The following is a 57,671-nucleotide window of genomic DNA, read 5'->3' as shown; positions in this document are numbered from 1 at the left end:
AGGCCGTGAGCCGTTGCCGCGCCAATAATGATGAAAGGGAGCTTGACCTGCTCTAGATCTTCGAAGCTGTCAGCGCCGACAATCCGAAGATAATCGAATTTAAACCGTCGGAACTTTATGTGAGATGCAGCCGACGCTACAAGGTCCTTGACGCTCGACGCTCCTCGGACGATCTCTTCCCTTAAATGGTTGAGTGCCGTGAAGAGGCACGACAGCTCATCAAGCTCAGACCGGCTAAATCGCCTTAAGCGCGACGAAATCGGCACTCCATTCTTGTATCTCACGGTCGGCACAAACCTTATCTCGCAATCCAGAAGGAGGTCTGCAACGGCGCGCTTCACCAGGATCGCCTGACCGATATCTTTCAGGCCGAAGTAGCTGCGAGTTGGCCGCGCATAGCAGATCCAGCGGACCGCACCGGTTACAGCTTCCTTCAAGCACGCCTCAGGCCCATCTAAACGCAAATGATAGTCACCTTGCGATACGAACGTTCGATAGCCAGGCGGAAACATTTCGGTGTCGCTCGAGGAAATCACGGCAGTCGCTCCCGAACGTAGGGCAAGTCCAATATCATCGTCCAAATTGAAATCGTAGCTCCCGCCTGGTCTAAGCTGGATCTTGTTCGGGTACACTGTGACAATCGCGACGTCATTCTCCAAGGCCGCTCTTCTGATCAGTTCTGCATGTCCAAGATGCAGGGCGCCCAGAGTGTGTACCGTGCCAATGGTCTGACCTGTTCTTGCGACCTCCCGGATGAACGCCTTGCCTGCGGAAAGACCTGCCAGATGCATGTTCTTACTCCAGTTTCCTTGAACGCAAAAAGAGTGGAGCGCTTGGATCTCGGAAGATGCGCGGCCTGGGCATCCTGTGTGGGCCGCGCACGCAGACGAGCTCCAAAGAGCTTCAACGCCCGCTTACAGTCGAATGACCGCATCAAACTGATCTAAGCTCATGGGCACTGTAGCTCCCTCTGCTCTTGCGGTTTTCAAAGGAGTCAGGTTGACCCTTCTCGACCACGTCGCATCAACGATGAGAGTTCAGCCAGATAGTTCGATGACTCGCTCAGCTGATCCCCCTCAAGAGCGACCTGCAGTCCCCGACAACGGTCGGCAAAAAACGGCGGCTCGAAAGTGGTTATCTTAGCGCCTGAAAAGTCGACCTTCACGAAGCTGGCCTGGAATGGCGATATCCCACTCAGGTTCGCATCGCGCAGGGACGATTGGTTCATGCGAACGTATGCGGCTCGCGTTGCCTCCAGGTTGCTATCGGTCATACCCGCGGCGAGATATGCCTGAACGAGATTGGAGCCTTCGAGATTTGCGTGGCCCAATGCCATTGATTGCGGCGGATCACCGGTGATCATCGACCTGTAGAGGTAAGCCTGTGATAGGTCCGCATGTTCGAGATCGCAGTCGCGCACAAAGGCGCAGCGGCCGCGAAGACCGGTGAGTTTGGCGGCTCGCATTGTGCTCTCTGTTATCGAAATGCTCTCACCTGATGCCTGAGATAGGTCCGCTCCGTCCAGCTGACAGGAATGAATAGATGCACTGTTGAGCACAGCACCGACGAGGTTCGCGTCGGACAGGCCTACGGACAGAAGCCGCGCCTCGGTGAGGTCTGCCTGTTCCAGCTCAGCGCTCGCGAGATTTGACAGGTGAAGATCAGCGAATGGGGCGCTCAGGGCTCTCGCCCGAATCCGCCCGCTCACCTTTGAGAGTCTCAGATACGGAAGATGAGCACCTTCCAAGACAAGACCATCGATGGAGGTGGGACGCACGATCGATAAACAGTCTCCCTTTGACTGGAAGAACGAGCAATCCGCCAGATGCGTCTTCGTGATCGTGACTTGGCTCAGCTTAGCAAAGCGGAAGGAAGCGGAAGGAAGGAAGCATTCATTGATAGTTGACCCCTGCAGTTCCGCGCCATCGAATACAGCATTACTCGCGTCGCACTGATAAAGGAGGAGCCCGCTGAGCATCGCGTTGTCAAAGCGTGTTCTTTTCATACTGCAACCATGAAACAGGCTGCCGGTTGCATCAATTACATTGCGCAGACTGGCGTCATCGAAGTTGCAGACCTGCGCTGCCATGGCGTGCATATAGGCAAAATCAAGCTTGGCCCCGAGGAAACTTGCCCGCTCTAGCCCCGGACAGATAAGGTTCGCCTCAGAAAGATCTGCACGATCCAACTTTGCTCCGTAAAGCTGCGCACGATTAAGGGTACAGCGTCGCATCGGGAAATCTGAGAGGTCGTGACCGCTAAAGTTCTCGCAAGATAGCTGCAAACCAATCCCGGTCCTTTTGATCGCCTCCTCGGTTCGCCTGCCGACAGCAGCCACTGCGCGCAGCCGATCGGCAGCTCGGCTCCAGTACCGAACGAACTCGCCGTCTGATGAAAGCTCGTTCTTCGGATCTGAGCAATGCCCCGCCCCTTCATTCACGGTGCATTCGCTATCAGCGACGATCCTATGCGACATGTCGGGGGTTCCGTATTGCCCGGATTTCGGAAGGCCTGTTATTGACCTCTTTGTGCTGGGCCTGCGCCCACGCTATGCGCTTTGTGATTAGCTCGTCTGCGAATTGGCGACACGATGCGTCGATGAGGCTCCTGTTGCGTCGGTGTTCTTCGCAGCGGACGCTTAAACACTTCAGCCGAATCCTAGTCATGCGTCCCCACTGCTACTCGGTGCGATTGTTCACCAAGCCCGCCAACCTCGAGAACGATCTGTCCGTTGACAGTGCCGATATATCTGACAAAGCGATTTGTTTCGTCAGCTCTGGGAAACTCCACATCACTCTCCATCAAACCGAATGCGCAAAATTCTAGGTCTTCTTTTTCAGAATGGACCCGCGGCTTGCCGGTGGAAAAGTGATCGTTCATCGAGGGCTGCACTCAGCTCGGCTTAACTCATCGGTAGCAACGAGCGTGCCAGCCGCGTCAGTCGAAATTAGCGAGCTGAATACGGCGTCATGAATTCGAAATTGGCGCCGAATGTTTCGAATCTGACAAACAAGGCTTTGTCGGGAGCCGCACCATGGCTAGGCTATCGTTAAAGCGAAGATTCCGAGCTCGTTTGCAGGAGAGCAAGAGCCGCACTCCTTGCGGGCAGGCAATTGATGGCTTGCAATTCCACACGTGCAGATCGCCGGTCTCGCGGTTAGCCTGTGTTCGAACTCGGCCAGGCCTGCTTCGCGCGCCGGCCGGTCCCCTGTTTTAACCCGTGATCCACAGATTGTCCTTTCCGAGCGATGAGCGAGGGCGCAATCGCGACCAAATCGCGGGCCAGCGCGGCTGCCCCGCCATCGGCGACAGACGATTTTTGAGAATGGAAATCGAATTCGAAGGCATTCACGCGATGCCTTCTTCGAGGATCGTAGCTGAATGACCACTCCGTTGAACACGCACAAGGCGCGGCATGGCCGCGATAAGGCTCCTGGTATAATCAGACTGTGGATTACGAAAAATCTCTTCAGTGGTGCCGCTATCGACGATTCTCCCCCGGCGCATAACTATGACGCGGTCGCTGATATGACGAACAACACTGAGATCATGCGAGATGAAGAGATAACTTACGCCGAGGCGGTCCTTCAGATCGCCGAGCAGGTCCAAGACCTGCGCCTGGATTGAGACATCGAGCGCCGAAACGGGTTCATCGCAGACGATAACGGCAGGATTTGGTGCAATCGCGCGGGCTATCGCAACGCGCTGGCGCTGGCCGCCCGAGAGATCGAGCGGCCGTCGGTCCAGCAAGGCCTCGGATAGTCCGACCATATCGAGCAGCTCAATAACGCGCTCCTGCCGCTGCCGTTTCTCGACGTCGCCCGAAAGACTATCGGATATGATGCGTCCGACCGTCCATCGTGGATCAAACGAGCCAAGAGGATCTTGGTAGATGATCGATATCGCCCGCCGCCGAGCCCGCCGTTCGCGTTCCGCGAGCGTGGTCCAAGGCCGGCCTGCAAACTGAACGACTCCATCGTCAGGCTTGTCGAGCGCCATGACCATGCGCGCCATCGTCGATTTTCCTGATCCGGACTCACCGACGATGCCCAAAGTCTCTCCGGATCGCAGTTCGAAGGAGACGCCGTCCACAGCCGCCCGTGAAGTGCCATCCGGGCCCTCAAAGCGCTTCACCAGACCTGTCGCTTCGAGCAGGATGGAACGAGCTTGCGGCAACGATTGCACGGGCGGCTGTGTTTGCCGGCCGGGCAAACTCAGAATAGTCGATGGTGAGAGACGTGAGCCGCGCGGCCGGCCTGATGGCACAGCGTCCAGCAGCTGACGAGTATAGGGGTGTCGCGGATCTTTGAATATCTGGACGGCGGGGCCGCGTTCGACGACCTCGCCTCCTCGCATGACGAGGATTTCGTCGGCCACGCGGGAGACCACTGCCAGATCGTGACTGATCAGGATCAGCGCCTTGCCCCTGGCTTTGGTTTCCTGGAGGAGTGCCAGCACATGAGCTTGCGCCGTCACGTCGAGAGCGGTAGTCGGCTCGTCAGCGATAAGGATGCGTGGATCGAGTGCAAGTGCCGCCGCGATGAGAGCTCGTTGACGCTGACCGCCGGATAATTGATGGGGCAGCTGCTCGGCCTTCGTCTCCGGCTCAGGGACACCGACGAGTTTAAGGAGAGCAATGACCCGCTGCGCGAGCTCCTCGCGGGATGATACCGCACCGTGGAGGAGTAAGCCTTCACCAACCTCTTTGCCGATCGGGCGAAGCGGATCAAGCGAGACGAGTGCATCCTGTAATACAAAGCCAATCTTGTTGCCGCGGATGCGCCGCCAGGCACGATCGTTAAGGCCGATCAGGTCCGTCCCCTCGAAGCTAAGCTGGCGTGCATGAACATTGGCGTGGCGACCAGCGAGGCCTATGAGAGCCCGCGCACTTACGCTCTTGCCCGAGCCGGATTCACCGACAATTGCAAGACATTGTCCCGGCCGCAGGGAGAAGGATATACTGCGCACAGCCGCTTTCTGGGCGATGCCGCGCCCGAAAGAAACACGCAGCGAATCGGCTGTGAGGAGGTCTGCCTCCTGCAAGAGAGGCTGGGGGCCGCCCTGGGACATTCACGTTCTTCCTTCCAGACGGTCCTGTAGATGGCGCCCGACGATGGTGACGCTGAGAGCAAACGCCGTCACCGCCAAACCGGGTATGATCTCCAGCCACCAGGCGTAGATCACATAGTTGCGCCCGGCATTGAGCAGCGCGCCCCATTCAGGGGCCGGGGGAGCGACGCCCAGGCCTAGAAAAGCAAGACCCGAGGCCCATATAATCGCTTGGCCTACGCCGATCGTCATCATTGCCGTCAGCGGGCTCATGGCGTTCGGAAGAATATGCCTCCAGACAATACCGGGAAATGGATGACCCAGCACCTTGGCGGCCTCCACATACCCTGTCCCTTTGATGGCAAGCATCTGGCCCCTGATCATGCGCGCATAGCCTGGCGCTGTGCCGATTCCGACAGCTATGACCTCAGTCAATACCGACGGGCCAAAAACGGTCACGAACACAAGGGCGAGCAAGAGCGTGGGAATCGCGAAGAGCACGTCGACAATCCGGCTAAGGATGCTGTCGACTACGCCACCAGAAAGCGCTGCGGCGATGCCGAAAACGATCGCAATGGACATGCTCAGCGCCGTTGCACCAAGTCCGATGGCGAGGGATTGGCCCGTTCCCTCGACTATTCGAGAGTAAAGATCTCGCCCCAATTGATCAGTTCCCAACCAATGAATGATCGACGGAGACTGCAATGACGATCTCAAATCAATAGCGAGCGGATCGTGCGTCTGCAGTACCTTTGGGGCCATAGCCGCGAAGGCAAAGAGGCCAATTATGATAAGAGAGACGGTAACCCGGAAGGGAACATGGCGCGTGATTGCCAGGACTTCTTTGAGCGAACGAGATATGGTGACTTCGGCGAACATGCTCATGTCAACTTGATCCTCGGATCAACCAGCCGGTAAGTCAGATCGACGATCAAATTGGCAAGAACGAATACGCCCGCAGAGATCAAAACAGCTCCCGAGACAATCGGAACGTCTCTCGAGGACGTTGCAGCGACGAGGACTCCACCTAGTCCTTGACGGGCGAAAACCACCTCGATCAAGATCGCGCCCGAAAGAAGTTTGCCGAGCGCCCAGCCTGACAAGGTAATCCCGGGCAATGCGGCGTGGCGGAGGACATGGCGAAGCCTGACGCCAAAATCACTCATACCTCGGGCCCGTGCGCACGTGACGAAGGGCTGCTCGAGCACGCGCGTGAACTCGTTCTGAACGACTTGTCCGAAAAAGCCCGACAGTTCAAGAGCCAACGCAAGTGTCGGCAGAATGAGCCCGACCGGAGAATTTCCACCGATAACCGGAAGAATGCCCAGCTTTACCGCAAAAACAACCAGCAAAATTGTGGCCAGCCAGTAAGGCGGCACTGTTGCCAAAAAGACTTGCGTGTCATTGAGCAGCTTCGACCATATGTTGTCTCTGCCGGCGATGAACAAGGTTGTCAGGATGGCGATAATCCATGCGAACAGCAACGCGGCGATCGCCAGAATAATCGTAGGCCCAATCTGCTCCGCGATGATCCCTACGACAGGCCGATGCTGCTGGTAGGATTCACCAAGATCTCCATGCAGGATTCCCAGCATGTATTTTCCGTATTGAACCATGAGCGGTTGATCAAAGCCGTATTTCGCATTGATCGCCGCGAGTTCTGCCGCGGACGCCGGCCCGACGTTGCCACTTGTCACATTAATGATGATCTGGGCGCGATCGCCAGGCAGCACACACTGAATTAAGAACGCAAACGTTGCGGCAGCCCACACCACCACTACGCCGGACAATATCCGGCGCGTGAACCAAACAATGGGATGATGGGTTGCTATCTTCATGGCATCATTTCTTGTCGTTAAAATGGGCATCATAGAAGACAGGTTCGCCAACTGACCCACGGTCCAGCCAGACGTCTTTCAGGGTCGGCTTGGTCGCCAAAGTTACGTCCAGCACAGTAAGGCCAATAACGGGTGCCTCATCCACGATCTTCCGTTCCGCCTGCTGATAAAGGGCGGTACGTTCAGCTCCATTGAAATTCTGTTCCGCCTTTTGAATGATGTCCCAAAGCATCAGATCCTGGTAGCGTGAGGGATTGAAGCGATTGGGCTCGCCATTCTGATCGGGCTTCCACGAGATCCGGAATATCTCAGCGCCGGGGGCAACCCAATAGAGGAGAACGACCTCATAATCATCGGGGCCGAGGTTTTTCCCGGCGAAGAAGTCAGCCGGATTGGTGGGTTGAAGACGTACGTCAAAACCGGCCGCCCTCGCCTGCTGCTGGACAACTTGCAAGGCTTGCTCGCCATCGGGCTTCAGAAAAGCGTACGAATAGGAAATGCGCACGATGAGCGGACGACCGTTCTTGACACGAACGCCCGTAGGATTGCGCTCAGTCCAACCCGCCTGATCAAGCAGCTGATTGGCCTTGCGAATATCGTACCCATAGGACTGCCCGAGTTCAGGCAGGTATTCCGGCGAGCTCTGACTTAGCGCACCGTTGCCTTCGAACGGTAAAGAGCCGAGGAAGGATGTGTCGACCGCGGCCTTTCGGTCAGTAGAATAGGCAAAGGCCTTGCGGACGAGCACGTCGTCAAATGGGGGCCGGGCCGTATACAATGCGAGGCGCAGGGGGGTGCCCCCCGTCAGGTGCCGCAATACTGGAAAGCGGAAGTTGGCGTCCTTCCATGCGACAGCCGGAATATCGTATATGGCATCGGTCTCCCCCGCGATCAGCGAGCCGTATCGGACAGTCTGATCGGGCAGAAACTTCCAACTGATCCCGTCAACGTAAGCCGGCCCCTGATGTCTGGCGGTGGCCGGCGCCGAATTGTAGTCGGGATTGCGGCGGAAGATGACTTCTCGCCCATGGTGCCACTTGTCGACAATGAATGGACCTGAACCGACGGGATTCTCGCAATTGACCGCAAGTCCACGTTTGAGTGCCGATGGCGAGAGAATGCCTTGTGAGGATTGGGCGAAGACGTTCAGCAAGGGCTGGAACGGCACCTTCAATTTTACCTGCAACCTCAGAGGAGCAATTGCTCTTGCCGATTCGAAGCTATCGCCGAGATAAGGAGCGGCAGTCGGATTGCGAAGATCGGGGTCATTGCTGAGCCAACCATTGATATTGTCAGCGATGGCCTGCGCATCGAGGGCAGTCCCGTCGGTAAACTTTACATTCGGTTTTATCTCGAATGTGTACACCTTTTTGTCGTCGGAGATGGTCCAAGACTCGGCCAGCCATGGCAAAATCTTGCCGTCCTCGTTGCGCGCAACCAGATTATCGCTGTACTGGCGTTGCAGATACCATTGTTGGACCCATCCTCCGAACAGGCAGGCAGGCTCTTGAAAATGCCCATAGCGAATAACGCCTCCTCGCTTTACGCTGCCGGCTAAGCCTTCCTGCGCATGAACGCTGGGCGCCAATTGGGACAGGCCCAAGAGCATGACAAGGGTAGCCGCCAGTGTTCTTGCTCGAGGGTTGAACTTGCCAGTGAAGCGCCTCGCTGACCGCGCATTCGATAAGTGCATATCCGAGCTCCAGAGATTTGGTGTTGAGGAAGCGTCAGAGCGGTGAGCTAGCTGTGGCTCGTGCCGGCTCGAACGGAGTAGAAATGCCGAAATGCTCTCGCAATGTCTGTCCCAGATATTCTTTGCGAAACAGCCCGCGCTTCCGCAGGATGGGAACCACATTGTCGACAAACGCTGAAGTGCCATCGGTGAGAACATCCGGAATAATGTTGAAACCATCGACCGCGCCGGCGCGGAACCATGCCTCAATCGAGTCCGCGATCTGCTCGGGTGTACCCACAAGCAAGCGGTGGCCAAAAGCTTGAACGCTGCTGATGATCTCGCGAACCGTCCGACCTTGACGCGCCAGAGCTTCAATCGTGCGATGGTGACCGACAGAAAACGGAACATGATCTGCATCAGGCAGAATCTCCTCCGGGATTGGCCTTTCGAGGCTGAGCTTCTCGACCGCCACACCCATGCTTCTTGCAAGGGCGCCAATGGCGCGCTCCAGATCGAGCAGCCCATCAAGCTTTTCTTTGCGACGAGCCGCTTCTTCCTCGGTGCCCCCGATACAGGTGACAAGGCCCGGCAGGATGAGCGGAGCCGCAGGGCGGCCGAATTGCCGAGAGAGCGCACGCAGGCGCTCTGCCTCCCGCAGAGCCGTCGTCAAGTCCCCGGCGGCCGCAAACACGACATCTGCACTGCGGGCACCAAGCCGTAGTCCGGGCTCCGAACCGCCCGCCTGAACGATGACTGGGTGACCTTGGGGCGAAGCGGGATGCGTCAGTGGGCCTCGGATGCCGAAACTATTGGTATCGGGATCGAGCAGGCGGAATTGACTCTGATCTGCGTAAACTCCCGCAGCCTGATCGGCGATGACCACCTCGCCGCTCCAGCTCAGCCAGAGAGCACGGACCGTTTCAACGAAGTCCTCGGCCCGTCTGTAGCGATCCGCTCGCCCGACTTCTCGACCGCCAAAGTTCGCTACCGTCGCCGGGCTCGACGTCGTGACTGCGTTCCAGGCAACGCGGCCACGGCTGATGACATCGAGCGATTGGAAACGCCGAGCGAGATTGTATGGTTCATTGTAGGTCGTCGACGCTGTCGCGATCAGGCCAATCCGCTGCGTTTCGCGTGCAATCACCGCAAGAACTAGGGTGGGTTCGAGCCCATTCAGCGGTGGCTGGTGCGTAATGTCGAAACTTATCGCAGGAGTATCGGCGAGGAATACAGCATCCAGCAGACCACGCTCCGCAACCTTCGCAGCCCGGACGTAGTGCTCGATATCGAAAAAGGCGCTTGGATTTGTGCCCGGCCAGCGCCACGCGGCGGAATGGCCACCAGCGCCATGAAGATTTAGGCCAAGATGAAGCATGGAGTTAACCGAAGACATCACAGCCCCGAATGCGGCCTCGGAGCCACTTGGTGGGCCCTTGAGGACAAGTCAATCTCGGCGACCGCCCCGCCCTTTCGCGCAAGCTCACGCTGGATGTGCGCCGGGCAACAGATTTGAGGCATGGATACAAACCGTCGGCTGATGCTAGAGGACTCTCACCGAAGAAGATTCGGCTACGTGCTGTGATGTTCTGCGCGCGGGCGCAGCTCAAAAGAGCTTCGACCACGGTAGTTGCCGATTGACGCCGTCCTGACAGCCAGTTTCCAGCGGCTAGATGATCCCACACGAGTACACTCACATCGGAGCTCCAGAATTCATCAGCAAGCCAGCTGCTCCTCAGTAAGGTGTTCTGATGCCCATTCGCGATCGGACGTTTTGGACTCGCGATCGGGCGAGCAAGGATCGACTAGAGGATCTTTAGAGGTCGAGACCACGCAAACGCAATAGTTGAGTATTTCAATCTACTATCGTCTGTTGGCATCCCCTTCTATTGCGACGTCTATCTGTCCATCGCTTAGCCCAAATGGTCTCTGATCACGCTTCCCGAACATGCGCTACGTGATTGCAGCGACTTTAATTGGCAGCGCCCGGCTCAAAGCGAAGGACACGAATTGATGCGCTCGAGAACACACGACAGATTTGGCGAGACATTGTTGATCGCATGCTGCCCCGTTGCAAAGCGACATCCGATCAATAAGGCCCCGCCAAGCAACCATCTAATATTGCGATGAAACATTCTAGATTATAGATGCCTCGGTAAGGCAATGCTTTGGGTGCTGAGCTTTGTTCTGCACCACCGTGGCGCCCGCTGCATTCGAAGATCCTGCGGATCTTCGCTTGATTGTCTTGCAGGCGCCGCATGTTCTCGCTTTTTCTATCGGTATGATGACCGACCGCGACTTTGCAAGAATGCCCGTCCTCGAGGCCCCCTTCGTGAGCGCGCTCGCTATGTGCACCGGACTCAGTCACTTTTGACGACAGGCTGCCGTGGAGCGTCAAACATCGGGAGCATCAACGTTCACGAAATCACTCAGTTGGGGTATCGCAGTGCGTCTCTTACCGGTAGGTGAGGTGGGGCGCGCCTGTCGTGATGACTCGCGCGCGATCAGCTTCATCAATGCCAGTTCGATCCGTGCTAGCCTCGAGGTCTGCGGCCATCTCCGGCGAGAAAGATCAGGGACGACACGCTCCGCGCCAGCATGGAGGACGACCGCAGCCCCGGCGTTCCGACCTAAGTCATCACCGTCCTGCCGTTAGCAACAGGAGTGCAGCCCGCGAGCGCCAAGAGCTGCTTCCTTCGGCCATCCCGGCTGGTCGTTTTGGATCGACCCAGGAAGACTGATGCTATCAATTTTCATGCGTCGGTGCCTGGGATCTATCGCTACTTTGACCGGAAACGCGCCGGGGCTCGGAGATGGGAAGGAGGGGCCGATACGACGGAGCGCGGAAATTGCCCTGCGCCTACAGGTCACACCAAAGGCTTGTGCGGCGATATGTTCGTAAGGCGCGACCAACGTTGTCGTGCATTGTGTGGCGCATCGGCTGCAAACGTCAACGCCCCGTTTTTCTTTTCCGAACTGAGGCGCCCGTGCGCCATTCTTTGCCGCCGCGGGTTCTATGCGCCCGAATCGTTTGTGGCCCAGCCAAGTCTGGTTGGCAGTTCAACGTTTCGCGGCCGTACAGCCTTCTAATGTTGAGTTTGGCCACTACCCGTGTGTTGCGGATGCCTGGATCGGAGTCGCACGCCCGGCTCTTTTTTTTTGCGACCAGCGCCCGGCGCACCCACGCGACGCCTCGCATCAGCAGTCCTAACAGAGGACAATGAGCTTCACGCCACCCCGGCCCGGACACAAGCCTGACGGCTGCGGCCAGACTCAGCTGTTCGGATCCAGCTAGCATCTTGACGAGCATTTCAAGGAGATCCACTCGGAGCCGATGCAAGCTGGCCCAGGCATACTTCTCCACGCCGCTCAAGCTCACCGATAGCAGCGCTTCCGCCGCGCTGCTTCTCCCCGGACCTTCACACGGCCCTGCCGTGGAGCGGATAGTGACGATGGCCGTATCTCACAAACTCTGCTCCGCAATGAACAACAGCTCGCGGGGGTAGTCGGAAAGGAACCCGCGTTTTCTTCAAGCAATGAGTCTGGTCAGCTGTTCGACAGCTAAGCCTTCTAGCATGGCAGCATCTTTATCCGGACAGCAGGCCGACTTGATGGCCCAAACTCTGGAACAGAAGAATGACTTGGATCGGCAGTCAGTCCGACCCGTACGCCCTCAACACACCGATCGGTTCGAGAACCGGAGCCGGTGCGCTTTTATCGACATTGCGGGCGTCTCGGTTCTGATCCTTATCGGATCAACTTCGTACGAATGATAGTGACAAGGCTACCAAAGGGAGACCGACATGGACCCATTTGAGGACGTCAACCGATCCGAGGCTCGGATGAATTACCTCGAGCCGCAACAAGAAGAGACAGCGCAAGGAGACTTTGAGCAGCGGCTTAGAGAGTCTCAGCCAATCCTCGCAGCATTGGCTTCACCCGGGGCTGGATCGAGCCGGACGGTAACGGACGGTAACAAGAAAGCGCGAGCTATCCCGGAGAATGAAAGGTGCACGGCTGCATCCTTTGTCAGAACACGCGCTCAACTTGCCGCAACGCTGGCGTGCGCTAACATTGCGGAACTCAGAAGAGAAATCGAACTCGCTGCGCAAAGATCAGCAAGATGGTCACGAGCGAGTGGATCAGTCGACCGCGTCGATAGTGGCCGCGTTTACGACGACGTGGTGGGATCGTCATACGTGGAGCTGGAGCGCTTTCAAAACCACGCCAGCCATTGCAAGCCACATGCGTTGGACCGCCAAAGCGCGATGGCCCATTTGCGTTCCATGGCCGCTTTGCGTTACGAGGCCGCCCCCTGGAATATCTGGGGAGGCCAACGACTTGATCTGGGTCGCGCAGCGGCAGAGCACATGAGGGGAGATACCAGTTCTTCGCCTTTTGTGTCGTTGTCCGAGGAGGCCTCACAACTGCTCCTTTCGCCGGACGATGACAACGAGTATGGCGCCAAAGCAATTGCGGAAAACGCGAATGAGTTGCACACCTACACGGTGCCGAGGGTCACAACTTGGACGGCGGAAGACATCGTCAGTATTCTCGAGGACGGGACTGAGAATGATGAACCCGCTCTGGCATGGGTGAGTGATACCCCAACTGAGGAGCGTGAGGTACTATTTCTGGGCGGGAACCTAGATGACTATCGAACCGCTAGCGCATCTAATCCATACAAAAAGTCAGGAACAAACGACTGAGTGGTACAGGCGTCGGAAAGGGTGATTTGCATTTTCCGACGCTCGGAAAACTCAAAGGTAGCGTTTCACGCTACGAATGATACTCCGGTCCAACTGCGCCGCGGACTGGCCGCGTACCGCGCTTGGAAACATGAGAGTTTCAGCCCGAACCTGTATCGTCTCTAAAAGTTCGCCGCACTTATCCTCTGGTTGTAACGGCCCTTGCCGATCATTGCTCATTCTAGCTTTCCGCCTGGCCAGGTCAGGTTTTGCGAAGCTAAGATGAGTAGCAATAGAACGCGGTAGCCATGCCCGCCGACCACAGCATGGATCGATACAACGCGATCAGCCCAACCGATGGCCGCGCTCCCCTCTTCCGTTGGGTGCAATCTGGCTGAAAGAGGTGCTTGTCGGCACCGCGGGCAACTGCTCAAGCTGCCGAAACCACAGATCGTTTGCTCAGAGAGCTTAGATCTGCGCCCGAACGCAGTTTACGAGCGGTGAGCAAACCCATAGCGGCGAGCCCAGATGATCTTAAGCGGATGGCTCAATCACCTTGTGGCTGCATTCGGCAGCACTGAGATTTCAGGTAAAAGGATCCCAAAAGAGGCGGATGAAAGATACGAGCGCATCCTCGGGGTCCAGGCTCGCGTGTCATCATCGCGAGCCCGCGGCTGCATCGACTTGGAAATAATTCTTACGATGATCGTAGACAGCGTGAGGACGTCCTTGGCGAGCTCATCTGAAGCGCTCAACTGAGAGCCTTGGCTCCACCCCACACGACGACTGCCTGAACCGCCGATCTTCCAATCCCTGAGATTTGAATGGAGATCGGCGGCCATCATGAGTTACCTGAGCATCAAGTCCGTGCAACTTGATCCTCGTCCGTCGAAACGACCGTCAGAAACACTCTGATCGTTCCTGACGATCGAAAGGCTCCGCATCCGTGCGAAGGTGCCCGCACGATTAAAGGATCAAGTCTTTGAAGGGCCCTCTGCTCTGTGCTCTTCGTTACCAGATGAACTTTGCGCCATCCGGCAGTTCGCAGATGAATTCGCCCTGGTTCACCAGTTCGGTGGTCCCGACAACAAGTTTCGAGGCTCGCACCGTCAGCTTGCCTTCGCGGCTAAGGCTGTGGCGGATGTACTCGGTCACCGCGTGTCCGGAGCTGTCAACGGTTTGATGAGCATTGGCGAAGCTGATGCCGTTCTGGACGGTCACCCTGAAGGCATTGATGACCAGACCGGCCTGCGTCGCCGACGCAGGCTTGCCACCCTCCGCGGTGGTACAGCGGCTCATGTCCAGTATCAGCTTTACATTCTTCCCCGCCTGGAGGGCACTGAGCACCTCGGTGTATTTCGGCGAGGGCTCATCGGCGCTCGCCGGCGCGCTCACGCTCGCGGCCAAAAGCAAGGACAACAGGATCATTAGTGCTCGGCCAGTAAACTTCATATGCTCTTCTCCCTCGATAAGTACCGCAGATTGCGCATTTAAAGACGTCGTGCTCGCAAGCTGTTTGTCTGATTCCAGACACAACGCGCGCTCGCGTCTGTACAAAAGCAGCCTGTCGCAACGAGGCGCAAGTCGCTGTGATAGCTATTCCGACATCACAACCTCGTAGGTCAGGTTTGCTGAAGTGGCTTAGCTTCGCGCGCGTCGACTACAACGATCTGCACAGGGTCGCCCTCCGCTTGGAAACAACAAAACGGAAGCCGGTTGCGCTTCTCCGTCGCAGTCCGCACGGGCGAGATAATGCAGTTCTCACATCTGCATAAGGAGACGATCTCCGAAAGAAATTCGACCAGCCGCAAGCGCCAGTTCGTCCGTCTTGCTGTGCAAGGGCCGTCTCCCCAGATGAAGCGTCCGCAATGAGGTGGTGGAGCGAACCCGACGCGGGGTCCGAAAAAGCTCACTCAGGGGACCCGATCTCGGCCTGATCGAACAGCAATGCCGGAAGGCACAAGGCAGCACCGTGTATGATCCCTCGCTTCGCGCGGCTTCCGTCCATCTGACCATTCGCCTCGCTGACTGAATCTATTCGACTCATTCCAAAGCTAAATCACCTCCTTCCTGGTCCGTCAGCTTCTCGAAAGCTGCACCTGCAACAATCTACGCCGACCGCCTGCACTTCGAAGGGAGAGAGAGATGAATGTTGATCCAGCAAATGCCGCAGACACTCCCTTTGAGGTTTACAACCCGCTAGAGGAGCCGCGCCGGGTCCACGGGCCACAGGACGAGCTTAACACCCAGATCGGCGCACCGGCGCCCAATTCAGACGATCAAGCAAGCTTCGAGCAGCAGCTGAATGACTTGAATCCAGACGACGTCGATTCGGTCTACCCAACCTCGGCTTCAGTCCCCATAGCGGCAAATTCCGCCGCCGCCAGCTCCTCGTCTGCGCCAGGCGCGGCGGCCTCGGAAAGCAGTCGCTATCCAGCCCCATCATTTGTCAGCGCGCGCGCCCAGCTTGCGGCAACGCTAATGGGCGCCACGCTTCAAGAGCTCAAGAACGAGATCGCCCTCGCCGAAAAGCAATCAGCGCGATGGGCGCTAGCGAGGGACAACGGTGTCGACCGGGATCGCATTTTCGACAATATAGCGGCATCGACATATCTCAAGCTGCATCGTTTCCAGAACCAGGACAGCGATTGCAAACCGCGCACGGAAGACACCACATCTGCAATATCACACGTCCGTAACACGGCGCGAGATCATTCTTCCATTGGAGATCCTCTGGAGCGATATCCCCTGGACCTGGCACGCCAGGCTGGATGGCATATGCGCGGTAAGACCGCTTCTCCATTCGTGTCGTTGGTCGAAGACCCTTCGAAACTCAGCGTCTCCCGAGACCACTGGGCGAGAGCGATTGCAAACAATGCCGACAAGCTGCATACCTACGTCGTGCCGAAGTCTGCGGTCTGGACGCCCGACGACGTACTGAGCAGTATTGGCCTTGCAATGAATGTGGAGGATAGCGACAACATCGATGCGGATGTGGATTTGATGTGTTCGCTTGGCAGAACGCCAACTAGTGAGACAGAGCGCTTGTTCCTGGGCGGCAATTTGGAAAGCTATCGAGTCGCCAGTAAAGACAATCCCTTCAAGCGGAAGACTGGAGAGTAACGATCAGTCAACTGGCGACTGCGCCATGCTCGTAGGTCCCTTAATGCTGACTAGATGACCACCGGAAGGAAGGGTCGTCCCAGCGAGCCCGCTTCAGGAACAACGATAATGGCTTGGCCACAGGCTCTGATACCTATCCCTTGACCCGCGCGAGGGACGGAGGGGCGCCCACATCCCAAAGAGGTACCCGATAGTGTGGCGGAGGACGCACTCGTGCCATTGTTTGTTCTTGCCCGGCCTCGTTCGGGTGCTGCGGCCTCCTCGCATCGACCCAGCCGCCGCCGACACATTTGGAAGAAAGTTCAGATGAGGTGAGCCACTAAAGCCGCGCATCGATCGTTTCCGCAGCTCGACCTGCCATTGATGGTGCGATCAATCGCAAGAGCTCGAACGCGATCGCATCAAAGACCAACTCAATAGAGTCTCGCTCACGCGGCAAGCCGTGCCGTCGCACAATTGTCTATTCGCTACCTGGATGCGTTCCATCAAAAGAATCGATTTTGCCGATCTTGCCTAAAAGCTCCATAGTCGATCGTGATGTATGGAGGCAGCATTCAAGAATGTCGTTTCGCAATTCTTCCAGTCCCTTGCCGATCAAATCAGCTTGCGAGCTCCGGCGCCTGCATCCCATAGGTTAGCTCCTGCGCCTCGCATAGAAGCATCACGGGGCGCCACTGTCTCCCTGCTGAATTCGCACGCACAAGGTCGACCGCTCGACAGCGACGTCACACTTAAAGGGCCAGCAAAGACGACCGCCTTCACACACTGCCATCGCCTTTGGCTCAAGCTACGCTTTGATTGGACCGACGAAATGCTCACGACATTAAGGAGAGGGACGCGCGCTACGCGCAACTCGATAGTTTGGTTAGGACGTGTCGTCGTGGCTAAAGACTCCTTGCGAGTTCGAGAGCACCGCTACGGACCAGCGGTCAAAAGCACTTGAACCTCACCTAGCGTCAGATTGTAGGATTTCTGACAGTCGCGACACCGACCCCGCTCGCGTGAACTCTTCCTGACAGGTAGCAAGAATTGCGAACGTCTCAAAAGAACAATGCTCCGCTGCGCCGCCCAATCATGCTGCTGAATAGCTCCTCTCCAGGGCCAGCGTCCCACACCGCCTATGTGGAGATCGAAGGACGCAGCGCCGATCCTATCCCAAGCGAATCAAGATGCGCCGTCCGAGAAGAACGCTGGCGGCCGCTATCTCGGCCTTGCGGGGCACACTCCAACTCCGAAATCGAGATCCGATCATGGCGCTGTGCACTCCGTGAGGCGAAGTGGTTCTGGTGTAGGCACTGGGATCTATGCGCGATCGCAAAACTGTGGAGCTCGGTCCTGCAATCGCTCGCAGCTTTCGCTGGGCTACGACATGTGCAGGGACCTCGGGCGCGTCAGAACTTCAGCAGGGTTGACACCTTGCGTGCGAACAATTGCGAGCGAGAGGGTGCTCTTCCGGCCGCGATGGGCATTGATCGTTTCGGCGTGCATCTCGGCCTGTGAAGCCAGTGGCCAGATGCCTCGCGTGATGTGTCCTTGAATACCGGAAAGACTTGCACTGTCGTGACTTCACGACACGACAGGCTCGACAGCCCAGCAAGACTGGCCGCAGACCAAGACGAATTGGGGAGTTTCCATGTCGGTTTCGCTCATCTGTTCAGCCACAAATCCGATCGTCTCCCGCGCTTGGGTTTCGCTTGCGCGGCTCGGCGCTATTCGTACTGCGGGGGCCGGGTCAGTGCGTGCAAGAACGGCCGTGATCGGCCCACGGACGCGTCAGCGGGCTGCCGCGGCTGTCACCCTCTTAAACAAAATCAGATCTGGCATGAGGGGCATGTTGAGCGGCGCCCACGCCGTAAGCAGGCCGCAGCGGTCCGTGGTCCATCCGCCAACAATCGACCCGCAGATATTGATCGCCAGTCAACATGCTCCGCCCTTTCGTTTCGGGCTGTCCAAACTCACGCCAGTCCAGCCTCCTCTCAGTTCCATCGAGCCCCATGCTCAATCGTGACGCGCTCAGATCTTCGTGGATGGACGAGAGGCAATGAAATGCGAATTCTCCTGGTTGATCACCATGCGGACTTTGCCCGCCACGTGAAGGAAGTGCTGTTAGGTTGCGGCTTCGCCGTTGACGTAACACGCACGCTGGATGAGGCGGCGGCCGCGCTCGATTGCGCGAACTACCACATGGTCCTGCTCGAATCGACTTTGCCCGATGGAGACGGATTGGACTGGCTGAAGCAGTTGCGGCGCGAGGGACGGTCAATGCCCACCATGATGATGAGCAGTCTCAATGATCTCGGCCGGCGGATTGCGATTTTTAATGCGGGCGCGGATGATTTTCTGCCTAAGCCCGTGGCTACCGACGAACTCATTGCTCGCATGCGAGCGATTCTGCGACGGTCAACGCAAATGACGGCGCCGGTCGTGACATTCGGGAATCTGCATTTCGATCCGATCGCGCGACAAGTCTCGGTTGGTGGTCGACTCCTCAGAATTGCGCGCCGTGAAGTGTGCATTCTTGAACATCTGCTCAATCGCGCGGGGCGTACCGTGCCGCGCGCATCGCTCGAAGATAGCTTGTATACATTTGACGACGAGGTCTCGACCAATGCGCTGGAAGTCGGGATCTATCGCTTGCGCACGCATTTGAGCCAGGCGGGTGCAACGCTCAGGATCAAGACCGCGCGCGGTGTCGGTTACACCCTTGAACTCATTGGCGCAGCCTCGGCTGCCTAGCCGATCGAACTTGAAAGCGACACTCCCTTGAACATCGTTAACAATGCCGCCGGCGCTGACGAGCCGTCCATGGTGGCAGGCCGCTCGCACTGTGCCACTTTTCGCCGCCTCTGGTACACCCTGTGCGCAGTCGCTCTGTTATTTCCGTTTGCTGCCACAGCTCAGACAAAGCGAGATGGCACAGCAGAACAGCCACGCGCGGCGTCTGGCAGCACCACCGGCACGCTCAGCCTTACTTCCTCACAGGGCAAGACAGTTCATCTGACCGGACCGGCTGCGAGCATTTTTGTCGCCGACCCGGCGATTGCGGACTATCAGGCGCCCTCAAACACCACGATCTTCGTCTTTGGCAAAAAGGCGGGACGGACCAGCCTGTTCGCCCTGAACGACAAGGGAGAGGCTCTGGCTGAGCTGCGTATTGTCGTTACCCAACCGATCGAGGATCTGCGGGCCGCGCTAAGGGCTGAGGTCGGCGACTATCCGATACAGGTCAGCTATACTCCCCGGGGCGCGATTCTTAGCGGGACCGCGCCCACTGCCGATGTCGTCGAGAACGCCAGGAAGGTCACTGAGCAGTTTCTTGGGGCGGGCGCGCTGGTTGCCAACAAGATCCAGGTGGCTGGCTCGTTGCAGGTGAATCTCAGCGTACGGGTGGCAGAAGTCTCCCGCAGCGCCGTCAAGGATCTCAATATCAACTTCACCGCCTCCGGCCCAAACGGCGCTTTCCTTATTACGGGAAAAGGGGGCGGGTCCGGCGCGGCCGGCGGCGGCGGCACGATCGGAATCGGGTTTAGTGCCGGCAATACCAATCTCAGCGCTGTTCTCGACGCTCTCGCGAGCGAGCACCTCGCCTCTATCCTGGCTGAGCCGAATCTGACGGCGATGTCCGGCGAAGCCGCAAGCTTTCTCGCCGGCGGGGAATTTCCCATTCCGGTCATGCAGGACAATCGACAGGTTTCCGTCCAATTCCGGCAGTTCGGCGTCAGCCTGGAATTCGTCCCAACTGTGCTTAGCAACAATCAGATCAATATACGTGTGAAGCCCGAAGTCAGTGAACTGTCGAGCCAAGGCGAAGTCAAAATCAATGGCATGGCGGTCCCTGCACTCTCGACGCGGCGCGCGAGCACCGTTGTGGAGCTTGCCAGCGGTCAGAGCTTTGCAATCGGCGGCCTCATCAGGCGCAACTTCAACACTGATATCGGCGAGTTTCCCTGGCTCGGCGATGTGCCGATCCTCGGTGCGCTGTTTCGCTCTTCATCGTTTCAAAAACGTGAAACCGAGCTGGTCATTATTGTCACGCCGTACATCGTGCGGCCGGCATCGAACCCGAACAAGATGAGTGCGCCGAGCGATCGCATCTCACCGCCCTCAGACGCGGGGCGCATTTTGACGAACACGGTGGCCCGGCCTCCGCGAGACCGCGATGCTCCTCGCACCAGCGCACCAGGATTGACCGGCAGTGCCGGCTTTATCATCGAATGAGGATCGTCATATGACCTTGCGACATTTGTGTCACTTGATCGCTATAGGAGCAACATTGGGTGGCTGTGCAAATAGTGCCTCGATCCATCTCGGGCCGGCTGAACAAGCAATACAGGTCGAGCAGAAGAAACGTATCTTGTTCCTGCGGAGCCTGCGTGGCTCCGAAAAGCGTCAACTGCGGAGCTTTATCGCGAACGCCAGTGGCGGCCGGCGGGATGCGCTCCATGTGGATGCCACCGGCTCACCCAGGCTCCTTGCCCAAGTGGCGCACGAGGCCCGCGCCATGGGCGTTTCACCTTATAACATCCGCCTGTCCGCTTCCCCCGTCGATTTACCGCCCCATTTCGGCGTGAGGATCGAGGCGATCACCTTTGATGCCCATCCTCCGATCTGTCCGTCGCTTTTGATCGTCGGACCAGCCGTGAACGACAATTCGTTCGAACCCACGCTTGGTTGCTCGACCAAAAACAATCTGGCAGTTATGGTAAACGATCCGCTCGACTTGCTGGATAATCGGTCTGTCATCACAAGTAATGGCGATCGCGCCGCCATTCCTCTGGCCAACTACGGTACCTTCGCCCCGCGTAACAAGAGCAACAGAGAAGATGGGGCAGGTACGGCAGCCCCGAACGCGGCGGGAACGACAGAACCGAATGTGCAGCCGCTCCGATAGCGATTTTTGGCGAATGTCCGGAAATCACAATCGCTGCTGCCATGTGGCTAGCAAGGAGAGGCGGCTCGATCGTGACACACAAACCCGCGCTATGTTTCGGGAGCGGTGACGATCAAGCGCAACGTGCTGCACAGCTTTCAGCGAGAACGGATGGCGGATCTTGTTCACCCGCACCAATGGATTTCGTCCAGAAATTCCACGTGGCGTGCGCGTGCTCAACAAGGCCGCCATCACCACCCTGAGCGCTTCGACAGTTAAACCGTGACCGGACGTGCCTAAGCGAGATCGAGGGCGGAAGACCGAGCCTACGATCTATGGGGCGTCTCCAAGAGGGTGACTTAGGCGTGGCGACCACGTCGGTCGTTTGGCTCCGCGCCGTTATGGCTATGGAGCACCCATTTGTGGCTCCAGTTCAGTAACGCGCTCGGCAGCAGGTCTGCATCATCGTCGTCCTATCCGATCAATGCAATGCCCTCTTGCGCGAGTACCACAGTTGCCCCGCGCTGGACGCTATGTAGGAGGCACATCGGATTAAGCGAACAATAACATGGTTTGTCCTGGGTGCCTGAATGCACGCGGCTTCAGGCGCGCGTTCCTGGGAATGCTGGTCAGGAACGCGCAAGAGTGCGCTCAATTCTGGTGCCGCCCATACCGATATCTCGTTGGTTCAAGGAGCGAGCGCCCCGTCGCCGCCTCACGCCCGACCTCCGAGTAATCGAAAGCCCCCGGATGGCCCGGTCCTCACGATCATAGCGCCGTGAAGGGACCGAGATCTGAAGATCAAGACGATCGCGAACGCTGTGGCGCATCACACCACCATTTCAGCTCAACACTTCAGTTGAAGACGCTGTTTTTCATCCGGCGCTTTCTTTTGCCTGCTCGAGCGATGCTACAGCGCACGCCGGCCATCATTCACATGTCATTCTACCTTTCCGCCGGGCCCCGTCAGATTTTGGAAAGCTAACGTGAGTAGCGAAATAACGAAAAAGCGATGCCAGCGGACTGACCATGGACCGATTCAACACGATCAACCCAGCCGATAGAGAGTCCACTGCGTCAGATGGCAGCGTGGAACAGCCGCAACAGCCGCATGTTGCGTTTGAGCAGCACCTGGCAGGCGCGCGAGAGGCGGGCCCCGTATATCCTCACGCGGCATTGTATGATGTCACTGACGAAGACGATCGCCTCATCCAGGCGGCATCGGCCGCTGCTCTCGATCGAGGGCCACCGCCGAGTAAAACCACCGTCGAAATTTATGATCGTCGGCTTCGCAAATTGGCCGACGCACTGAAGAAGTCTGGCAAATCAATCTCTGGGCTGGATGACGATACGTTGGCCGGTTACGCTAAGAAGCTGCTGCCAGGCGATAAGGTCATCGCCCCAGCATTGTCAATGGTCAGTCAGTACCGCGATCCTGACGCCGACGCTGGCCCCATCTCAACACATTATCGTCCTTCCAGGGAAGATGAGAGGCTCATCAGGAAGGCCGCCAACGCGGGTTTTGGTCGACGGATCGGCAAGAGAACGGCCGAGAGCTATGCGAGCCATCTGCGGAAGTTGGCGGTAGCGCTCCGACCCTTGTCCATGGCCGAGCTCAGTGATGATAGACTGCTTGGCCACGCAGATAAGTTGTTTCCAAAGGACAAGACGCTCGTCGCCGCCTTGAACGGCCTTCGGGATTATCGCGCGACTACCCTGCAGAACAATTTAGGCGGGGAAGGAGGCAGCTCGCGTCAGGTCATTCAGCCGTCCGCGCCCTCGCCCATGCCCCCGGCCGATGGGCACGCGATGGGGAGCGTCGCGGATGGGGGCGGCTCATTGCCGCCCGGGTTCGATGTTCCGCAGGTCAGGCATGCATTGGGTTTAGCGGCCCATTCTCCTATACAAAGTGTCGCCCAGGACGAGCTTTTCGATGCAGCGGATCGCGAGAACCTCGTGCCAGCGTCGACCTTCGATGCACCGGTGCCTTGGCCAACGATGAGTCCAACCATCCCCTCCCCGGTGCAAGGTATCGCTCAGGAAGAGCTCTTCGATGCCGCGGATCGCGAGAACCTCTTGCCCACCCCGGCCTTCGATGCACCGGCGCCTTGGCCAATGATGAATCTAACAATCCCCTCGCCCGTGCAAAGTGTCTCTCAGGAAGAGCTTTTCGATGCCGCGGATCGCGAGAACCTCTTGTTGGTCCCACCCTTCAAGCCGGTGCCTTGGCCAACGATGAGTCTAACCATCCCCTCGCCGGTTCAAAGTGTCGCTCAGGAAGAGCTTTTCGATGCCGCGGATCGCGAGAACCTCTTGCCGGCCCCGGCCTTCGATGCACCGGGGCCTTGGCCAACGATGACTCCAACCATCCCCTCGCCGGTGCAAGGTATCGCTCAGGAAGCACTTTTCGATGCCGCGACTTGGCAGCCGAGCTCGCGGCAGCCGAATTCCGCCTCTGAAGATCACCCTAGACGGATGATGGACCAAGGCGCTGCGGCCCAGACCACGCTTGAGCAGACGTTCGCGGCAGCCGGCGACGCCTTTGATGCGTCTTTGAGCGTTCCCGAGGATTTCTCGCACGGCACCCAGGCCGCGCCCAATATGATGCACACGCTTCGCCGCTGGGGCCTCCTGCCGGATGCAGCACAGCGGATAAAGACCTACGACATTCGCGGTGAACGCTATATCGCCGTCTTGGGACCGGGAGGGCTCAATGATGTTCGGCTCGTCCATCTGCGGTCGCCCGCTGTCGGCGATACGTTTGATGTTTCCTTCGCCGTTCCCGAGAATTTTTCCCATCGCACCCAGCTGGCCCCCGACATGATGCTGTCCACCTTGGGGGATTGGGACTTCTTGCCTGTTGCGAAACATCCAATCATGAACTACGAAATCGGCGGCGAACGCTACACCGCTATCTTGGGACCGGAAGGCCCCAAGGATGTTCAGCTCATTCATCACCCTCGGCCCGCTTCGCCGGGTGAAGCTACGCCTTCGGCACCGAGGACTTCCTCGGATATTTACGGCGGTCTTCCCGCCGGCTTTGATTCGCCGGCACCTTTCGAATGGCGTGAGGACCCTCCCTCGGCACTGGCACAAAGCCTTTCCCTGCCGTCTGCCGCACCGGCTTCAGGCCATCAACCCTTCCCCCAAGTGCCTGAACTGGGAGAGTTGTTGGGCGACGACTGGACGCACGGCCCCCAAGAGGCTTCGCCTGCCGTGATCGACATATTGCAGATCCTTGGCCTTCTGCCGAGCCGCGACGTCCCAATGACCATGTTTTTGATCCACGGTCAGCGCTACACGGCCGAAAGCCTAGCGGGAGGCGGCGTTCTTCTGTTCCATCGGCCATAATTTGGCTGAACGAGCGGCTCGTCGGCACCACAGGCCCGCTGAGAGCGTGCTCCAGATGGGAGCCGTCCTAGTTGATGATCAGCAGTACCGAGTCATCCGAGTGGCAGCCCCTCTAGCTGCCGTACAAGTCGACGTCCTCGAGGGTGCAGGCGCGGAAAGCAACTCGAAATCGGCGAACAAGTTGTTGCGCTTGGCGCCGCAGCTGATCCAGTGATCCGGTCGGCGAGCCGTGGCCCAGAGGCTATCTGGGCGAGCCTGTCGGCCCGTCGCGCAAGATCCCAGCGTCCGTTGGGCGCACTCTGCAGATCGCAGCGTCAGGACAGGATGATCTAGACTAGCCCCGCCGCATAGAGTGCTTTTGCGACCGACTCGAAATATTGCGAGGGAACCGGGTTGCCGAGCTTTGCTTGGCCGAGCAGCTGACGCGTCAGGACATCGTCATCCACAATGTTGAGGCGCAGCGCGCGCGCCTCACCAAGCAGCTGTGAAGCAGCTTCGCCCTCGCCACGGCAGACCAAGACCGGCACGCCGGTCTCGCCGCGAACATAGCGCAGCCCAATCAACGTTGCCGATCCCCGCAATATCAACGTGGCCCGACTGATGCCGAGCGGAGCCTCGTTGGCCGACTCTTGTCGCAGACGCCGGTGCTCACGCTTCACCTGCGGATTGCCCTGCTGTTCCTTGTTCTCCCGCTTGGCCTCGGTTTCAGTCATGCGCATGTCCTGCATAAATAGCCAGCGCTGGATTAGGAGGTCAGCCAATCCGCCGACCAGAAAAGCTCCAGCGGCAATCCCAGTCAGCAATTTAACCTCGGTGAAAACGAAGCCAAAACAGCTCATCCCGCAGACTGGCAGGTACACCAGCGCTTTCCAGCTGGCGGTCACCGTGAGAAAGAAAGTCGCACTAAGCAAAACCACTTTAGCCAGTGTCTTGCCAAGCTCGATGGCCGAACGTTTCGAGGCGATGCGTTTCAAGCCTTTGATTGGATCCAGTTTCTCGAGCTTCGGCTTGAGCGGCTCCGAAGCAAACATAAAGCCGCCATTGGCCAGGACATTGGCGAGAAGAGCTGCTGTGACGGCAGCAGCGAGCAACGGAGCGACGGTGGCAATCGAAAGTTCTAGCAAGCCGCTGAGCGCTTGTGGCACTGCGTTTGTGAACGGCTGCTCCTGCAATTTATCGACCAGTTGGACCGTCTCTTGCCACTTGTCCTTGATCGCACCCGCTCGCCACCACAGGCAGCCGAAACCGGCACAGGCGCTGACGCCGCTCACCAGATCCGAGCTGCGGGCGCTCTGCCCCTTCTTGCGGGCATCACGCAGCTTCTTGGGCGTCGGAGGAAGCTTTTTCTCCTCACTTGTAGAGCTCATTTCAACAGCTTCTTCAGATACTCAAGCATGTTGTTCGAGGTCAGGATTTCAGCTCCGGCGTATTCAAGCAGATAGACGGCGTAGCTAACCATGATGACCCCGAATGCAAGATTCTTGATCATTGGGGAGAGATCGTTCAGCTTGAGCTGAGATGCAAAACGGCCGAGTATCATGACTGAGACATCGACCAGCAGCAGCAGGGCCAGCACCGGCCCGGCAACTAACAAGGTCGTCATCATGATGCGATCGAGAAGGGCCAGACATTCCATTGCACCCTGCGCTGTCACGGCAGGCAGAAACTGATAGACAGGCCACACTAGGTAGCTGCCATAAAGGCCGCTCACCATGGTCTGCAGCCCGCCGACGAGTACGAAGATCGTAACTGCCGTAACGCCGAGAAAAAGCCCGGTCCCGGACGCTTGGCTGTGCGTCGCGGGATCCTCCCCCGCAACTTGGCTCGAAATTCCTCGTTGGGTATCGATGATGTCGCCGACTGCCTGTATGCTCCATAGTGGAATACTAAGCAGGATGCCGAGCATAAGACCGACGAACACCTCCTTCAGGCCAAGCATGGTAACGCTGACTAGGCGCGTGTTCGGGTCCAGGGTCTGCAGACCTAGCTTAATCTGAGCGAGGCACGGTAGGCCGATCGCAATCGTAAGGCTTCCCCGAACCAGACCGCTGATGCGCGGCCGGGTGAAGACCGGAAGCACCAGCATGATGCCGAGGGCGCGGGCCGCACTCAGGCCGGTTGCGGCGACGAGCTCGATCGTGCCCTGAACGAGAGCTTGCGCCTCCGCGGGTGACAGGCCAGCCATCCAAGCTCTGCTAATATCTTGCGGTGAGTGCTGGAAACTCGCTGAAGATGTGCTCGGCCTGGTCGATCAGTGGAGCACTGAGCACGGGAGAAAACCCGGCGAGCACGGCGACGACAACCAGAAGCTTGACTGTCAGTGGCAAGGTTTGATCCTGGAGCTGAGTTGCCGCCTGGATGAGGCCAATGATCAGTCCAGAGATGAGAGCTGCGAGCAGCGGCGGCAGAACCCAGATCATGAAGAGCACGAGCGATTGACTCAGGTGCGTAAGGATACTGGCTTCGTTCATGGTCAACCTCCTGGGGTCGTGTAGCTTAATACCAGCCCGTGCATGAGACGTGACCAGCCGTCGATCGTGACGAACAAAAAGAGCTTGAAGGGGACAGATATCACCGTGGGGGATACCATCGACATACCCATGGCCATCAAAATCGTCGTTACAATGAGATCGATCGTGATGAAGGGAAGATAGAGAAGAAAACCGATTTCGAATCCACGCTTGAGTTCGGAGATTAAAAACGACGGCACGAGAATCGCAAAATCATCTGCCGTGACGCTGCCGCGCATGTCCTCAGACCAGACGTGTTCCGTTGAGGACAGGAAGAAGCGGCGTTGCTCTTCATTCGTGAATTTCTTCAGATGAGCTCGGAGCGGCTCCTGTCCCTCCTTGGCGGCAGTCACCCAGTCATCGAAACTTTGGTAGCGAAGTTGCGGATCGGTAAGGCGGTTATAGGTCTGCTCGAAGACCGGAGCGCTGATGAAGACGGTCAGGATCAGTGCCGCTCCGTAGAGGACGATGTTCGGCGGTATCGATTGAGTCCCCAGCGCATTGCGCACGAGGAAGAGAACAACCGAGACCTTGATAAAGGCGGTCGTTGTCACGACAGCAAAGGCCAGCAGGCCAAGGCCGACGGTAATCGCAAGAAGCGCAAGGATGCTGGGTTGAACCTCAGTCATTAAGCGCCAACCTGCCGCGCAGCCTGACGGCCAGCTCGTCCCCGATCCGCACGATGTCGCCCCGGCCGATACGTTGGCCGTTGGCAAGGATATCAACCGGCCCATCCAGAGGCCGGCCAAGTTCGAACACGTGGCCTTCGTTGAGGGTTCGCAAGGTCCCCAAGGGCATCGGCCAGCGGCCACATTCGAATATGAGTGTGATCTCGATGCTGTCGATATCCGCCTCTGACGGAGGCTGCTGTTGCACCTGGTTTTGGGGCATCATATCTTCACTTGTTAGGGGGTGGGATCGCAAGCGGAATGGTCCTCGCAGCACCAGCCTGTCGCCGCCAATCTCTGCAGGGGCCCACAATCGGTCTGCAGCGAGAATAATCTGTCCTCGCGCGAGTGGAATTACGTCCGGGAGCAGCGCGTCGCCTTGCTCTGCTCGGCGAAGAACGCCCATCGCGACGCGAAGCGAACCGACTTGGCCTGCAACGATGACCGGGAGTTCGGAAGGCAGCTTGGCCGTCTGTCGCGGTAATCGGCCGAGCAGCTCGCCGAGGGCGGTGAAGGCCGGCGGAACGGGACCGTCAAGCGGTGAGAATAGAAGCAGCCGCGCCTTGCTGGCGAGCTCACCAAAGGCGACGTCAAATTCAAGATAAGGCCTCGTATTCGGCGCTTCCTCGGTGCGAACAAGCTGCAGATTGCGCTGCGTCATTCTTTCCAGCGGAGCAAGCAAGGGTTCCAGCGCAAGTTCCAGGACCAGCGAACGCGTCGGCTCAGAAGGTAAGGTAAGGCCATCCTGCACGGTCCCAATCAGCGCTTCCGCAAGCGCAACTGGCAAGGACAGGATCAGGGTTTCACCATTTACTTCGAAGACGCAATCAAGCATCGACGTCGCAGCCGGCTCCGCCTGCCAGACGGTTCGGCTCACGCGCACAGATAGCGGCTTCTCGCCGAGGAGGGTTTGCAGAGGCGCACGCAACGCTGCGATCTCGTTAAGCCACGAGGTCACGGCGTGCGAGAGGATCAGCGTCGGCGTGAAGGCTGCGCGTTCAGCCGGCCGATATGGCGCGGATGCGGCTTCCGCGTCGCAGGCCCCTAGCTCGCGCGGGAGAGGATCTGCAATCATGTTGGCTCACCTCCCGTCTGCCCTGATCGGCCTCGCCGGTAGCGGAGCAAGACTTCATCATCGGCTTCGATTTCGGCGGCAGCCTCGAAATGTGCATTCGTGATGCGCCGAACGTCGTAATCGATCTCACGCCATTTCTGGCTCGCCGCTGAACGCTTGGTCCAAACGGCTCGGGCCTCAAGAGCCGCAGCCTCAGCTTGCTCTTGGGCAGCACGGGCCTTGTCAAGAACGCACTGCGCCGCTGTGATCTCGTCTGTGAGTCGCCCGATGATGAGATGATAGCGTCGCTGCAGTTCGCATACAGATATCGCATCGGCCGCTAGCATCTCCCGATAGAGCTCCGCCTCGACCTTTGCGCGGCGCTCTTCGGCATGTGCAAGATGCTCGCACGCTTGTTGGACAGCTTGAATCGCGAGGTGGCGCTTGGCTTCCATGTTGGACAATTCACGAAGGGCGCTTCGTTCCCGCATGTCCTTTACCAGCCGCAGCTTTGAGGCGTGAACGGGACTTAGGCCGTCAGACGCGATATCCATGCGACCGTCTCCTCAAAGCTGCACGCCTCACCCTGCCCCTGGCGCAAAAAGGCCCGCAGCTGCTCGATCGAGGCGATTGCTCGATCGGTCAACGGATCAGAACCTTGCTTGTATTCACCGACCTTGATCAAAAACTCGGCCTCAGCGTAGCGTGAGAGCAGATCACGGAAGAAGGATGCCGCCTTGCGATGCGGCACCGACACGATCGCATCCATGACACGGCTGCGGCTAGACAGCACATCGATAGCCGGAAAATGCTCTCGAGAGGCCAGCGCGCGGGACAGAATAATGTGGCCATCAAGGATGCCGCGTGATTCTTCCGCTATTGGATCGCCCGTGCCATCACCCTCGACAAGCACCGTATAGAAGGCCGTAATGGAGCCATGCTCGCCCATGCCGGCGCGCTCCAACAAGCCCGGCAACAGCGCAAAAACGGAGGGCGGAAATCCGCGCCGGGTCGGCGGCTCTCCTGCGGCGAGGCCGATTTCACGCATGGCGCGGCTAAAGCGCGTCAAAGAATCCATCATCAAAACGACGCGAAGGCCCTGATCACGAAAATATTCCGCCAGTGCTGTCGCCATGTGGGCGCATTGGGCCCGCTCCATCGCCGAACGGTCGGAGGTCTCCACCACAACGACGGAACGGTGAAGGGCTTCGCCAAGATGACGTTCGATGAATTCACGCACCTCTCGACCGCGCTCACCGATCAGCGCAACGATGGTGACGTCGGCCGCCGCGCCTCTTACAATTTGCGACATCAGCGTCGACTTGCCGCAACCCGCATCACCATAGATTCCGATCCGCTGACCTTCTCCACATGTCAGAAGGCCATCCAGGACACGAACGCCTAGCGGGAACGGCTGTTCAATTCCGCGCCGTTTCATCGGATTGGGCGCCCTGCCGCGCAGCGGTCTGGCTTCGCCGGCTTTTATCGGGCCCTTGCCGTCGAGCGGTCGGCCAAAACTGTCGATGACGCGGCCGAGCAAACCGGGGCCGACAGCCACTTCCTGCATTCGCCCGGTCGTCACCACCTCCGCACGATTGGACAGCCCCACCATGTCCCCGATGGGCGTGAGTAACACCCCGTCCGGCAACAGGCCGATCACCTCCGCCTCGAGCGACCATCCGCTACGAGGATCCTGCAATAGGCATAGCTCTCCGACCCGGGCCTCCGGCAAGACGGCGTGCAGCAGCGTGCCCACCGCCCGCGTGATCCGGCCGCGGACGGCGCGTGTATCGATGTGCCTGGCGGAAGATCTCAAGGACGAGAGTGCGGCCTCTACACTTCCTTCTGCGGCCTCGGCATCATGGGTCGCTCGTTGCCCGGTCACGATTCAGCTTCCTCTGACAAGCCAAACCCGAGACGCAGCGCGCGCAGCTGCGCGGCAAGTCCAAGATCGACATTGCCAAACTCGCTCCACAAGACACATTGGTCCGCACTCAGGGCCGGATCCGCCTCAATCCTGACCTTCGGCCGGCCCTCAAGTCCGTCATAGTCCTTGAACTCACTGGCTAGCAGGTCGGCCTTCAGTGGGGAGACGTGGAGGCAAACCTCCGTGTTCTTATATCTTTGCTCGATGGCATGACGAACGCCGTGGACCAGCAGCTCACCCGGGTCAAACGCGCCAAGCAGATCGCGAACGATCTCGAAGACCAGTTGCGGCAATTCCCGCTCCAGAGCTGCCTTGCGCTGGGCCAGTTCACAAGTCGCCTGCGCAATCAGCCGCGCCATTTCCTCTGCGCCAGCCTTTGCACCCTCGGCGCGGCCCCGCGCCCTTTCCCGCTCATAAGCCTGGCGTGCCCACCCGCGCACCCGCTGCAGATGCCGCTCGGCAGCGGCTCGCGCCCGTACGGCATCGTGCCAGATCTCAAGCTGCGCAGCTGGGATCAGCGGTCCAAGTGGCCGAATCTGCGGGGCCGCGGGTGATGCGGGATCATCGGCCATCATGCTCCGGCAGCCTCTGCACGCAAATGCGCCACGACGAGGGAAAGCAGCGGGCCTGCTGCGCTACGGTGTTCAGCAGTCGGACTCTCGGCGGCCGTCCCAACAGGCAAGCGTAGAAGCACGCGGATACGACCAACCGATGAAGTCTCTTCGAGCCAGGCGCCGAGACAAGCGTGCCCGTCATATTCGATCTGTCGCGACAATTGCTCTGGATCGACGATCGGGGTCGTTGCGACGGCACTGGATAAATGCCGGACTGCGAAAGCATGCGATTCTGCACCGATCAACTCCACCAATATCGGCAGATCGTGCCTGGAAACCAGCTTGAGGATAGAGCGTGCATGCCAGATGCTGCCCGCGAGCAGCGCAGCCCGCCGCGGCTCATGCCCCAGGAGAGCATCTTCGTTCCAGTCGGCGCAGCTCACCTCGACCTTGCCGCCCAGCAGCAGTTCGGCGAGCCTTGGCTGCAGCCTGGAACTCTGCTGTAGCCGAGCCAACGTGGAAGGCGAAAGCAGCGGGTCAAGAAGCCCAGCAAAACGACCGGGATCGACCGAGGCAGCGAGCTCGCGCAGCCGATCGGCTGGGAGCGTGAACGAACGATTGGGTTTTGTGGATGACATTGATGCCGACATGAGCGTCCAGACTATGTCGCATCAGCAATCAACTTTTTGTCCGACTCCTGCTCAGCAGACACACGCGAGCCCCTACCAAACACGCTCAGGTTGCGCGATGATCGTCCAAACTGACGCATGCGCGGGCCCAGCAATACGCAAGATACGATGCCGAATAGCGCTCCGGCGCCTCCCACAGCAAGCGCAAGTAACGGGGCTGAGCCCGCTCTTGCTGACTGAGCCGCAGGAACTACCGGCGCGGCGGACTGCTCGATTGGAGCGCGCTCGACCGGCACGAAGACGACCGCGACCTTGTCATAGGACAGGCCTTCAATGCTGTTTGCGACGAGCATCTTGATCTGCGGCAACAGTGCCGAGAGCTTCGCGCTGGAGCCATGGCGAATGAAGACCGAGGCGGAGGACGGGGTCGCATCTTGTCGCAACAAGTCGTTCTTCGGCAGAACGACGTGGACGCGTGCTGAAAGGACGCCATCTATATCGCTGATCGTGCGCGACAATTCTTCGCTTAGAGCATAAACGTAACGTGCCCGCTCCTCGATCGGCGAGGCAACGAGGCCCGATCCCTTGAACACCTCGCCGAGATTCTTGAAGGATTGGCGCGGCAACCCCTCGACATTTAGCAGGTCAATCGAATAAGCGAGCTGCTTTTCCTCGACCTGGATTGTACTGGTCCCGTCCTTGGCGACAACACGGACAGCATCAACGCCCTTGCTAAGGAGAAGCGCGAGCATCTCATTAGCCTCGCGCTCCTGAATTTTGGTGTAGAGATCAGCCTTACAGCCGATCAGCGAGAGGAGAAGGGGCATCGCGAGACACATGCGAAGCCGCCGCCACGATTGACGGCCGCCACAGCTAGCCCTCTTCATATCGCCAGTCATCAGCTTACTCAGCCGGCCGATAGCAGCTTGTTTAGCGACGAGCTGACAGCGCTGGTGCCCTTAGAGACGAGGGAAACCTGAATAACGTCCCTGTATACGTCTCGCAGATTCGTCATCATCGACTCAAAATCGGCTCCAACCGGTTTAACATCCACATGTGCACCGACGTTATCCGTCTGCAAAAGCGGCTGCGTAGCCGGTCCAGGCTGCACATTAGTCACGGCAGCCGACGCAACCGCCGGAGGAACGGCGCGGCCCTGGTACATACTGGAAAGGGTTTGGAGGATTCGGTCACCCGGCGGACTTGCCAGCACATTCGTGCGCTGGACCTCCAATATCGGCGAAGCCGCTACGGGCCGATCCGCAGGCGGGAGAGCAGATCCCTGATTTGCAGATACTTGCGCTAGGGACTGCTCAAAGCCCGCCTGCTCGCCAGCAGCTGCGGGCGAGCAGGCACTGGAAAGACAGTCGGCAGAACTGGGAGAGATCGGCGCTGCGCCTAACAACATGGAATGAGTCATTGTGCTCGTGTGGTGAGACCTAGGCGTTAACCGATGAACCGATCAAGTTCATAGGCTGGCGAGCTGACGAAAACCTGACGGAGATCGGTCTGACTACGTCATCTAAAGATCACTTTTCGCTTTCAGAGCTAGGACCAAACTCCAACTTGATGATGAGCGGAAGGCGTCCGGGAATGCTCGCGCGATCCACGATCGTACATATTCTAAAAAGAATTCTTTGTGCCGGCGTTTTTGTCTGTATCGGGATAATGCGCTCGTCTGCTGCATCCCTTTCGCTGCCGTCCGCCCCTTATAGCTACACTGTTCTCGATCAGGATCTTCCTGCGGCGCTGCAGGAGTTCGGCAACAATCTCAATATCAGGGTCAATGTCAGCGCCGAGGTCAAGGGCCGGATTCGCGGACGAATGCCGGACCTGCCGCCACGAGAATTCCTTGATCGTTTGACTGCCCTGTACAATCTTCAGTGGTATTACGACGGGCTCGTCCTTTACATCTCCGCCGCCCACGAGGCGCAAAGCCGGCTCATCGTATTGAACCCGATCAGCTTCGATGCGTTCACCTCCGCCCTCCACGCGCTCAACATCTCGGATGAGCGCTATATCGTGAAACCGGCTCCGGGAGAGGGCCTCATCCTTGCTTCTGGCCCACCCCGATTTGTTGCGCTAGTGGACCAGACCCTTAAAGGCCTTGTGGCGGAAGCGCAGGCCCGGCGCGGCCCCGTCGCAGCCGAGAGGCCACAACGCGAGTCGGTTTTGATGTTGTTTCGCGGTTCCTCGAGCACGGTCTTGCGAGACGGGCGGCCGGAAGGTTCTCCCGAAACGCCGCACCATGAGGGCACTTTGCGCGAAACCGGTCCAGGCCAGAAGTGAGGTCGAAGATGCAAAACCGCGCCGAGCAAAGTCGGTCCGTCCGGCGTACGCCTATATTCATCCGATCGTCAGCTTTTCGAAAGCTACGGTCCCCAGCATGAGCCTGCGAGGTCTGGACGGCTGCCTTGCTTGGGGCAACCCTGATAGAGGGATCAGAGACCAGGCGCTCAAGGGAAATTAGGTAGTGCTGTCTTTGCAGGCGGCGCGAGTATTAAAAATCAATGTGGGCCTCCGCACGTGTGCTTCCGAGCTAGCCGAGGCTTCGCGTAACTCGATGCGCGTCATCAGTTGGAAGGAGGAACAGGGTGGATTTCAATGCAGTCGCCCCGGCGAATACGAGCCCGGAGCCCGACGCAGCACGGACGGCTTCAGATGCAACCGAATTCGACCGGCAGCTCAGCGACGCACAGGCTCCCGCTTTGGCGCAGGGCGTCGCCCATCCACTGCTGCAGGGCGAGGCTTATTCTATCTGGACGCGGGCCATCCCTACTCTCCATACTTTGATACCGGACACCTGTATCCGCCTTACGAAGATTTAGCGCATCCCCATTCGCCAGACTCGGGTTGGCAGGATAATCTAAATGCCGCGCCTGCGGCTGTCGCCGCGCCTGAGCCGGAAAACCGCGGGCAGCATCTCTCGCCGCAGACCATCGCTCAGGCGATCGAGGAACATCCCGGCTTCGATCAAGATCTGATATGGCAGAATCTGGATGTCGACCCGTCTGATGCCGAGCCACGGCACAGTGAGCCACAAGCGGGCCCATCGCATGCAGGACCATCGCACACCGCCCCTTTTCAGGGTGAGCCGTCGCACGCCGGCCCCTCCCATGCCCGGCCATTGCAGGCGGGACCGGCCCAACCTGGGTCTTCCGCAGCTCCGCCAGAACTTTCCGAGTTCCGTATGTGGGACGGACATCTCGCCAAGGACTATTGGGTGTTTACGCCTCAAACAGCCACCGGCGCTCAGATGGACATGCTGGAGCGCAGCGGAGTGAAGCCAAGCAAAGACAACCCGACAACAGTTTTCGCCATTCTCGGCGTGCCTCATACGGCCGAATGGAGAGAGGAGGACTTCATTCGTCTCACACCTTCGCTAGATCCGACCCTTTGGCCTGAAGAGGCAGGGCAAGACCAACCTCTAGATGCGGAAGGTCCGCCCATCCCCTAACGGCTGCAGCCGTGCAACGGAAGGGCGATCTCCGCGGGGCCGACAAAGACTCAGAGATCGCAGGACACCTGGTGAGAGGCGAGCTTGCCGGCGGGTATTCGCGGCCACCCTTCTCTTTTCCGGCCACTCCTAAGTGCCAGACCAGCTCGCGAGGGGTAGCGGCCAAATCAAAGACCGCGCGAGCCGAATGCGTGAAACAGTTCTCAATGGTCCGCTGAGAACACAATGGCCCGCGGAGAAGAACATCGCAATTTAGCTGCGAAATCAGGTCTGGCGCGCCGGACCCGCGAGTACGGTGCGATTTAAGAGCACCGCGAGACGATCATGCCGTCGAGATGAGGGTAAGGGCGTTCCGGATCAGGAGAGTCAGGGTATGACCGACCCCCTGAGCCCCTTCAACATCGAAGTGCTTGCTCTGCCGCTTGTCCGCCGTTCCTTGGCGAACGATTGATCATTCGCAAAACGAGGACTCTAGCATCCGGCGGTAACGGCCTGCTGATAACAGCTCTCAGTGACGTATGCCCGCGGATCATCCAAAGCATGATCATCAGAGATCGACGGATTGATCCGCGAAAACTCTGTTCGGCACCCCAAGGTCTCTCATCTCCTTTTTGCAGCCGGGCCAAAGCAGCCACTTGCACGCGATGGCCTGTTTCAGAAGCCGGGCAAGGCGCACCTCCGTCGATAGCTTTTTAGCTCGTATCGTGAGACAGAGGCCAGCTCTCTACGGCAGCCGAGCGCAGATGCCCATCCGATCCACTGGCCCTCAGTCGCGCCTGGAGCCGGACCGATGCGCGCCGATGTTCCTGGAGACAACAGCGGCCGAATGATTCGAACCGGCACCGTCCTTTGCGCATCAAACTCCAAAGGCGCGGAGCCACCCGAGATCACTGAGCGCAGGAATCACAGCATTAATCCAGCCTCACTCTTCGTCAGCTTCTTGCAAGCTGTCCCTGCTAGAACGGCGGGAATAGGTCATCTCGCGGCGCCGCCGCTATCTGGGTTTTATGACATGGACACAGGCACAGCCGATATCGCAGCAACGGCGCCAGAAGCTGGCACAAACACCGACAACGCCGCGAACGGCGGCGACAACTCGCCCGCAGCATTGTTGCAGCGAGCCTTCGAAAAGGCTCTGGTTGCCGTCGCCACCCAGGTCATAAGCGATTCCCAGTCAGATATGGATGACGCTATGAGCGAGCTAGATGATGGATGAAGGCCCGGATTATCAGACGCGCACAGGGAAGACTCTTCGGAAGGCAAGCCGAACCGAGAACGACCGGGCGAAGCAGCCGACTTGGCAAACCAGCCGCTAGACGCGTCTTAGGTGATCCTCCAGGTTGGCGGTGCGGCCGGTCGCAATCCGATCGCACTGGGAACTCTCGGAAGACGCCGCAGCGTCTAGCTTAGGCGGGCATACGCCACACTCTTCGATGCGGATTCATCGAGTGCTTTTCAGTCAGCAGGTTTCAAGCGGAACCAACCGCTTCCCCATTGATGATCAATTCCGTCAGCTGGCTGTCCTGGATCGGTTCTGCAGCCGCCCGCGGAATTGGGCGTCAGAGAGACCCTCTGAGATCATAAAGTCGGCAGCTTTGGCGCTCGCTGCGCGCATACCAGCACAGCTCCTGGACCGCTGAGACCAGCATCGAAAAATGTTGCGGGTACCTGATCAGTGAGGTCATGGCTGGTCTGTCGGTACGATTGGCGCCCAAGCTTAGACAGCCCCGATCGCGAGATGAGAGCGGCGATCCAGATCGATACGCCGCCGCACCTACTATCTTCATCTGCCTCGCCGAACACGAAAAGCGGGCGCTAACGCCCGCTTCAGTGACTTACCCGACAAGCTGAGAACGCTTCGCCAGGCTTGCGGCCAACTCAAGCGTCCGACGGTGTGCCTGGATTCTCATTGCTGTCGATGATCGCCTGGTTAACCTGGCGTCCAGACCGATCGACCCAGCCCGAGCCTGGTTGTTCATAAATCGTCTGGGCTCCATCCGAAGTCAGCTGATCAAGCGTACGGCCCGCATTTGACTGCGTCACCTTAAGGTTGTTCTTACCGTCGAAGCGGTCTCCAAGCCCTTCGACGACCATGGCATTGTCGCCGTTGGTAATGGTCAGCTTCGAGGCCATCGTTTTGCCGTTGCCGATATCAACGGTGTCGATGGTAATTTTCGTGCCGTCGTCGAGCTGGAAGGTCATGTTCTTTTTGAAGTCAAAATCGATCTTGCCGTCACCGTCGGCATCGACGTGGGGGTCGCCGTGGATCGCTGTGATCTTGCCCGTTTGATTGTTGCGAATGAGCACCGTTCCGTCACGTTCGTCCACCAGCATCGAATACTTATCACCAAGCTTGATCTCGGCCCTGCTGCCCCTGACCTCATGCGACCAGACTGGCGCCGGCTGAGACGACTGCGTCGGTGCCTGGGCGACCGCAACAGGCACCATCGCAAGAGGCGGCGGCGGCGGAGGAACGAAGAAGACGGGGGCGGTAGAGGCAGGCGCTGCGGTTGCATACTGGTAGTTACCAGGCCCGCGCCCTTGTTCGCCTGCATCGATGCTCGCCTGATTCACCGCGCGTCCGGCCCCATCGACCCAGCCTTGGCCACTCTCATGGATCGTTTGGGCACCATCGGACGTCAGCTCGTCAAGCGTCATACCAGCATTGGACTGCGTCACCCTTAGATTGTTTTTGCCATCCTTGTCGTCGCCGAGCCCCTCGACAACCATCGCGTTATGGCCGTTCGTAATGGTAAGCTTTGAAGAGATGGCCTCACCATTACCGTAGTCGACGTTATTTACAGTAACTTTCGTGCCGTCGTCGAGCTGAAACGTCATATCCTTTTTGAAATCGAAGTCATCTTTGCCGTCTCCGTCGGCATCAACGTGGGGATCACCATGAATTACCGTGACATGACCAGTCTGGTTGTTGCGAACTGTCCAGGTGCCATCCTTTTCATCGGCCGTAATCGTGTACTTGTCCCCAAGGTTGATCGTGGCCTTGCCATCCTTGACCTCATGCGTCCACACCGGATCCACAGCAGGCTCAGAATTTTGATTCAGCTGGCTCATCAGCATGGTGGGAGGAGGAGGCGCCATCATGTACGCTTGGGTCGTAACGACGGCTGGCGTCACGACGACGGGAACGGCGACCGAACTGACGAGGGCTGGTGAGGCTACCGGTAGGTACTGGTAGCTCGCCGGAGCATACTGTCCCAACAAGGCGTTGAAGGCGGGAGTGACAACCGCGCCTTCTGGCACCACTCCATTCATCGAGTCGGGCGCGCCCACCACCGGAAGACCGGCCACGGGAAGATACGGCATTTAGTTTACTCCTGTTGCATAGACGAAATCTGTAAAACTGCGAGCGCTACGCATAGTCAACCAAGGTACGCAGCTTCGATTTGCATGAGAACGCACCATTAGCTCATCCGAACGAACGACTGCTTCTCTTGCCAGAACCACCAGCCCTAATGAGATCTTCCTCTCGCCGCACCACGGTAACCGCACGATCACATCACGCGCATTTAACTCACAAAGACTGTAGCCCGAATACCTGTCGAAAAGCTGACGACGATGAGCGAGCGAAGCCGCACGCACTTTGACATCGATCGCATGTGCGAGACGCATCCTTCGCTAAGCTGTATCGCAAGCTTCAACGCTCCTGTCCGCAAGAATCGTCTGGTACCAGATGTGCCCCTATGTCTTCGCGATACGCCACGTCTGCGGTTATCAACGAGTCATCCCATCCTCACCGAGCAATCAGCGCTCCCGCCGGTCGTGCACATCATCTGCGAGGAGCGATCCATCGGTTGAGCACGCGCGCGCACCAGCCTCTCCGGCATTAGGATCTTCGCGGAACCTGACTTTTCGCAAGCCGCCCATGTTAGCCAAGCGAGTCAAGCGCGGACTGAGACCCGCACAACTCTATGACCTTATCCCGCTTCCGCGCTCTATCCGGCAGGCCACGCGCCTGTGCAGGATCCGCAAGGTAAACTCATTCCTGAACGCGCAGCTAAGCACCATCCAACCCGGCCTTGACCCAAGCCGATTATAGGCGGGGCTGGGAACGCCCGGGCGAGCCGGTGATTGCGAGCAGATGCAAGGCTGCCGCAAAAGATCAATCCACTCGCCTCAACATGAGACTCGTCAGCTTTTCGAAAGCTAGCGCCCCTAGCATGAGGCCGCTGAAATCTAGGCGAGCAGTCGTCTATTGAGCGCAACAAGACGAGGATAGGAGAATGCGATGATCGGAGAAATGATCGGAAGCGCTGCCGGCGGATACCTTGGCGGCCCTGCCGGAGCGGCCATTGGTTCGGCACTGGGCGGGACCGTGGACAAGGTCTTTGACAAGGTGGTCCACACCTTGGTGCCCGACGAGGGTAACCACTATAAGGCCGCAGACAACAAAGACGCCGGCGACAAGAGCGAGGTACAACCCAAGTCAGATACTCTCAGCAAGAGCCCGGAGCTGAACCTTGGGCTCAGCACGCTCGGCGGTACGCCCATGTTCCTTTCGATTCCTGCGATCATCTCGCCGGCCCACAACTCGTAACAAGTCAGAACCAAGGTTATCCTAACAGAAAGGTAAGTAGACATGGCAGTTGACAATGTTGGCGGAAATGGCGGCGCTGCTGGTGCCCAGCCGACGGGCGATACGGGCTTCCAGAACCAGATGGCTGAATTCGAGCGTGTTAGCCAGAAAGTTCAGGCCCAGGCCGTGGCAATGCGTCGAATCACGACCGAACTCTCGTCCGAGAAGAAGGTCGCCGACGAGCGCGTTCAGTAGTTCTGCAAGACGGGTGGCTCACCGCGTTGCTACCGTCGCCGCGCTGTGAATGACGAAATCTGGATGAGCCGTACGGCACTGCCGTACGGCTTCTCTCGTTATTCAGGAGGTTATCGTGAACGACTCTGTTTCGCTCGAGTTCGAGGTGCTTTCGGGGCTCTATACCGGGCTCAAGGGAAAGGCAGCGGGCGGCGAAAGCATTGTTGGCAGCGGCCTCGATGCCGACATGATCTTCGTTGAACAAGGGCTTGAACCGCATCACCTTCGGATCATCGCGCAGCGCGATTCGATCGAGGTCGAGGCGCTCGCCGCCAATATCAGCATAGACGGCCTCGCGAGCATCACTTCAGGTGAGAGCGTCAGAGTGCCCCTACCCGCGGTCATTCATGCTGGCGCGATGTCCATCCGCTGGTCGACAGAGGATGTCCAGCCACTTGCTTCGAGCAAGCGCTCTCGCAGCTCGATCATCGCACTCAGCCTTGTTCTGCTCAGCTCTGTCGTGATCGGCACCGTCTCAATTATCCTCTCCCCCGGCGATAGAGCGGTGGTGCCAAGTACCCAGTCGTCGCGCGCCGTCGAGATTGCCACTAAGCCAACCGTCGATCATTTCGATCCGAGAGCTGCTGATGAAATGGCCCTATCGCTGCGGCAAGAAATCGAACGAGCGGGCCTTCTTGACGTTAAGATCGGGCGCGGCCCCGGCGTTGTGACCGCGGAAGGCACAATTGCGCCGAACCTCGTCGCAAAATGGAAAGAAATCCAGCAATGGTTCGATCGTCAAACCAACGGTACCACGACCCTTGTGAATGCTGTCACGGTGAAAGAGGAGAAGATGCCGTCTTCGATTGCTGTCCAAGCCGTCTGGCGCGGAAGCGAACCTTATCTGCTTATTGCCGGACAGAAGTATTTCGTCGGCGCGCTCTTAAGTAATGGATGGACCGTTGATCGAATTGAGGATGGACGTGTTCTGCTCAGTCGCAACGGCCGATCTGCCGCTTTGCCATACTAAGGTCTCTACCCTGCAAGAAAGAAGGAGAAGGCGATGGCTAGGCTGCCCCAGCACTCTGTAGGGCCCGGCACCTCATCGCAGGGATTAGATGCGGGCCAGCACGCACCGGTCATCGGCTCGCCTCCCTCGCGAGGTGATAAACTCGAAGTCGGAGGCGTCCATGCGGATAGCGGCACGAAGCGCGCGTCGTGGCGGGATGCGGTTTCGCATGATCTGCCAATTGATGGTGCGAGCGAAGCGGCGCTCGAGGTCAACTCCGTCGGCGCCATCCAGCGCGTCACTCTATTCGAAAGCGAAGCAGGAGCAAATGAGCTAGATCCGCGCGCGGTATTGGCTTCGCTCTATGGTCCCAATCTGTCCCGCGGACTACTCTCCTTCGTCGTTCCACGCCTCCGTCATCCGGACGTACTGCGCGCCGACAAGCATGGTGTTCTTCTGGAGCGCTTGACGCGAACGTTGGAGGCGACGCCGAATGACAAAACGGCGCGAGAATGTTTGGCAATCCTGCAGCAGGAACTACAGCGGCTATTAATGCTCCGGCAAAATCAAAACAGCTTAATCAAGGGCTAGCCATGGCCGATCCTGATGGATTGCAGCGTGTGCCCGCTCCCCTGCAGCCAGAAGTCTCCAAATCCGGCGATATTCTGTCGATCTCCGGGCCGGAGCGCGACCTGCTTTGTGCGCTCTCGTATGTACATCTCGCGTGCGGGCAGAGCGCACAGAGTCTGGCTCTGTTGCGAATTGCAGCTCGCGAGCATTCCAACGACGTCGGTTTACTCCGCATCCTAGCTTACACGCTAATCTCCGAGGGCCTTGGCGACGAAGCACTCCACGTGTTGGACCGGCTGGACGCACTCGATACGCAACCCTCTTCCCGCATACCGATGACCCTGTTGCGCAGCCACGCCCTGCGTCACGCTGGCCGCATGCCCGAGGCTCGCGAGGTCTTCCAGCGCTATGTGTCACTGCGCGCGGGCAGGGCCCTCATCAAAAAGCAATAGGGATCTATCATGGCCAACGTCTTGCGTGACTTCATCGTGCGCGCTCCGGCCCACCCGGATTTCATGGTTGCCTTGATGCTGCTTCTGGCGATCGGCATGATGATCATGCCAATCCCAATCATCGTGATCGACATGCTGATCGGCTTCAATCTTGGGTTTGCCATATTGCTGCTGATGGTTGCCCTCTATCTCACCACACCGCTTGATTTTTCGTCCTTACCGGGCGTCATCCTGATCTCCACCGTATTCCGACTGGCGCTAACGATAGCAACAACGCGGCTGATCCTTGCCGAGGGCGACGCCGGCAGCATCATTCACAACACATTCGGCGACTTCGTCATTTCAGGGAATATCGCGGTCGGAATCGTCATATTCTTGATCGTGACCATGGTGCAATTCATGGTTCTTGCCAAGGGTGCCGAACGCGTCGCAGAGGTGTCTGCGCGCTTCACTCTTGACGCGCTACCAGGCAAACAGATGGCGATCGATGCGGAACTGCGCAACAGCCACATCGATCAGCACGAAGCACGTCGCCGACGTGCCGCCTTGGAGCAAGAGAGTCAACTTCATGGCGCGATGGATGGTGCCATGAAGTTCGTTAAGGGAGACGCGATCGCCGGGCTAATCGTGATCTGCATCAATATGCTGGGCGGAATCAGCATCGGTCTTCTCTCAAAAGGTATGTCGCTCGATGAGGCGCTGCATCAATATACGCTTTTGACGATCGGTGATGCGCTCATTTCGCAGATTCCGGCGTTGCTGCTGTCAATTACCGCTGCGACCATTGTCACGCGCGTCAACGGGCCCTCCAAGCTCAAACTCGGCGCCGATATCGTTCACCAACTTACCGCAAGTACGCAGGCGCTTAGGCTAGCCGCCTGCGTCTTGGTATTCATGGGGCTCGTTCCCGGCTTTCCTTTGCCCCCGTTTTTCGTGCTGGCCGTCCTGTTCGCTGCGGCAAGCTTCGTCAAGGTCGGCACCAAAGGCGACAAGCCTGCCGCTAAAATAGGAGCTAGCGTCGCTGCTTCGGCGCCGGCTCCCGCAGCGGCCCAGAAGCAGCCCGTACATACGGAAGCACTTCCGATCGCGTTGTTCCTTGCACCGAACCTGACGGATTCGATCGACAAAGACGAGCTGGAAGAGAGCATTTCGCGTGTTTCAAGGCTCGTCTCGGCGGACCTTGGCATCACCATTCCGCGCATCCCGGCCCAGATCGGCGAGAGCTTGTCCTCGTCGCAATTCAGAGTGGATGTCGATAGTGTGCCAGTTGAGCGCGATGTGATCAATCCCGGGCACCTGGTGCTCAACGACGATGTGGCCAACATCGAGTTGAGCGGCATCCCCTTTCAGCAAGACCCGGAAACGAATCGGGTCTGGATCGAGGAACGGCATGCAGCGGCCCTCAAGGCCGCCGGAATCGGATATCATCGGCTGAGCGAAGTTCTTGCCTTACGTCTCCATTCCACATTGACACGCTATGCACAGCGCCTGGTGGGTATCCAGGAAACCCGCCAATTGCTCGCCCGGATGGAGCAGGAATATCCTGACCTGGTGAAGGAGGTGCTGCGTACGGCCACCGTCCCTCGGATCGCCGAGGTCCTGCGCCGATTGCTCGATGAAGGCATTCCAATCCGCAATACCCGCTTGCTCCTGGAGGCATTGGCAGAATGGAGCGAGCGCGAGCAAAACGCCGTCCTGCTCACCGAATACGTTCGTGCTACCTTAAAGCGGCAAATCTGCTTTCGGTATGCGAACGCCCATCGCGTCGTGGTCGCCTTTATCATCGAGCGTGAGAGCGAGGAAATCATCCGCGGCGCAGTACGGGAAACTGCCGTCGGCCCATACCTCGTCTTGGATGAATGGCAGAGCGAAAAGCTGCTTGCACAATTTCGTCAGATCCATGCGACCATCGCGCAAAGTAAGAGCCAGCCTGTCGTCCTTGGGTCGATGGATATCCGGCGTTTCGTACGCGGTTTTCTCACGCGCAACGGGATCGACCTGCCTGTTCTATCGTATCAAGATCTCGCCGCCGACTTCACGGTCCAACCGATTGGATCCGTCAAGCTTCCAAAGGCGCCTTCCTCGCTTCTCACAGCTGCAAACTAAGAATGGGCAGCGCTTCCTCGTGAGTAACCTATGAGATCAAATAGAATCAGGCGCCGCCGGTATTTGTGCTGCGCCAGTCCAGGGCCGCGGCCGGCTCTGCTTGCGATGCTGGCTAGTGTGCTGCTCGCTGGCTGCGCTGCCGGGGATAAACATAGCCTTCCACCGCAGCAGACGTCCACATCTGACCTCGCACACAGCGAAGAGATCGACCCTGCGGTGCGCGAGCGCATTTCGCACGCGCTGGGCCGAGATCCTAATGAAGGGGCTCTGCGCGATGCATTGAAGCAACAGCCGAACAACATCGATGCGGCGATTCCTCTTGCGCGAGCCCTGCTGGCAGCCAACCGTCCGAATGATGCGCTCGAGGTGCTCGACGGCGTATTACTGGCAGCCCCTGGCGACCTGCGCGCATTGAATGCCAAAGCGGTTGTTCTCGATCACGAGGGCCGCCATCAGGAGGCCCAAGAACTATACCGCCAAGCTCTCGCAGCGGAACCCGCAAACCCGATGCTGCGCAACAATTTCGGACTGTCCCTCGCCCTTGAACGCAAGACGGAGGCCGGCGATGCCAGCCCAGCACCGCAGGCGGGCGGCCGGAACGCATTGGCTCGTTCAAGATAGCGTGGCGATAAAGAGCGGGGCGGAATAGCGAAGTGATGCTCAGCTTGCCGACAGCTCGGCTTACTATGAACGCGGAACCTCAACCGGCGCAGCCCCCGTCGATACAAATGGAAAGTGTTATGTTTCAGCACACCGTCAATCTATCTAGTAGCGAACGTGCTTCCGAGCCCGATGAAATGAGAACGAGCGCGACCGATGACTCTTCCTCCTACACGGATCGCCAAAGGTTCTCGGATGTATTCTCTACTCTGAATTTGGCGCCATCGATCTCCTCTCCTGATGCAAGTTCGCCGGCAGTTCCGCCATACGCGATGGTTGAAGAGCCGCCGGTCGTTGAAATCTCAAGATCTTCATTCGAGAGGAAGCTGGTGGACTTTTATGGAGCAGACATAGAGGATATTGCTGCTAATCCGCAGCGATACTCTCGCTGGGTGTCTCAAAAGGCTCAACGCACAGCGGACACTGCGTTTCGCTTCGGCACCAAGTCTATTTCGGAGAAAGCGCGATTTTTCAGCTATCAGCTCGGGAATAAGAGCGTCGGGCTTCTCAGAACGGAACCCGGAGGTCGCATGAGCGAGCTGTTCAAGGGCAACAATGATTGGCGCAAACAATTTCCTGGGCGAGATCAAATGACCTCAACGACAGCTTTCCGGGTTACCCATCCGCTCGTCGATAACGCGGGCGATATCTTGCTTGAACATCAGCTCCAGATCGACGGTAACGAACCGCTCGTTCTCTCCCACTCTTCCAATCCGGAAGCGAAAGCCCGCGCAGCAGCGTTGGGCTTTCTTGAGGTAAGTGACTCGATGATGGTGCTCGATCCCACCAAGCACGAGGACAAATGGAAGAACAAAGAAGGCAAATGGCAGCGAGCGGGTAAACCGCCTTTGTATCTTGCCGCGACTGAAGACAATAGCAGCAATGCCAAGTGTACCGAAAGTGTGGCAAAGCCCGCGAACGATCCGTATGATGATGACTATGACTTTATGTAGAGCGTACACGCACCACATGAAGAGCGATTGGCCAGATCGACTTTGGTGAGGTCAGGCTCGCACTGGATAACCTAATCCGCTCGACCGATAATCTACGCTATTCTGGCACCTTCGTCCTGGACTACTTCGGCGCAGTGTACTCCAAGGAGCTGCTCGCCGACTCCCAGCTCGCGGCCATGAGAAATATTGTCAAGCTACTCATCTTCTAGAGCGAGATGTGTGATGGCGAGCCTGCCGGGTGTTGTGCCGACGTCATATCGCGCTCGATTGACCTGAAGTCTCCATTGGACGCGAAGTTCTCCTGACGCGTTGTGCGCAACGTTGTTCTGTGCCGTTGCGTACGCGAGTCCGGCGATTGGTCCGGTTTTTGCTCCACTGTTTGCCAAGACGAGGCGCGGCTCCCCGCCATGTCGGATTTTGTACCATAATGACCACTATGGAACGAAAGGCGATGCCATGAAGAACCGGCTTTCGGTCACCGGCAAGGCGGCAGGCACCGCCGCTGAAGCCTCGGAGTCGACGACGCGCACCGCCCCGGCGGTCGAGCGCACAACTGAGAATGGCACTGGCTTATACCTTCCTGACGAGGCTAGCGTCTCTGCCGGCACGGTCAAATCAGATCGACCAGCAAGCTTCACGCTCCAGAACGGCCTGCAGGTCGTCGTGATCCCGGATCATCGCACACCCGTCGTGACACAGATGATTTGGTATAAGGTCGGTTCCGCGGACGAACCGCCTGGCAAATCGGGGCTTGCGCATTTCCTCGAACACCTGATGTTCAAGGGCACATCCAAACATCCGGCGGATGAGTTCCGCAAGGCCGTGCTGCGCGCCGGCGGCTATCAGAACGCCTTTACCGGATTCGACTTCACCAGCTACTTCCAGCACGTGCCTCGCGAGCACCTCGGCAAGATGATGGAATTTGAAGCCGACCGCATGACTGGTCTCATTCTCAACGACGAGGATGTGCTGTCCGAGCGCGACGTCGTGCTGGAGGAATTCAATATGCGCGTCGCCAACCAACCAGGTGCCCGGCTTGCTGAGCAGATGATGGCGGCGCTTTACCTCAACCACCCCTACGGCCACCCCATTATTGGATGGCGCCAGGAAATCGAAAAGCTTACCCGCGAGGACGCGCTTACCTTCTACAAGCGCTTCTATGCACCCAACAACGCGATCCTGATTGTCGCTGGCGACGTAACCACCAAGGAAATGCCCTCGCTGGTGAAGGAGACTTTTGGCGGCATCCCCGCGCAACCCTCGATTCCCCTGCAACGCCTGCGGCCGCAGGAGCCGACGCCGGCCGCGCAGCGCAGAGTGACGTTGGCCGATTCCCGCGTCGAGCAGCCAGCCCTGCACCGCTATTATCTCGTACCGCCGGCTCGCACCGCGGCCGCGGGGGAGGGTCCGGCGCTTGAGGTGCTCGAGCAGTTGATGGGCGGCGGTGTCAACTCATATCTCCATCTCTCGCTTGTCGTCGAAAAGCAGCTCGCGGTCACTGCCAAAGCGAGCTACCAATCTGCCGCACTCGACCCCTCGCGATTCGAGATTTTTGCCATACCAAAACCTGGCGTCCACCTCAGCCTGATCGAGCACTCCATCGACGAGGTAATCGCCGACATTGCCCGTAATCCCGTGAGCACCGAAGATCTGCAGCGGGCGAAGACGCGGCTGATTGCGCAAGTCATCTACGCCCAGGACAGTCAGGAAATGCTCGCGCACCGGTATGGCCGCGGCCTGACGACGGGACTGTGCATCGAGGATATTGAACGCTGGCCGGACGACATCCGCGCTGTCGGTGCACAGCAGGTGCACGAGGCCGTGCGGAAATGGCTCGACAAGAAACGAGCGGTGACCGGCTATCTCATCAAAGAGTCTACTCCACAACACTGGGAGAAGCCCTAGTGATTTATCCGATCCTTCTCGGCGGAGCGTCGCTCTCCCTCGCTATGCTCGCTTCGCCAAATTCGGTTGCCGCCGCGGGGTCACTTGGCCGACCCAGGATCAAGCGCCTAGTTTCGTCTTGCGGTATAGAAGCCTGGTTCGTGCAGGATTCTACCGTCCCATTGATCACGATGGAATATGCCTTCACCGGCGGCGCGACTCAGGACCCCGCTCAAAAACCTGGCGTCGGTCACATGGTGTCTGGCCTGCTCAAGGAAGGTTCCGGCGACTTTGACTTCAAGACCTTTCATCAGCGGCTAGACCGTCGTGCCATTGAGTTGGGTTTTCATGTGACCCCTGATCACTTCCGCGGTGCCTTGCGCACGCTCCACGACAACGCGGACGAGGCCTTCGAGCTTTTACGGACGGCGCTAACCTCGCCGCGTTTCGACTCGGCCGACGTCGAACGGACCCGTGCTAGTGTACTTGCGCGCCTTCGGCACGCCTCGACCGATCCTTCGTCTCTGGCTCATCGCAAGTTCCTCGAAGTCGCGTTTGGGGATCATCCTTATGCTCGCCCAGCCGAAGGCTCGCTGGAAAGCGTGCCGAAGATCGAGGTCGCGGATCTCAAGGGTTATGTCCGACGCGTGATCGCAAAAGACACGCTCAAAATCGCTGTTGTCGGCGACGTCGATCCAGCGGTCGTCTGCAAGCTGCTCGACAAGACCTTTGGCAGCCTGCCGAGCAACGCAGAAGCGATGCCGGTTGCCGAAGTCATCGCAGCAAAGCCGCCGCAACGGGTCTTCATTCGGTGCGATGTGCCGCAGACAGTTGTGACTTTTGGGGGTCCAGCCGTCCGTCGGAGCGAGCCGGATTTCATGGCCGCCTATATCGTCAACCACATCCTCGGCGGCGCCGGCCTTACGTCCCGCCTGTTCCGCGAAGTCCGCGAGAAGCGCGGACTGGCCTATTTCGTCCGTGAGCACCTTGTCTGGTTGGACCATTCAGCCATGTTTCTCGGCAGCAGCGGGACCTGCGCCAATCGTGCCGGCGAAACGGTCGAAGAAATCGAGAAGCAGGTCCGCCATATCGCCGAGAAAGGACCTACTCAGCAGGAACTCGATGACGCAAAGTCCTACCTGAAGGGCTCGCAACAGGTGGCTCTCAACACATCATCAAAGCTTGCGCGAACGCTACTGCAGAATCAGCTTGACAAGCTGCCCATCGACTATTTCGAAAAGCAGAATGCCGCGGTCGATGCGGTGACGCTGGAAGACGCCAAGAGAGCAGCGCAGCGGCTGTGGGGCGAGGGTCTGCTCACCGTTATCGTCGGCCGCTCCTCGAAGGACGCCGCGGAGCGCACCACTATGCCATCGGGGACCACACCCCCGCCAGGCGCCGATCAGCTAGACGCCGGGCCGACAACGCCGCGCAATTAAACTTTCTAGCAGCGCCGGCCGCTTAGCAAGCGCATCGCTCTTGCGCGCAGAGTGCATCTAGCACCCGCCTTTAGCTCGTCGAGATATTCCGTCGTTAGGCAGCTACCATGCGGCCGCTCGAAGCCGCTTTTTTGCGCAAACGAGTTTAAACAAGGCGACAATCCGGGTTGAATCTTCAGGTTAGCCAAAGTGGGCGCTTTAAAACCGGTGCGTACACTGTCTGCCGCTTCAAGTAAACGGCCAACGAGAGTACGCACCCGCCATGGCTATCGTTCATTCCACTAAGTCCTTCTCGATCCATAGGACGTCGCTCGGCGAACTCTGTGTCCAAGACAAAGATCGCCGTGCCGGCCACCAGACGCGCGCTTCTTTCGGACGTCCGATATCGCTTCCCCACCGATGCTGCGCCGTCCGCCGGCGCCCCGCTCCGGCTTCGATCTTGTTCTCCGTTGCCCGATAATCTCGCCGCAGAGCGATGCATGGTTGCTATTGCGTCACCAACGCGCTTCAGCCTTCCCATATCCCGACATTCATCACCAGAGTGAGAGTGAGAGCTCGGTCGTTCAGGGTCATCTTTCAGGAATTAACCAGCCGCTACGCTCTCGGCCGAAGAGACGACCATCTAATCCAGCAGGGCTTTGTGGTCTGCCAAGCCATAGCCGCACCGCGTCGCATCGCCTTGACTTGCGCTTTCATCGAGCTTCGCAATCTGACGCTACGTTAGTTTCCGTCGCTTCATGAAAAGTAGATAGCGGCAGCGACAGCATCCATAGATAACCTATGGCATCACAACGATCACCACAGGCGGACAGTTGATTCTTGGCCCGCGCATTCCAGCTGCCCACAAACCTCACGTAGATCACCAATACAAGTGATTACTTCCATTCTCAGGCCTGCATCATCGGACCACGTCACTCGCTTAATGTTGAAAACGTTTATCAGTTGCAGAGCTCCAGCATCGAAGGTTCATTGCCCCTTCTTTCTGCCATGATCGCGCCCAAAGCAGAGACGCGCCGATTGCGCACTTTGCGCGCGGCAATAGCGAGTGTCTCAGGAGATGTTTCTATGGTGAAGCCAGTTGTAATTGTGGTCGGCGCGGACAAGGGAGGAGTCGGCAAGACGACCGTATCACGAACGCTACTGGACTACTTCAGCGTCAACAACGTGCAAACACGCGCATTCGACACAGAGTCGCCCCGCGGAACGCTGAAGCGCTTTTATCCCGAGATCACTGAGATCGTCGACATGACCACGACGGCGGACCAGATGAAGATCTTCGATACCTTGAACTCAGGGCTATCCGTCACTGTCATCGATGCTCGAGCAGGACTACTGTCTTCTGCGTTAGCTTCCTTGCGCGACATCGGCTTTCTGGACTCGGCACGGTCTGGCCAGATCACATTTGCCGTGTTCCACATCCTGGGATCATCCATCGCTTCGCTAGACGAGATCGCGGAAACCGCGACTTTCATGAGCGGCGCAAAGTACTACCTCGTCAAGAACTTCATCAACGACACTCAATTCTTCCAGTGGGATCAAGCGACTTATAATTCCTATTTTCACCGCATCAAACATGCGACTGAGCTGACCATACCGAAGCTCAACGAGATGGCCTATGAGCAGGTGGAAGTCGCATCCGTCCCATTCATAGACTTCGTGGCAAACAAGGGACGGAACGATGAACCCGCGCACAACTCCTTCGTGCTGCGCGGCTATGTCCGGCACTGGCTGGCAAATGTCTGGAGCGAATTCGATCGCATCAACTTGACGGAATTGGCGGGGGCCAAGTCCGCTACCCGGGCCGGCGAAAAGTAGCGTCATATCCGGCGAGCTCCGGTCGGGCCTACGTACGGAACGAAATTGATCTGCTGGCTATGTTAGCGACCCCCATCTACATCATCTGCTCTCCTAGCCCGCAGGTCGGTAAAACCCTCATCGCTCGGGCTATGAGCGAGTTCTTGCTGCTGAAAAACGGCGCAACGCTATCGTTCGATGTGAACTTGAAAGAGCCGTCATTGCTCGACTACCTCCCCAACATCACGGAGACCGCGGATGTGATCGACACTTACGGCAAGATGCAGCTGATGGACCCTCTGATCATCCACGATCGGGTACCCAAGGTAATTGACCTCGGCTTTCACGCCTTCGACGAATTCTTCAAGATGTGCGAGGAGATAGGCTTCATGAAGGAGACGGCGCGCTGCTATGTCGCCCCTATCATCCTCTTCGTCGCGGGCGCAGACCGCATCTCCTTTCGCGGTTATGAAATGCTGCGGCGGCGAATTCCGCCGGCGTCGCTGGTCACCGTCCACAATGAATTCGTGCTGCGCGGCGAATTACCGGAAGCGATGGATCACGAGCGGGTGATTCGGATTCCCGCACTTCCGCTGTTCCTCAAACGATATATAGACCGGCTTAGCTTTTCCTTCACTGGATATCTGCGCAACGAGAAGGATTGGTCCACCGAGCTGCATCAATGGATCCGACGGAATTACAGCCTGTTTCGCGATCTGGATTCGAGTGTGACGCAGCGAAGGTCCGATCGTCGGCGGGGAACGGATGTCGATAGCCTACGTTGCACAAGGGCCACTTGAAAGTTCGCTCTGACACCATCTATTCGTCCGGCCTATGAGTGGTGGTTGACCGCTGACTTCAATGACGTCCGCAACGCGAACGCATGAATTGCGGTATACGACTGTTCGCTTGGATCTCCATCCTTACGATCCTCCGCACAGACAGCGCGAGGGGCAGTTGACGGCGGCTCATTCGCCAATGGCTGATCCAGACAGCCCGTCCTCGAAAGAAGCGGTCACAGCCTTGACTTTGTGAGGGGCTAGGCCGATCGACGCGGTCTTCCTTCGGGAGGCGCTCATAGCTTTAGGTCGAATTTGCCGCGCACCTGATGCACGACCGCGCCTTTGATCTCGCGAGCGTTTTGGCGACCACATTGCGCAGTTGCTTATCGCGCGTGACCACCGCTGTTGAGAACTCAACGACGTTGCTGGCGCGATCGCTTTCGCCTAGCGCCCTCGTGAGGCTGGTTCGAAAGGACATACCAAGCTCTCACCGCAGCGCTCGTGCCGCTCGCGCGCTGGCGTTCACCCAGCGTTTTCCTTGGAAAAGGCGCGGCTAGGCTGGGTAGACACATTCTATTGCCCGCATCGTACTTGATGATGGCTGGTCAGGCGCCCCGTGCCGACATCGAAATGGCTTTCCTGGCCATCGCCCCCGCAGGCGGGAAAACTGGAAATCAACAGGTCGTCATCGTGATGTCCACTTGCGATGGGACGTCAACGCCTGCCAAGCGGGCCTTTTATCTTTTACGCATCAACAACGCTACAACCTGGCGCAGCGCGGGATTCGAGCTATTCACTCGCTCCTCTGAGGCGTGCACAGCGGATGTCGATGTCAATGACCGTCTGTGGAATGCTCAATTGGCTCGACACTGCGTCCATCGACATTTCGGGTTGTATTACCACGATCGCAACCGCGTCCGCTTCTTTGATTGGCTGGCGCGTGCCGTGGATCGCAGTCAGGCTGGTTTGCCTTCCTCACAATCGTTCTCATGGCTTTCCCATGTTGTTGGTAAGGTCCACCTCGCCCATAGATTAGTTATCGAATAAGTGATTGTGAATGCCTATAGCAGGCCGGATCTACTTAACTGCTCGTCGGCCAACCAAGCTTGTGGAGCGCTGAAATTGTGCACGACACACGATCCGGGCGCCGTGAAACCGCGAAACTCTGCCGCGATTTGTTGTCACACGTGCGGTGTCGGGTGATATTGATTGGTAAGAGTTGCACACATCTTGCTCGCCGCCTCCGGGGACGAACGGGCGGAAAGTCGTAAGTCCTCGGCTGAACTATTCGGCAGAAATGCGGAGCCAAGCAACGGCCGCTCAGACGATCGCCATGATTAATACTCCGGGGACGAATATCTGTGATGACTTCTATTGATGATACATTAAGTGAGATCAGATGGTTGCGAAACGAAATCTGGCGCTGCCGTCGATTACTTGGCACTGGACTGCCTGGCGCGGAGCGGGAGCTCGTGGAGAAGCGTCTGCATGAACAGCTTTCTGCCTTTGAACGACTCGTGTCGACGGCCTTCCCTTTAGCCCTGAGCTCTAAAGTGTATTCGTTCAAGAGCACCACGATCGGGCGAAGCGACTCCTCTGAAGCGCCCATCGAGAACGCCGCAATGGCATCAAGCGGTTGCCTCGAGAAGTCGATCAGCGGCTAACAAAAGAGGTTTTCCTAGCTCACTTTGTTACCTTGAGCCCGGCAGTCCAGCCCAAGGTAGTTCCAAGCTGAGAATCTAAGGGAAACTGCAATGAAACAAACCTCCAACGCAAATATTCCGGCGAATCGTCTGCCTATCACTACCGCTTAGCCTACCTGCCCAAAAACACCTAGTCGCCGACCACAACGGTATAGACCGGCGAGCAGTACGGAATTCCTGCATATGTCAGGCCATTCCCTCCTCAGCTTACGCAGTTGTCGTTCGGACCCGTTACAGCGAACCCATAGCAACGTCACGTAAGCCTCGAAGTCGCCGTATGGCTGCAGCGCTGTTTGAAGCGCAACTGCTGCCAATCGATCCACGGATCAGTCCTCAGATAGTTGAGCTGCGCGCGGCAGGCTGATCCTTCAGTCCGATCAACTTGCAGCCACCAAGCTGGTCAAACCCCGGGCCCCGTCAGGCTGAACACCTCACTATCGTTCGAGTTCGCAACTGCCGTGCCTCACTCTCGATGAAGGCCTACCGGACGCCTGTTGAGAGATTGTCTCGACCGGTCGTTTCTGTCCGCGGCGGCGGTAGGCATCATGCGTCGGCATTCGCGGCGTAAGCTTTTGAAGTTTTCCGTAAGACAAAACATGGCCACATCAGCATCGTTACGGCCTGTAAAGCGGTCACAGAAGCGGATCACGTCTGGTTTGCACCACACCAAGACTTCATCGGCCCGACGATCTCGCGCGCGAGCATATCCTGTGCACCACGTCGCTGCGATCGCGATCGCAGCGAGGACGGCCGAATAGCGATGCGCATTGCAAGTCCAGCCCATTCGTCGCTCTTGATTCACCAAACCTCTCAACTGTTTTTCTTTGCCCCGCGAGGCTGATCTGCTTACCGGATTCGAGCGCTTCGGCGGCCACTGGCTCACTGTTCCGGGCGCCGCAATGATAACGGCGCCCCGAATCATCGTCCCGCTAGGCGCAACACGCATTGCGAGGACCGGGATCAAACAGAGATCGGCCGTTTAGCGCTTGTGTGCCGATGTGGGCTCCCAATATGGCGTTTTGCTTCGCAATGCCTACATCCTGACGTTACGGGCGGTTCAAGCACTTTGAGCGCGCGGACAGCGCATATCATCTCATATCAGCGCGTTTTTCGAAGAGAGGCTGCCAACCTTCTCCTTCGCGCAGATCGGAAGGTGCGCCAGCCGGAGGCAGCGACTTGTGTATCACTGACGCGTTTTACGGCCGCACATTCGCCGAAGCACCATCTCCAATGCGAGAGGCATGGTTTCACCCTCAGGTGCCATGTCATAGCTCCTGCATGTGCGGTTGGCGACGCGAACGTCCAAGGTCCTACAATGCGGCGATTTAGGACGCAGGGTGGAGACCGATGCACAGCCTCCCTTGCCACTAGCCGGCCAGGTATTCCTTAAAACGGCACGCCGATTGCTGGGTAAGGATCAAGCTGCCGCGAAGGAAGCGGTCGCGGCGGAGCCAGGATTCCAATGAAGTTAATTCGATTCATCATGATCGATCTAGCGTTGATGCTACTCGCGCCTGAGAGTGCAAAGGCCACCATTGTGGCGACGGACGCAAACTTCGAATCGGCTCGCGAAGCTGTGGGATCCGTAATGCCGAGTTCTGGCCCCGAGCCAGTATTCGGCTCTGGCGTGATCGGACAGCTTTACCGCCAAGCCTCTCAAGCCGCGCTATTCGAACATGCGCTCGGCCCGCCAAGCAGACTGACAACCTTGCGCTGCTGGAAGGGCGCTTATCTCTCAATGGCAAGTGCAGCGAGCAACGTCCGATTGCCACAATCCTAGCGGCGCGAAGCTGCTCAACAAGACTCCGGTCTTGATACCAATCTGCAGTCCGCCCCCTACCCTAGGCCCTCACGCGAGCAGAAAAGCCCGTGCTGCCGCGGGGTCGAGTGGATCGTCGGAAGCATGGCGATCAGCTCCACTGCAGCCATTGGCCTCCTGACTTAGCTGAGAAGATACAGCACATGCTAAGGTTCATCAGAGAAGCCAAAAAGGGCTATATCGAAGTTGCCTTCAACGGTTCTCTCGGAAGCATTTTGCTAGATACGCAATTCAGCGTACCAGCCAAAGGCGTCACAGCGATTCTTGGTCCGCCCGGGTGCGGCAAAACTACACTCGCGCGCTGCATCGCTGGCGTCCAGCGCCTGCCGAATGGATTCTGTGCGATTGATGGGGAGATTTGGCAGGATGAGACTACGTTTCGACCGACTCATCTTCGTCACGTCGCATATGTATTTCGCCTACCGATTCTCTCTTCTCATTTGTCTGTACGACACACCCTTTTATACAACGCGTCCAAATCGGAACAGACACTGATCGATTTTGATGGTGTGGTCGAATTGCTCGCCTTGGCGCCACTGCTCGAGCGTTTGCCATCAGATCTTTCCGGAGCGGAGCGACAGCGACTCGCCCTTGGCCGTGCGCTGTTGGGCCAGCCTCGGCTACTCTTGCTGGACGATCCACTCATTGGGCTCGACCGCTCCGCCAAATGCGAGATCCTGCCCTTTCTCGAGCGCATGCGGCAAACGCTTCCATTGCCGATGATTTACTTCGGCCATGACATCGCTGATATCGAGCGTTTTGCCGATTATCTCGTCATGATGAAGGATGGCGCCGTAACTACGGCCGGTCCGCTCAATGTCATTCAGAGCGATGCGGCGCTTGCCAGGCGGGGCGAAGCGGCAGTCTGTCTTGATACTACGGTCGGCGGGTATGATGGGCGCTATGGGCTGATCATGCTCCGCCTCAAAGCTGTGCGCTTTCTGATACCTGGAGTGCCGCTTACACCGGGCGCGCAGCTGCGGCTGCGCATCGCTGCCGACGACGTCAGCATTGCGCGCGAAGCTCGGCGCGCAAGCTCTATCCTCAATGTTTTTCCAGCACGCATAAAAGCCTCTCTGCCGCACGGCGAGGCTGAGGTCACCTTGGTTCTGACCCTTGAAGCCGGCCGATCTGGCGTGCCGCTTTTGGCGCGCGTCACACGCCGCTCCTTTGATGCGCTACGGCTTAGCAATGGAGCGCAAGTATTCGCGGAGGTCGCGCGCGCCGCTCCGCTCGGGCTGCCGAGCGGTTGCTTGCAACGCCTACCACATTCGCAGGAGCATCTTCGACAGCTATGCCCGATGCGAGAAAAACACCAACAAGATCCCGGCCGTGATCGATAATCTACATGAGATCGATCCGAATAATGTTCCGGGCAGTTCTCTACCTTCCAAAAGACGAATAGGCTACTGGCCGATGTGGCTCAGGATGTCGGGCGCCAATGCGTACGCATCGGCGACAGGTGCAGCGACACTCGAGGCCAGCAAATGGGCACGCACATTATACTCGCAATCGATGTTGCGAGGGGAGAAAAGATCTCGATTTCGCAACCACTCGGGAGCAGGTGCCCTTTAGTCTTGGTATAAATGGGCTTGCCGAGGCCGCAGCCGTCGGCCCGGCCAGCTGTTTCTCGTTCTTTGGCGAATTTGCTGATCGCGAGGAGATCGACCTTATTGCGAAGCGTGCGGGAGATGCCGACGGGCGAGCCTCACCGCGGACTTGGCAGGCTGCTGCCTTGATCGTGGCGCGCAGCCGGGCCCAACCCGAGCTGCGGTGTTTGGTTACAACGATACCGGACGACCTGAACGCGACAGTGGGGCTGCCGAGCACGTCGGCTCCGCAATCGTCCACCAGAATCTTCGCCATCTCCGGAAGCCGCCTTAGCTCTAGCGTCCGCTCCTGCGCCACCTTGATGTCTTACGAACGTGCCGATTGTGGACCTTCAATGGCGAGACGTCCCAGTTCGACCAGCTGCGCCCGCTAAACAGCGCAAGCCGACATCAAGCCCGTAGCCGGCTTTGCGGTGCCGTGCCGGTCGATGACGAGACTGCTACGGTTCAGGTCTGTCGTCTTCCCGCCACCTGCCTGACCAGCGCGCGCGTTCCGTCGAGCTCAAAGGCACCGCAATCGTAGCCATTCCTCTGCTGGGGTATGGCGGTGTTTTGCAGGTTGGCCCCAACGCCTTGTAAGAGCATTGGTGCTCCAGATGACCGTCAGCTTAGTGCTGATCGAGGCACCAAGCGCGCGAACATGCCCGGACCCAAGCCGCTGGGCTGGTCTTGTTGCGCCCATTCCAGACCTAAGAACGGGTGGCATATAGTTTGCTCCACCCGTGAGGTCAC

Annotated in this window: 46 protein-coding genes (1 of these 46 only partly in view); 23 read left to right on the top strand and 23 right to left on the bottom strand. The window is 58.2% G+C overall.

Annotated features, from left to right (window positions below):
* From ABIA45_RS35220 to ABIA45_RS35180, 9 genes are all read right to left on the bottom strand, one after another.
* Nucleotides 1–791, bottom strand: partial view of a pantoate--beta-alanine ligase gene (locus ABIA45_RS35220; protein WP_036043221.1) — the 5' portion only. It extends 91 nt beyond the left edge of the window; 791 of the gene's 882 nt are visible here — the first part of the coding sequence; its start codon is at nt 789–791; the stop codon falls past the left edge of the window.
* A gap of 203 nt (nt 792–994) precedes the next feature.
* Nucleotides 995–2,476: a pentapeptide repeat-containing protein gene (locus ABIA45_RS35215; protein ID WP_036043223.1), complete on the bottom strand. Its 1,482-nt coding sequence runs from the start codon at nt 2,474–2,476 to the stop codon at nt 995–997.
* 182 nt (nt 2,477–2,658) lie between these two features.
* Entirely contained in the window at nt 2,659–2,880 is a 222-nt protein-coding gene (locus tag ABIA45_RS35210) for a hypothetical protein (protein WP_157785211.1), read from the bottom strand.
* A 277-nt stretch (nt 2,881–3,157) separates the two neighbouring features.
* Nucleotides 3,158–3,352, bottom strand: coding sequence for a hypothetical protein (locus tag ABIA45_RS35205; RefSeq protein WP_157785212.1), 195 nt, complete (start codon nt 3,350–3,352; stop codon nt 3,158–3,160).
* Nucleotides 3,349–5,070 carry an ABC transporter ATP-binding protein gene (locus ABIA45_RS35200; RefSeq protein WP_036043226.1) on the bottom strand — a complete coding sequence of 574 codons (1,722 nt, stop codon included), beginning with the start codon at nt 5,068–5,070 and terminating at the stop codon, nt 3,349–3,351. Before ABIA45_RS35200 ends, ABIA45_RS35205 begins: the two co-directional genes overlap by 4 nt.
* Complete coding sequence (locus ABIA45_RS35195) at nt 5,071–5,934, bottom strand: ABC transporter permease (protein ID WP_036043227.1); 864 nt, start codon at nt 5,932–5,934, stop codon at nt 5,071–5,073. It abuts the gene before it with no gap.
* Complete coding sequence (locus ABIA45_RS35190) at nt 5,931–6,887, bottom strand: ABC transporter permease (RefSeq protein WP_162131267.1); 957 nt, start codon at nt 6,885–6,887, stop codon at nt 5,931–5,933. Before ABIA45_RS35190 ends, ABIA45_RS35195 begins: the two co-directional genes overlap by 4 nt.
* 4 nt (nt 6,888–6,891) lie before the next feature.
* Nucleotides 6,892–8,496, bottom strand: a complete 1,605-nt coding sequence (locus ABIA45_RS35185) for an ABC transporter substrate-binding protein (RefSeq protein ID WP_225190519.1) — start codon at nt 8,494–8,496, stop codon at nt 6,892–6,894.
* A 118-nt stretch (nt 8,497–8,614) separates the two neighbouring features.
* Entirely contained in the window at nt 8,615–9,955 is a 1,341-nt protein-coding gene (locus ABIA45_RS35180; protein ID WP_036043231.1) for an NtaA/DmoA family FMN-dependent monooxygenase, read from the bottom strand.
* 2,407 nt (nt 9,956–12,362) lie between these two features.
* Here ABIA45_RS35180 and ABIA45_RS35175 point away from each other — a divergent pair.
* Nucleotides 12,363–13,268, top strand: a complete 906-nt coding sequence (locus ABIA45_RS35175) for a hypothetical protein (protein ID WP_036043235.1) — start codon at nt 12,363–12,365, stop codon at nt 13,266–13,268.
* Nucleotides 13,269–14,258: 990 nt separating this feature from the next.
* Here the strand turns inward: ABIA45_RS35175 and ABIA45_RS35170 are convergent.
* Nucleotides 14,259–14,675 carry a VirK family protein gene (locus ABIA45_RS35170; RefSeq protein WP_225157469.1) on the bottom strand — a complete coding sequence of 139 codons (417 nt, stop codon included), beginning with the start codon at nt 14,673–14,675 and terminating at the stop codon, nt 14,259–14,261.
* A 717-nt stretch (nt 14,676–15,392) separates the two neighbouring features.
* On the opposite strand from ABIA45_RS35170, the gene ABIA45_RS35165 reads away from it, so the two are divergent.
* From ABIA45_RS35165 to ABIA45_RS35145, 5 genes are all read left to right on the top strand, one after another.
* Complete coding sequence (locus tag ABIA45_RS35165) at nt 15,393–16,370, top strand: hypothetical protein (protein ID WP_244431449.1); 978 nt, start codon at nt 15,393–15,395, stop codon at nt 16,368–16,370.
* 2,046 nt (nt 16,371–18,416) lie between these two features.
* On the top strand, nt 18,417–19,106 hold the full coding sequence (locus ABIA45_RS35160; protein WP_036014804.1) for a response regulator transcription factor: 690 nt from the start codon (nt 18,417–18,419) through the stop codon (nt 19,104–19,106).
* A gap of 27 nt (nt 19,107–19,133) precedes the next feature.
* A complete protein-coding gene (locus tag ABIA45_RS35155; RefSeq protein ID WP_036014812.1) occupies nt 19,134–20,588 on the top strand; it encodes a type II and III secretion system protein family protein in 1,455 nt (484 codons plus the stop codon).
* A 10-nt stretch (nt 20,589–20,598) separates the two neighbouring features.
* Complete coding sequence (locus ABIA45_RS35150) at nt 20,599–21,261, top strand: CpaD family pilus assembly lipoprotein (protein WP_036014814.1); 663 nt, start codon at nt 20,599–20,601, stop codon at nt 21,259–21,261.
* 1,008 nt (nt 21,262–22,269) lie between these two features.
* Entirely contained in the window at nt 22,270–24,591 is a 2,322-nt protein-coding gene (locus tag ABIA45_RS35145) for a hypothetical protein (protein WP_225124631.1), read from the top strand.
* Between the two features lie 329 nt (nt 24,592–24,920).
* Here the strand turns inward: ABIA45_RS35145 and ABIA45_RS35140 are convergent, their stop codons facing one another.
* Genes ABIA45_RS35140 through ABIA45_RS35090 form a run of 11 tightly spaced genes read right to left on the bottom strand, consistent with a single transcriptional unit; the run spans nt 24,921 to nt 33,341 of the window.
* Entirely contained in the window at nt 24,921–25,958 is a 1,038-nt protein-coding gene (locus ABIA45_RS35140; RefSeq protein WP_036014818.1) for an EscU/YscU/HrcU family type III secretion system export apparatus switch protein, read from the bottom strand.
* Nucleotides 25,955–26,776, bottom strand: coding sequence for a type III secretion system export apparatus subunit SctT (gene sctT, locus ABIA45_RS35135; protein WP_036014821.1), 822 nt, complete (start codon nt 26,774–26,776; stop codon nt 25,955–25,957). Before sctT ends, ABIA45_RS35140 begins: the two co-directional genes overlap by 4 nt.
* Nucleotides 26,777–26,786: 10 nt before the next feature.
* Nucleotides 26,787–27,062, bottom strand: a complete 276-nt coding sequence (locus ABIA45_RS35130; protein WP_036014823.1) for an EscS/YscS/HrcS family type III secretion system export apparatus protein — start codon at nt 27,060–27,062, stop codon at nt 26,787–26,789.
* 2 nt (nt 27,063–27,064) lie between these two features.
* Nucleotides 27,065–27,730 carry a type III secretion system export apparatus subunit SctR gene (gene sctR, locus ABIA45_RS35125; protein WP_036014825.1) on the bottom strand — a complete coding sequence of 222 codons (666 nt, stop codon included), beginning with the start codon at nt 27,728–27,730 and terminating at the stop codon, nt 27,065–27,067.
* On the bottom strand, nt 27,723–28,844 hold the full coding sequence (sctQ, locus tag ABIA45_RS35120) for a type III secretion system cytoplasmic ring protein SctQ (protein WP_036014828.1): 1,122 nt from the start codon (nt 28,842–28,844) through the stop codon (nt 27,723–27,725). Before sctQ ends, sctR begins: the two co-directional genes overlap by 8 nt.
* The gene (locus tag ABIA45_RS35115; RefSeq protein ID WP_036014830.1) at nt 28,841–29,377 is read right to left on the bottom strand and encodes a hypothetical protein; all 537 of its coding nucleotides are present in this window, start codon (nt 29,375–29,377) and stop codon (nt 28,841–28,843) included. Before ABIA45_RS35115 ends, sctQ begins: the two co-directional genes overlap by 4 nt.
* Nucleotides 29,353–30,708: a type III secretion system ATPase SctN gene (gene sctN / locus ABIA45_RS35110; protein WP_036014832.1), complete on the bottom strand. Its 1,356-nt coding sequence runs from the start codon at nt 30,706–30,708 to the stop codon at nt 29,353–29,355. Before sctN ends, ABIA45_RS35115 begins: the two co-directional genes overlap by 25 nt.
* Nucleotides 30,705–31,325, bottom strand: coding sequence for a type III secretion system stator protein SctL (gene sctL, locus ABIA45_RS35105; protein ID WP_036014835.1), 621 nt, complete (start codon nt 31,323–31,325; stop codon nt 30,705–30,707). Before sctL ends, sctN begins: the two co-directional genes overlap by 4 nt.
* On the bottom strand, nt 31,322–31,954 hold the full coding sequence (locus ABIA45_RS35100; RefSeq protein WP_036014837.1) for a hypothetical protein: 633 nt from the start codon (nt 31,952–31,954) through the stop codon (nt 31,322–31,324). Before ABIA45_RS35100 ends, sctL begins: the two co-directional genes overlap by 4 nt.
* 11 nt (nt 31,955–31,965) lie before the next feature.
* The gene (gene sctJ / locus ABIA45_RS35095) at nt 31,966–32,832 is read right to left on the bottom strand and encodes a type III secretion system inner membrane ring lipoprotein SctJ (RefSeq protein WP_275970535.1); all 867 of its coding nucleotides are present in this window, start codon (nt 32,830–32,832) and stop codon (nt 31,966–31,968) included.
* Nucleotides 32,833–32,840: 8 nt separating this feature from the next.
* Entirely contained in the window at nt 32,841–33,341 is a 501-nt protein-coding gene (locus ABIA45_RS35090) for a nodulation protein NolB (protein ID WP_162131190.1), read from the bottom strand.
* A gap of 185 nt (nt 33,342–33,526) precedes the next feature.
* Here ABIA45_RS35090 and ABIA45_RS35085 point away from each other — a divergent pair, with 185 nt between their 5' ends.
* Complete coding sequence (locus ABIA45_RS35085; RefSeq protein WP_193374998.1) at nt 33,527–34,222, top strand: nodulation protein NolW; 696 nt, start codon at nt 33,527–33,529, stop codon at nt 34,220–34,222.
* 577 nt (nt 34,223–34,799) lie between these two features.
* Here ABIA45_RS35085 and ABIA45_RS35080 read toward each other — a convergent pair.
* Nucleotides 34,800–35,036, bottom strand: a complete 237-nt coding sequence (locus ABIA45_RS35080; protein WP_162131187.1) for a hypothetical protein — start codon at nt 35,034–35,036, stop codon at nt 34,800–34,802.
* Nucleotides 35,037–36,180: 1,144 nt separating this feature from the next.
* Between ABIA45_RS35080 and ABIA45_RS35075 the strand changes: the two genes are divergently transcribed.
* Complete coding sequence (locus ABIA45_RS35075; protein WP_225114932.1) at nt 36,181–36,606, top strand: hypothetical protein; 426 nt, start codon at nt 36,181–36,183, stop codon at nt 36,604–36,606.
* 662 nt (nt 36,607–37,268) lie between these two features.
* On the opposite strand, the gene ABIA45_RS35070 is transcribed toward ABIA45_RS35075, so the two are convergent.
* Nucleotides 37,269–38,714: a DUF1521 domain-containing protein gene (locus ABIA45_RS35070; protein ID WP_036014844.1), complete on the bottom strand. Its 1,446-nt coding sequence runs from the start codon at nt 38,712–38,714 to the stop codon at nt 37,269–37,271.
* 922 nt (nt 38,715–39,636) lie between these two features.
* Here ABIA45_RS35070 and ABIA45_RS35065 point away from each other — a divergent pair.
* The 15 genes from ABIA45_RS35065 to modC all read left to right on the top strand — a co-directional run bounded on the left by ABIA45_RS35065 (nt 39,637) and on the right by modC (nt 56,672).
* The gene (locus ABIA45_RS35065) at nt 39,637–39,945 is read left to right on the top strand and encodes a hypothetical protein (RefSeq protein ID WP_036014846.1); all 309 of its coding nucleotides are present in this window, start codon (nt 39,637–39,639) and stop codon (nt 39,943–39,945) included.
* A 42-nt stretch (nt 39,946–39,987) separates the two neighbouring features.
* Entirely contained in the window at nt 39,988–40,179 is a 192-nt protein-coding gene (locus ABIA45_RS35060; RefSeq protein WP_036014847.1) for a hypothetical protein, read from the top strand.
* A 115-nt stretch (nt 40,180–40,294) separates the two neighbouring features.
* Nucleotides 40,295–41,188, top strand: a complete 894-nt coding sequence (locus ABIA45_RS35055) for a hypothetical protein (protein WP_036014848.1) — start codon at nt 40,295–40,297, stop codon at nt 41,186–41,188.
* A gap of 33 nt (nt 41,189–41,221) precedes the next feature.
* Nucleotides 41,222–41,758: a hypothetical protein gene (locus tag ABIA45_RS35050; RefSeq protein WP_036014850.1), complete on the top strand. Its 537-nt coding sequence runs from the start codon at nt 41,222–41,224 to the stop codon at nt 41,756–41,758.
* Nucleotides 41,759–41,760: 2 nt separating this feature from the next.
* Nucleotides 41,761–42,189, top strand: a complete 429-nt coding sequence (locus tag ABIA45_RS35045) for a M48 family metallopeptidase (RefSeq protein ID WP_036014851.1) — start codon at nt 41,761–41,763, stop codon at nt 42,187–42,189.
* Between the two features lie 9 nt (nt 42,190–42,198).
* Nucleotides 42,199–44,295: a type III secretion system export apparatus subunit SctV gene (gene sctV / locus ABIA45_RS35040; RefSeq protein WP_404655063.1), complete on the top strand. Its 2,097-nt coding sequence runs from the start codon at nt 42,199–42,201 to the stop codon at nt 44,293–44,295.
* Nucleotides 44,296–44,412: 117 nt separating this feature from the next.
* The gene (locus tag ABIA45_RS35035; protein WP_240538223.1) at nt 44,413–44,916 is read left to right on the top strand and encodes a tetratricopeptide repeat protein; all 504 of its coding nucleotides are present in this window, start codon (nt 44,413–44,415) and stop codon (nt 44,914–44,916) included.
* Between the two features lie 119 nt (nt 44,917–45,035).
* Nucleotides 45,036–45,908, top strand: a complete 873-nt coding sequence (locus tag ABIA45_RS35030; protein WP_240538224.1) for an Effector protein NopP — start codon at nt 45,036–45,038, stop codon at nt 45,906–45,908.
* Nucleotides 45,909–46,364: 456 nt separating this feature from the next.
* Nucleotides 46,365–47,813, top strand: a complete 1,449-nt coding sequence (locus ABIA45_RS35025; RefSeq protein WP_404655061.1) for a M16 family metallopeptidase — start codon at nt 46,365–46,367, stop codon at nt 47,811–47,813.
* A gap of 44 nt (nt 47,814–47,857) precedes the next feature.
* A complete protein-coding gene (locus ABIA45_RS35020; RefSeq protein ID WP_063710694.1) occupies nt 47,858–49,231 on the top strand; it encodes a pitrilysin family protein in 1,374 nt (457 codons plus the stop codon).
* A gap of 1,065 nt (nt 49,232–50,296) precedes the next feature.
* Nucleotides 50,297–51,046, top strand: a complete 750-nt coding sequence (locus tag ABIA45_RS35015) for a hypothetical protein (RefSeq protein WP_036014946.1) — start codon at nt 50,297–50,299, stop codon at nt 51,044–51,046.
* Nucleotides 51,047–51,105: 59 nt separating this feature from the next.
* Nucleotides 51,106–51,825 (top strand): hypothetical protein, encoded by a 720-nt coding sequence (locus ABIA45_RS35010; RefSeq protein ID WP_036014859.1) that lies wholly within the window; start codon nt 51,106–51,108, stop codon nt 51,823–51,825.
* 576 nt (nt 51,826–52,401) lie between these two features.
* Nucleotides 52,402–52,854 carry a hypothetical protein gene (locus ABIA45_RS35005; protein WP_157784102.1) on the top strand — a complete coding sequence of 151 codons (453 nt, stop codon included), beginning with the start codon at nt 52,402–52,404 and terminating at the stop codon, nt 52,852–52,854.
* Nucleotides 52,855–53,171: 317 nt separating this feature from the next.
* Nucleotides 53,172–53,471: a hypothetical protein gene (locus ABIA45_RS35000; RefSeq protein ID WP_240538225.1), complete on the top strand. Its 300-nt coding sequence runs from the start codon at nt 53,172–53,174 to the stop codon at nt 53,469–53,471.
* Between the two features lie 2,001 nt (nt 53,472–55,472).
* Nucleotides 55,473–56,672 carry a molybdenum ABC transporter ATP-binding protein gene (modC, locus tag ABIA45_RS34995; RefSeq protein ID WP_370157569.1) on the top strand — a complete coding sequence of 400 codons (1,200 nt, stop codon included), beginning with the start codon at nt 55,473–55,475 and terminating at the stop codon, nt 56,670–56,672.
* Nucleotides 56,673–57,671: the final 999 nt, after the last annotated feature.

It is taken from the genome of Bradyrhizobium sp. USDA 336 (assembly GCF_044908355.1).
Taxonomy (GTDB): domain Bacteria; phylum Pseudomonadota; class Alphaproteobacteria; order Rhizobiales; family Xanthobacteraceae; genus Bradyrhizobium; species Bradyrhizobium yuanmingense.
The sequence above is the reverse complement of the archived record's forward strand: the minus strand, read 5'-3'. Positions and strand labels throughout refer to the sequence as shown.

What these genes read in the sequence shown, in the direction of transcription:
- ABIA45_RS35005 (WP_157784102.1), top strand. Translation starts at nt 52,402, where the DNA reads ATGATGGCTGGTCAGGCGCCCCGTGCCGACATCGAAATGGCTTTCCTG.
- ABIA45_RS35165 (WP_244431449.1), top strand. Translation starts at nt 15,393, where the DNA reads ATGAATGTTGATCCAGCAAATGCCGCAGACACTCCCTTTGAGGTTTAC.
- ABIA45_RS35130 (WP_036014823.1), bottom strand. Translation starts at nt 27,062, where the DNA reads ATGAACGAAGCCAGTATCCTTACGCACCTGAGTCAATCGCTCGTGCTC.
- ABIA45_RS35020 (WP_063710694.1), top strand. Translation starts at nt 47,858, where the DNA reads ATGCTCGCTTCGCCAAATTCGGTTGCCGCCGCGGGGTCACTTGGCCGA.
- ABIA45_RS35025 (WP_404655061.1), top strand. Translation starts at nt 46,365, where the DNA reads ATGAAGAACCGGCTTTCGGTCACCGGCAAGGCGGCAGGCACCGCCGCT.
- ABIA45_RS35075 (WP_225114932.1), top strand. Translation starts at nt 36,181, where the DNA reads ATGCGCGCCGATGTTCCTGGAGACAACAGCGGCCGAATGATTCGAACC.
- ABIA45_RS35210 (WP_157785211.1), bottom strand. Translation starts at nt 2,880, where the DNA reads ATGAACGATCACTTTTCCACCGGCAAGCCGCGGGTCCATTCTGAAAAA.
- ABIA45_RS35215 (WP_036043223.1), bottom strand. Translation starts at nt 2,476, where the DNA reads ATGTCGCATAGGATCGTCGCTGATAGCGAATGCACCGTGAATGAAGGG.
- sctL (WP_036014835.1), bottom strand. Translation starts at nt 31,325, where the DNA reads ATGATGGCCGATGATCCCGCATCACCCGCGGCCCCGCAGATTCGGCCA.
- ABIA45_RS35140 (WP_036014818.1), bottom strand. Translation starts at nt 25,958, where the DNA reads ATGAGCTCTACAAGTGAGGAGAAAAAGCTTCCTCCGACGCCCAAGAAG.
- ABIA45_RS35190 (WP_162131267.1), bottom strand. Translation starts at nt 6,887, where the DNA reads ATGAAGATAGCAACCCATCATCCCATTGTTTGGTTCACGCGCCGGATA.
- ABIA45_RS35195 (WP_036043227.1), bottom strand. Translation starts at nt 5,934, where the DNA reads ATGAGCATGTTCGCCGAAGTCACCATATCTCGTTCGCTCAAAGAAGTC.
- ABIA45_RS35150 (WP_036014814.1), top strand. Translation starts at nt 20,599, where the DNA reads ATGACCTTGCGACATTTGTGTCACTTGATCGCTATAGGAGCAACATTG.
- ABIA45_RS35050 (WP_036014850.1), top strand. Translation starts at nt 41,222, where the DNA reads ATGGCTAGGCTGCCCCAGCACTCTGTAGGGCCCGGCACCTCATCGCAG.
- ABIA45_RS35115 (WP_036014830.1), bottom strand. Translation starts at nt 29,377, where the DNA reads ATGGATATCGCGTCTGACGGCCTAAGTCCCGTTCACGCCTCAAAGCTG.
- ABIA45_RS35010 (WP_036014859.1), top strand. Translation starts at nt 51,106, where the DNA reads ATGTTAGCGACCCCCATCTACATCATCTGCTCTCCTAGCCCGCAGGTC.
- sctR (WP_036014825.1), bottom strand. Translation starts at nt 27,730, where the DNA reads ATGACTGAGGTTCAACCCAGCATCCTTGCGCTTCTTGCGATTACCGTC.
- ABIA45_RS35030 (WP_240538224.1), top strand. Translation starts at nt 45,036, where the DNA reads ATGTTTCAGCACACCGTCAATCTATCTAGTAGCGAACGTGCTTCCGAG.
- ABIA45_RS35145 (WP_225124631.1), top strand. Translation starts at nt 22,270, where the DNA reads ATGGACCGATTCAACACGATCAACCCAGCCGATAGAGAGTCCACTGCG.
- ABIA45_RS35045 (WP_036014851.1), top strand. Translation starts at nt 41,761, where the DNA reads ATGGCCGATCCTGATGGATTGCAGCGTGTGCCCGCTCCCCTGCAGCCA.
- ABIA45_RS35015 (WP_036014946.1), top strand. Translation starts at nt 50,297, where the DNA reads ATGGTGAAGCCAGTTGTAATTGTGGTCGGCGCGGACAAGGGAGGAGTC.
- ABIA45_RS35000 (WP_240538225.1), top strand. Translation starts at nt 53,172, where the DNA reads ATGACTTCTATTGATGATACATTAAGTGAGATCAGATGGTTGCGAAAC.
- sctJ (WP_275970535.1), bottom strand. Translation starts at nt 32,832, where the DNA reads ATGACTGGCGATATGAAGAGGGCTAGCTGTGGCGGCCGTCAATCGTGG.
- ABIA45_RS35160 (WP_036014804.1), top strand. Translation starts at nt 18,417, where the DNA reads ATGCGAATTCTCCTGGTTGATCACCATGCGGACTTTGCCCGCCACGTG.
- ABIA45_RS35100 (WP_036014837.1), bottom strand. Translation starts at nt 31,954, where the DNA reads ATGTCGGCATCAATGTCATCCACAAAACCCAATCGTTCGTTCACGCTC.
- modC (WP_370157569.1), top strand. Translation starts at nt 55,473, where the DNA reads ATGCTAAGGTTCATCAGAGAAGCCAAAAAGGGCTATATCGAAGTTGCC.
- ABIA45_RS35185 (WP_225190519.1), bottom strand. Translation starts at nt 8,496, where the DNA reads ATGCTCTTGGGCCTGTCCCAATTGGCGCCCAGCGTTCATGCGCAGGAA.
- ABIA45_RS35090 (WP_162131190.1), bottom strand. Translation starts at nt 33,341, where the DNA reads ATGTTGTTAGGCGCAGCGCCGATCTCTCCCAGTTCTGCCGACTGTCTT.
- ABIA45_RS35180 (WP_036043231.1), bottom strand. Translation starts at nt 9,955, where the DNA reads ATGTCTTCGGTTAACTCCATGCTTCATCTTGGCCTAAATCTTCATGGC.
- sctQ (WP_036014828.1), bottom strand. Translation starts at nt 28,844, where the DNA reads ATGATTGCAGATCCTCTCCCGCGCGAGCTAGGGGCCTGCGACGCGGAA.
- ABIA45_RS35085 (WP_193374998.1), top strand. Translation starts at nt 33,527, where the DNA reads ATGCTCGCGCGATCCACGATCGTACATATTCTAAAAAGAATTCTTTGT.
- ABIA45_RS35060 (WP_036014847.1), top strand. Translation starts at nt 39,988, where the DNA reads ATGGCAGTTGACAATGTTGGCGGAAATGGCGGCGCTGCTGGTGCCCAG.
- ABIA45_RS35200 (WP_036043226.1), bottom strand. Translation starts at nt 5,070, where the DNA reads ATGTCCCAGGGCGGCCCCCAGCCTCTCTTGCAGGAGGCAGACCTCCTC.
- ABIA45_RS35175 (WP_036043235.1), top strand. Translation starts at nt 12,363, where the DNA reads ATGGACCCATTTGAGGACGTCAACCGATCCGAGGCTCGGATGAATTAC.
- sctV (WP_404655063.1), top strand. Translation starts at nt 42,199, where the DNA reads ATGGCCAACGTCTTGCGTGACTTCATCGTGCGCGCTCCGGCCCACCCG.
- sctT (WP_036014821.1), bottom strand. Translation starts at nt 26,776, where the DNA reads ATGGCTGGCCTGTCACCCGCGGAGGCGCAAGCTCTCGTTCAGGGCACG.
- ABIA45_RS35070 (WP_036014844.1), bottom strand. Translation starts at nt 38,714, where the DNA reads ATGCCGTATCTTCCCGTGGCCGGTCTTCCGGTGGTGGGCGCGCCCGAC.
- ABIA45_RS35065 (WP_036014846.1), top strand. Translation starts at nt 39,637, where the DNA reads ATGATCGGAGAAATGATCGGAAGCGCTGCCGGCGGATACCTTGGCGGC.
- ABIA45_RS35170 (WP_225157469.1), bottom strand. Translation starts at nt 14,675, where the DNA reads ATGATCCTGTTGTCCTTGCTTTTGGCCGCGAGCGTGAGCGCGCCGGCG.